Annotated in this window: 51 protein-coding genes and 1 tRNA gene (1 of these 52 only partly in view); 24 read left to right on the top strand and 28 right to left on the bottom strand. The window is 47.7% G+C overall.

Features of this window, described 5'->3' with window-relative positions; genetic code table 11:
* Positions 1 to 127 precede the first annotated feature (127 nt).
* The 4 genes from NNC77_RS07380 (at position 128) to NNC77_RS07365 (ending at position 3489) form a co-directional block, all read left to right on the top strand.
* Positions 128 to 1726, top strand: a complete 1599-nt coding sequence (locus NNC77_RS07380) for a VapE domain-containing protein (RefSeq protein WP_254971577.1) — start codon at positions 128 to 130, stop codon at positions 1724 to 1726.
* A gap of 568 nt (positions 1727 to 2294) precedes the next feature.
* Entirely contained in the window at positions 2295 to 2504 is a 210-nt protein-coding gene (locus tag NNC77_RS07375; protein WP_117727236.1) for a DUF4248 domain-containing protein, read from the top strand.
* Between the two features lie 130 nt (positions 2505 to 2634).
* Positions 2635 to 3180, top strand: a complete 546-nt coding sequence (locus NNC77_RS07370) for a DNA-binding protein (protein WP_254971575.1) — start codon at positions 2635 to 2637, stop codon at positions 3178 to 3180.
* 216 nt (positions 3181 to 3396) lie between these two features.
* Positions 3397 to 3489 (top strand): smalltalk protein, encoded by a 93-nt coding sequence (locus NNC77_RS07365; protein ID WP_181977248.1) that lies wholly within the window; start codon positions 3397 to 3399, stop codon positions 3487 to 3489.
* A 255-nt stretch (positions 3490 to 3744) separates the two neighbouring features.
* Here the strand turns inward: NNC77_RS07365 and NNC77_RS07360 are convergent, their stop codons facing one another.
* On the bottom strand, positions 3745 to 4116 hold the full coding sequence (locus NNC77_RS07360; protein WP_117727326.1) for a GxxExxY protein: 372 nt from the start codon (positions 4114 to 4116) through the stop codon (positions 3745 to 3747).
* A 182-nt stretch (positions 4117 to 4298) separates the two neighbouring features.
* Here NNC77_RS07360 and NNC77_RS07355 point away from each other — a divergent pair, with 182 nt between their 5' ends.
* Complete coding sequence (locus tag NNC77_RS07355) at positions 4299 to 4733, top strand: N-acetylmuramoyl-L-alanine amidase (protein ID WP_006847758.1); 435 nt, start codon at positions 4299 to 4301, stop codon at positions 4731 to 4733.
* 180 nt (positions 4734 to 4913) lie between these two features.
* On the opposite strand, the gene xseB is transcribed toward NNC77_RS07355, so the two are convergent.
* The 3 genes from xseB to NNC77_RS07340 all read right to left on the bottom strand — a co-directional run bounded on the left by xseB (position 4914) and on the right by NNC77_RS07340 (position 8068).
* Complete coding sequence (gene xseB, locus NNC77_RS07350; RefSeq protein ID WP_118081266.1) at positions 4914 to 5108, bottom strand: exodeoxyribonuclease VII small subunit; 195 nt, start codon at positions 5106 to 5108, stop codon at positions 4914 to 4916.
* 203 nt (positions 5109 to 5311) lie between these two features.
* Complete coding sequence (gene xseA / locus NNC77_RS07345) at positions 5312 to 6613, bottom strand: exodeoxyribonuclease VII large subunit (RefSeq protein ID WP_254971572.1); 1302 nt, start codon at positions 6611 to 6613, stop codon at positions 5312 to 5314.
* A gap of 93 nt (positions 6614 to 6706) precedes the next feature.
* Positions 6707 to 8068: a S8 family peptidase gene (locus tag NNC77_RS07340; RefSeq protein WP_254971579.1), complete on the bottom strand. Its 1362-nt coding sequence runs from the start codon at positions 8066 to 8068 to the stop codon at positions 6707 to 6709.
* Between the two features lie 363 nt (positions 8069 to 8431).
* Between NNC77_RS07340 and NNC77_RS07335 the strand changes: the two genes are divergently transcribed.
* The 5 genes from NNC77_RS07335 (at position 8432) to NNC77_RS07315 (ending at position 13190) form a co-directional block, all read left to right on the top strand.
* A complete protein-coding gene (locus tag NNC77_RS07335) occupies positions 8432 to 9808 on the top strand; it encodes an MATE family efflux transporter (RefSeq protein WP_254971570.1) in 1377 nt (458 codons plus the stop codon).
* Positions 9809 to 9943: 135 nt separating this feature from the next.
* Positions 9944 to 10567 (top strand): AAA family ATPase, encoded by a 624-nt coding sequence (locus NNC77_RS07330; protein ID WP_254971569.1) that lies wholly within the window; start codon positions 9944 to 9946, stop codon positions 10565 to 10567.
* Between the two features lie 47 nt (positions 10568 to 10614).
* Positions 10615 to 11796 (top strand): formate-dependent phosphoribosylglycinamide formyltransferase, encoded by a 1182-nt coding sequence (gene purT, locus NNC77_RS07325; RefSeq protein WP_254971567.1) that lies wholly within the window; start codon positions 10615 to 10617, stop codon positions 11794 to 11796.
* A gap of 3 nt (positions 11797 to 11799) precedes the next feature.
* The gene (locus NNC77_RS07320; protein WP_254971565.1) at positions 11800 to 12240 is read left to right on the top strand and encodes a sugar 3,4-ketoisomerase; all 441 of its coding nucleotides are present in this window, start codon (positions 11800 to 11802) and stop codon (positions 12238 to 12240) included.
* 11 nt (positions 12241 to 12251) lie between these two features.
* Positions 12252 to 13190: a GNAT family N-acetyltransferase gene (locus tag NNC77_RS07315; RefSeq protein WP_254971564.1), complete on the top strand. Its 939-nt coding sequence runs from the start codon at positions 12252 to 12254 to the stop codon at positions 13188 to 13190.
* Positions 13191 to 13239: 49 nt separating this feature from the next.
* Here NNC77_RS07315 and NNC77_RS07310 read toward each other — a convergent pair whose 3' ends face one another.
* Genes NNC77_RS07310 through NNC77_RS07300 form a run of 3 tightly spaced genes read right to left on the bottom strand, consistent with a single transcriptional unit; the run spans position 13240 to position 15922 of the window.
* The gene (locus NNC77_RS07310; protein WP_254971562.1) at positions 13240 to 13818 is read right to left on the bottom strand and encodes a LutC/YkgG family protein; all 579 of its coding nucleotides are present in this window, start codon (positions 13816 to 13818) and stop codon (positions 13240 to 13242) included.
* Entirely contained in the window at positions 13815 to 15188 is a 1374-nt protein-coding gene (locus NNC77_RS07305; RefSeq protein WP_254971560.1) for a lactate utilization protein B, read from the bottom strand. Before NNC77_RS07305 ends, NNC77_RS07310 begins: the two co-directional genes overlap by 4 nt.
* Positions 15185 to 15922: a (Fe-S)-binding protein gene (locus NNC77_RS07300; RefSeq protein WP_254971559.1), complete on the bottom strand. Its 738-nt coding sequence runs from the start codon at positions 15920 to 15922 to the stop codon at positions 15185 to 15187. The genes NNC77_RS07305 and NNC77_RS07300 overlap by 4 nt, the downstream gene beginning before the upstream one ends.
* Before the next feature lie 294 nt (positions 15923 to 16216).
* Between NNC77_RS07300 and carB the strand changes: the two genes are divergently transcribed.
* The 3 genes from carB to NNC77_RS07285 all read left to right on the top strand — a co-directional run bounded on the left by carB (position 16217) and on the right by NNC77_RS07285 (position 24058).
* Positions 16217 to 19447 (top strand): carbamoyl-phosphate synthase (glutamine-hydrolyzing) large subunit, encoded by a 3231-nt coding sequence (carB, locus tag NNC77_RS07295; protein ID WP_254971578.1) that lies wholly within the window; start codon positions 16217 to 16219, stop codon positions 19445 to 19447.
* A gap of 143 nt (positions 19448 to 19590) precedes the next feature.
* Entirely contained in the window at positions 19591 to 21792 is a 2202-nt protein-coding gene (locus NNC77_RS07290) for a DNA topoisomerase 3 (protein ID WP_254971557.1), read from the top strand.
* 283 nt (positions 21793 to 22075) lie between these two features.
* Positions 22076 to 24058, top strand: a complete 1983-nt coding sequence (locus tag NNC77_RS07285) for an OmpA family protein (RefSeq protein ID WP_254971555.1) — start codon at positions 22076 to 22078, stop codon at positions 24056 to 24058.
* Positions 24059 to 24311: 253 nt separating this feature from the next.
* On the opposite strand, the gene NNC77_RS07280 is transcribed toward NNC77_RS07285, so the two are convergent.
* The gene (locus NNC77_RS07280; RefSeq protein ID WP_254971554.1) at positions 24312 to 24449 is read right to left on the bottom strand and encodes a hypothetical protein; all 138 of its coding nucleotides are present in this window, start codon (positions 24447 to 24449) and stop codon (positions 24312 to 24314) included.
* Positions 24450 to 24628: 179 nt separating this feature from the next.
* Between NNC77_RS07280 and NNC77_RS07275 the strand changes: the two genes are divergently transcribed.
* Positions 24629 to 26674, top strand: a complete 2046-nt coding sequence (locus NNC77_RS07275) for a VapE domain-containing protein (protein WP_254986868.1) — start codon at positions 24629 to 24631, stop codon at positions 26672 to 26674.
* Positions 26675 to 27003: 329 nt separating this feature from the next.
* Positions 27004 to 27213: a DUF4248 domain-containing protein gene (locus NNC77_RS07270; RefSeq protein ID WP_006846942.1), complete on the top strand. Its 210-nt coding sequence runs from the start codon at positions 27004 to 27006 to the stop codon at positions 27211 to 27213.
* Between the two features lie 189 nt (positions 27214 to 27402).
* Here the strand turns inward: NNC77_RS07270 and NNC77_RS07265 are convergent, their stop codons facing one another.
* The 5 genes from NNC77_RS07265 to NNC77_RS07245 form a co-directional block, all read right to left on the bottom strand.
* Positions 27403 to 27552 (bottom strand): hypothetical protein, encoded by a 150-nt coding sequence (locus tag NNC77_RS07265; RefSeq protein WP_181976539.1) that lies wholly within the window; start codon positions 27550 to 27552, stop codon positions 27403 to 27405.
* Positions 27549 to 31241, bottom strand: coding sequence for a hypothetical protein (locus NNC77_RS07260; RefSeq protein WP_254970649.1), 3693 nt, complete (start codon positions 31239 to 31241; stop codon positions 27549 to 27551). Before NNC77_RS07260 ends, NNC77_RS07265 begins: the two co-directional genes overlap by 4 nt.
* 31 nt (positions 31242 to 31272) lie before the next feature.
* Positions 31273 to 31536, bottom strand: a complete 264-nt coding sequence (locus tag NNC77_RS07255) for a hypothetical protein (RefSeq protein ID WP_254970647.1) — start codon at positions 31534 to 31536, stop codon at positions 31273 to 31275.
* Between the two features lie 216 nt (positions 31537 to 31752).
* Positions 31753 to 32322, bottom strand: coding sequence for a GNAT family N-acetyltransferase (locus NNC77_RS07250; protein ID WP_117695814.1), 570 nt, complete (start codon positions 32320 to 32322; stop codon positions 31753 to 31755).
* On the bottom strand, positions 32319 to 32474 hold the full coding sequence (locus tag NNC77_RS07245; RefSeq protein WP_153113850.1) for a hypothetical protein: 156 nt from the start codon (positions 32472 to 32474) through the stop codon (positions 32319 to 32321). The genes NNC77_RS07250 and NNC77_RS07245 overlap by 4 nt, the downstream gene beginning before the upstream one ends.
* Before the next feature lie 612 nt (positions 32475 to 33086).
* On the opposite strand from NNC77_RS07245, the gene NNC77_RS07240 reads away from it, so the two are divergent.
* The gene (locus NNC77_RS07240) at positions 33087 to 33638 is read left to right on the top strand and encodes a DNA-binding protein (protein WP_254970644.1); all 552 of its coding nucleotides are present in this window, start codon (positions 33087 to 33089) and stop codon (positions 33636 to 33638) included.
* Positions 33639 to 33857: 219 nt separating this feature from the next.
* A complete protein-coding gene (locus NNC77_RS07235; protein WP_254970642.1) occupies positions 33858 to 33950 on the top strand; it encodes a smalltalk protein in 93 nt (30 codons plus the stop codon).
* Between the two features lie 131 nt (positions 33951 to 34081).
* Here the strand turns inward: NNC77_RS07235 and NNC77_RS07230 are convergent, their stop codons facing one another.
* From NNC77_RS07230 to NNC77_RS07220, 3 genes are all read right to left on the bottom strand, one after another.
* Positions 34082 to 34534: a DUF5056 domain-containing protein gene (locus NNC77_RS07230; protein WP_254970638.1), complete on the bottom strand. Its 453-nt coding sequence runs from the start codon at positions 34532 to 34534 to the stop codon at positions 34082 to 34084.
* Entirely contained in the window at positions 34524 to 35063 is a 540-nt protein-coding gene (locus tag NNC77_RS07225; RefSeq protein WP_254970637.1) for an RNA polymerase sigma factor, read from the bottom strand. Before NNC77_RS07225 ends, NNC77_RS07230 begins: the two co-directional genes overlap by 11 nt.
* 86 nt (positions 35064 to 35149) lie before the next feature.
* Positions 35150 to 35884, bottom strand: coding sequence for a DUF6249 domain-containing protein (locus NNC77_RS07220; RefSeq protein ID WP_254970636.1), 735 nt, complete (start codon positions 35882 to 35884; stop codon positions 35150 to 35152).
* A gap of 132 nt (positions 35885 to 36016) precedes the next feature.
* Here NNC77_RS07220 and NNC77_RS07215 point away from each other — a divergent pair, with 132 nt between their 5' ends.
* Complete coding sequence (locus NNC77_RS07215) at positions 36017 to 37441, top strand: RsmB/NOP family class I SAM-dependent RNA methyltransferase (protein WP_254970635.1); 1425 nt, start codon at positions 36017 to 36019, stop codon at positions 37439 to 37441.
* Between the two features lie 44 nt (positions 37442 to 37485).
* Positions 37486 to 37989: a dihydrofolate reductase gene (locus tag NNC77_RS07210; protein WP_254970633.1), complete on the top strand. Its 504-nt coding sequence runs from the start codon at positions 37486 to 37488 to the stop codon at positions 37987 to 37989.
* Positions 37990 to 38026: 37 nt separating this feature from the next.
* On the opposite strand, the gene NNC77_RS07205 is transcribed toward NNC77_RS07210, so the two are convergent.
* The 9 genes from NNC77_RS07205 to NNC77_RS07165 all read right to left on the bottom strand — a co-directional run bounded on the left by NNC77_RS07205 (position 38027) and on the right by NNC77_RS07165 (position 43885).
* On the bottom strand, positions 38027 to 38545 hold the full coding sequence (locus tag NNC77_RS07205; RefSeq protein ID WP_118153592.1) for an Lrp/AsnC family transcriptional regulator: 519 nt from the start codon (positions 38543 to 38545) through the stop codon (positions 38027 to 38029).
* An 81-nt stretch (positions 38546 to 38626) separates the two neighbouring features.
* Positions 38627 to 39091 (bottom strand): ExbD/TolR family protein, encoded by a 465-nt coding sequence (locus NNC77_RS07200; protein ID WP_117694272.1) that lies wholly within the window; start codon positions 39089 to 39091, stop codon positions 38627 to 38629.
* Positions 39088 to 39705: an ExbD/TolR family protein gene (locus NNC77_RS07195; RefSeq protein WP_153081942.1), complete on the bottom strand. Its 618-nt coding sequence runs from the start codon at positions 39703 to 39705 to the stop codon at positions 39088 to 39090. Before NNC77_RS07195 ends, NNC77_RS07200 begins: the two co-directional genes overlap by 4 nt.
* A gap of 43 nt (positions 39706 to 39748) precedes the next feature.
* Positions 39749 to 40261: a hypothetical protein gene (locus tag NNC77_RS07190; protein ID WP_006847786.1), complete on the bottom strand. Its 513-nt coding sequence runs from the start codon at positions 40259 to 40261 to the stop codon at positions 39749 to 39751.
* Positions 40262 to 40273: 12 nt separating this feature from the next.
* Positions 40274 to 40936, bottom strand: coding sequence for a MotA/TolQ/ExbB proton channel family protein (locus NNC77_RS07185; RefSeq protein WP_006847787.1), 663 nt, complete (start codon positions 40934 to 40936; stop codon positions 40274 to 40276).
* 74 nt (positions 40937 to 41010) lie between these two features.
* Positions 41011 to 41098: transfer RNA gene (locus NNC77_RS07180), tRNA-Ser, on the bottom strand.
* A gap of 140 nt (positions 41099 to 41238) precedes the next feature.
* Positions 41239 to 42105, bottom strand: coding sequence for a TatD family hydrolase (locus NNC77_RS07175; RefSeq protein WP_254970630.1), 867 nt, complete (start codon positions 42103 to 42105; stop codon positions 41239 to 41241).
* Positions 42106 to 42144: 39 nt separating this feature from the next.
* Entirely contained in the window at positions 42145 to 43119 is a 975-nt protein-coding gene (locus NNC77_RS07170) for a polyprenyl synthetase family protein (RefSeq protein ID WP_254970629.1), read from the bottom strand.
* A gap of 40 nt (positions 43120 to 43159) precedes the next feature.
* A complete protein-coding gene (locus tag NNC77_RS07165) occupies positions 43160 to 43885 on the bottom strand; it encodes an energy transducer TonB (RefSeq protein ID WP_254970628.1) in 726 nt (241 codons plus the stop codon).
* 102 nt (positions 43886 to 43987) lie between these two features.
* Here NNC77_RS07165 and porQ point away from each other — a divergent pair, with 102 nt between their 5' ends.
* The 3 genes from porQ to NNC77_RS07150 are packed head-to-tail and all read left to right on the top strand — an operon-like array spanning position 43988 to position 45799.
* A complete protein-coding gene (gene porQ, locus NNC77_RS07160; RefSeq protein ID WP_254970626.1) occupies positions 43988 to 44935 on the top strand; it encodes a type IX secretion system protein PorQ in 948 nt (315 codons plus the stop codon).
* Positions 44936 to 44972: 37 nt separating this feature from the next.
* Positions 44973 to 45665 carry a (d)CMP kinase gene (cmk, locus tag NNC77_RS07155; RefSeq protein WP_118063612.1) on the top strand — a complete coding sequence of 231 codons (693 nt, stop codon included), beginning with the start codon at positions 44973 to 44975 and terminating at the stop codon, positions 45663 to 45665.
* Positions 45626 to 45799, top strand: coding sequence for a hypothetical protein (locus NNC77_RS07150; RefSeq protein WP_254986867.1), 174 nt, complete (start codon positions 45626 to 45628; stop codon positions 45797 to 45799). The genes cmk and NNC77_RS07150 overlap by 40 nt, the downstream gene beginning before the upstream one ends.
* 274 nt (positions 45800 to 46073) lie before the next feature.
* Here the strand turns inward: NNC77_RS07150 and NNC77_RS07145 are convergent, their stop codons facing one another.
* From NNC77_RS07145 to NNC77_RS07135, 3 genes are read right to left on the bottom strand one after another with little or no spacing between them, the layout of a single operon-like run.
* Positions 46074 to 46961: a 4-hydroxy-3-methylbut-2-enyl diphosphate reductase gene (locus NNC77_RS07145; protein WP_254970652.1), complete on the bottom strand. Its 888-nt coding sequence runs from the start codon at positions 46959 to 46961 to the stop codon at positions 46074 to 46076.
* Between the two features lie 13 nt (positions 46962 to 46974).
* Positions 46975 to 48039, bottom strand: coding sequence for a DUF1573 domain-containing protein (locus NNC77_RS07140; protein ID WP_254970624.1), 1065 nt, complete (start codon positions 48037 to 48039; stop codon positions 46975 to 46977).
* Between the two features lie 41 nt (positions 48040 to 48080).
* Positions 48081 to 53651 (bottom strand): alpha-2-macroglobulin family protein, encoded by a 5571-nt coding sequence (locus NNC77_RS07135; RefSeq protein WP_254970622.1) that lies wholly within the window; start codon positions 53649 to 53651, stop codon positions 48081 to 48083.
* Between the two features lie 159 nt (positions 53652 to 53810).
* On the opposite strand from NNC77_RS07135, the gene NNC77_RS07130 reads away from it, so the two are divergent.
* Positions 53811 to 56306 carry a GH36-type glycosyl hydrolase domain-containing protein gene (locus NNC77_RS07130; protein WP_254970621.1) on the top strand — a complete coding sequence of 832 codons (2496 nt, stop codon included), beginning with the start codon at positions 53811 to 53813 and terminating at the stop codon, positions 56304 to 56306.
* A gap of 913 nt (positions 56307 to 57219) precedes the next feature.
* A protein-coding gene (locus NNC77_RS07125; protein ID WP_153084220.1) for a hypothetical protein crosses the window boundary here: on the top strand, positions 57220 to 57620 show its 5' portion. The gene runs 19 nt beyond the window's last position; 401 of the gene's 420 nt are visible here — the first part of the coding sequence; its start codon is at positions 57220 to 57222; the stop codon falls past the right edge of the window.

Raw genomic sequence — 57620 nt, 5'->3', positions numbered from 1 at the left:
CGGTATGCAAGATAAAAACAGTAAAACGAATTATGGCAGGACGAGCCTCCATCACCTTGTTGGAGAAAAAGGTTGCGCTTAAGCTTTAGCACTATGTGCACCAAAATTTGCGAAGAGCCAGAAGGCATTGCAGGCGAAGTATTCTGCCAGGAGAAACGCCAAGGGAGGTAAGCGAAGCAGCAAGGTGAAAGAGGAGGCGAAGTCAAGCGACAAGGGTGCGCCTACCATCGAGGAGGCAGCTTCCCATATCAAGGAACTGCTCGACCTGTGGGGCTATCGGTTCGAGCCTGAGCATCACATCTGCATCTACTATGGCATCCCGCAGGAAGAAGTTCTGACCTACGCCGACCGTGAGTTTGGCACCAGCTACGAAGATACGGCTTCTGTCATCAAGTCTCGCTACAAGCATCTGAACAAGTTTGGTATCTGGCATTTCTATCGCCATGGCGAGGGGCGCAGCGCCAAGCCATCGGTAAGGAGCATCAAGCAGTGGCTACTCACCCACTATCTGTTCCGCCGAAACGTGCTGACGGGATTTTACGAGGTGGAGAGCCGCTTCGTTTTAGACGGCAAGTATCCTGACTGGGTACGCATCGACGACAATATCGAGAACTCTATCTGGAGCGAGATGGACGAGTCGGGACTGCATCTCTCAGAGAAGACCTTGCACAACATCATCAACAGCGACTTCAGCGAGCCGTTCGACCCCTTGGACGATTACCTGCGCAGTCTGCCGAAATGGAAGAAGGGAGAGGATCCCGACTACATCGACCAGCTCGCCGACCGCATCGAGGTGGAGAACCTGCCCGACAACGAGCATACGCAGAGCCTCTTCCGCTATTTCTTCAAGAAGTGGCTGGTAGCGATGGTAGTGGCATGGGTAACGCTGAAGGTGGTGAACCAGATGATACTCATCTTCGTGGGCAAGGGCGGCATCTTCAAGACCACGTTCTTCCACATGCTGTTGCCCCCACAGTTGCGCCAGTACTTCCTCAACGACTCGACGGGCGCCTATACCGACAAGGACTTCATGGAGGCTTTCAGCAGCAAGGCTCTGCTCTGTCTCGACGAGTTTGAGATGGTATTCGGCAAGAACCTGAGCGCCTTCAAGAGCAACATGACCAAGGTGACATTCTCCATACGCCGACCTTACGACAAGTACCGTTCGGAGATGCCCCACCGCGGATCGCTCTGCGGCACCACCAACAGCCAGCAGTTCATCACCGACGAGGAGAACAGCCGCTACTGTCCTTGGCTGGTTAAGAGCATCGAGAGTCCTATAGAGCACCCGATAGACTACGACCACGTGTTTGCCGAGGCAGTGGCACTGGGCCAGGAGGTGATGAGCCATCCTAAGGGCGAGCCCCTGGAGTGGACATACTGGTTGACGAGAGACGACATCGAGCTGATGCGCAGTCACAACCGCCTCTTCATGGTAGCCAACTATGCCGAGGAGCAGATACTCCGTTACTACCGGGTGCCGGAGCCAGATACGCCGCTACAGTTTATCAAGTTCCGCTACAGTGCTGAGATACTGGAGAGGATAGGTGTGAACCCTGCCCTTCGCCAGAACCTGAACAACCAGAACATCGGTAACGTGATGAAGCGTCTTGGATTCAAGAAGATTCACAAGAAGAACGGCAACGGCTGGGCTGTGATAGAGAAGGAAGGTAGCGAAATCAACAACGATGCCTTCATCGATCCTAACGATACCGTGGAGGATTAAGTATCTTGGTTACGACCGCTAAGTATCATGGTTACGATAGCTAAGTATCATATTTATGAATCATAACCCTAATAGATATTTCTCTGCACGCGAATTACGTACTGTTTTTACTGAACATGAATTTCTTATTGTTTTTTTGGAACACGAATTACTTATTGGGTTTACTGAACACGAATTTCTTATTGTTTTTTCTGAACACGAATTGCACGAATTAAACGAATAAGTTGCTTCAGAACGAAAGATTCGTGAGATTCGAGAGATTCGTGTTCAAAAATCAAAACAAGAATCAATAGATATTTCTCTACACGCAAATTTCTTATTGGGGTTACTGAACACGAATTGCACGAATTAAACGAATAAGTGGCTTCAGAATGAAAGATTCGTTAGATTCGAGAGATTCGTGTTCAAAATCAACATTCAACCAGCAAGCGAATTACTTATTGGGGTTACTGAACACGAATTGCACGAATTAAACGAATAAGTGGCTTCAGAATGAAAGATTCGTGAGATTCGAGAGATTCGTGTTCAAAATTCAACATTCAACACTCAACATTCAACATTATAGAAAATGGATTTACGAAGTTACACCAAGCAGGAGTTAGCCCTGCTCTATTTTCCGGATTCCGACCCGGACGTGGCAAGAGCCCATCTGATGAGATGGATAGTAAGATGCACCCAGCTCTACGAGCAGTTGCAGAAGAGTGGATACAACAAGAGCTGCAAGGAGTTCAATCCCCTGCAAGTATCCTATATTTTCTTCCATTTGGGAGAACCTTGATATTTATCAGTGATAATCGGTGAGTATCGGTGAGCAACAGTGAGCATCGGTGAGTTGGGAAAATGAAATGTTGTATCTTTGCAATGTGATTCAGAAAGAAGAACATTAACCATTTAAACACTTAAAAACTATGTTGCTTTACGTACTAAAACTAAATCAGAACGCCAAGATGCCAGAGGCATACGGCAAGTATTACGCCTATCCAGTCATCACTCAGACGGTAGACATCGACGGCCTGGCCGAACACATGGCTAGCCACAACACTCCTTTCTCTAAGGGAGCCATCAAGGGCATGATTACCGATATGGTATCGTGCATCAAGGAACTCACCTTGCAGGGTTTCGCTGTGAAGATTGACGACCTCGCCATCTTCTCCATCGGCATCCGCAACAAGGAGGGAGCCGCCTCTGAGAAGGAGTTCACCATCGCCAAGAACATCGAAGGTTTCCGTCTCCGTGCTCGTGGCACCGGTGAGTTTAGCGCCAAGACCATCAACCTCGAAGCTACGCTGAAGAAGGCCTCTGCCCTGTTAGGTGATGGCACCACCCCGGATACCAACCCAGATACCACCCCGGATACCGGGAAGGATACCGGAAAGGATACCCCTGGTGGTGACAACACCAACCAGGGCGGTAGCGGAACCACTGGAGAAGGAGGAGGCGACGGCTTAGAGTAGCCCTACCCTCCTCGCATCTGAACCAAGAGAAAGCGCATCGGCAGGATGCAGTCCGGAGTAATCCGAGGGCACATCAGGAATGAGTTCATCACTCACCATTCAACATTGTCAAATCATCGCCCTGAACGGATACTTGCTCATCCTGCCCGCTTCCTTCTTGTCTTCCCACACTAATCACTAAACATTAATCACTAATTACACTAATCACTAACAACAATGAAAAAGGAAACAATCCAGAAAGTCATCAACTTCGTCATCACCATCCTCACAGCCGTCCTCAGTTCCTTCTGTGTGCAGAGCTGCAAGTGATAGCGTCTGAACACGAATTACACGAATCGAACGAATCAATCTATTCAAAGGCCATATTCGTGCTATTCGAGAAATTCGTGTTCAATTAAATCTCTGTTCAATCACGGAAAATTCGTGCTATTCGAGAAATTCGTGTTCAATTAAATATCTGTTCAAGCACGGAAAATTCGTGCTATTCGAGATATTCGTGTTCAGTTAAATATCTGTTCAAGCACGGAAAATTCGTGTCATTCGAGATATTCGTGTTCAGTTAAATCAAAACACTTTGCGTTCGTATTCCAATCCGCCAGAGTGGCCAAAATTATAGAGAATACCGAGTTTAAAACCTGTAGCTTTGAGATAATTATATACTTGACTTCGATGAGAATCATTGAGTTCTGAAACAGCTTTCAGTTCAATAATAATGTCACCATAACAGACAAAATCAGCTCGATAAGTCTGCTTTAGTTCATGTCCATCATAGAAGACTTTAAGTTCTTTCTCACGTTCAAAGGGGATGCCTCGCTTAGCAAATTCAATAGCCAAGGCTTCCTGATAAACGGCTTCAAGGAATCCTGAGCCCAATACATTATATACATGCATTGCAGCCCCAGTGATGTTATATGATTCTTTACTACGGTATATCATAATCTCTATATATTTTTTTTTGAACACGAATTACACGAATCGAACGAATACATCCTGTTCAAGCACGGAAAATTCGTGTCATTCGAGATATTCGTGTTCAGTTAAATATCTGTTCAAAGCACTTATTCGTGTCATTCGAGAAATTCGTGTTCAGTTAAACCCTTTAAAATCCAAAGAATCCAATGAAGAATCAAAGAAAAATCGATTTGATCGTGGTACATTGCAGTGCCACACGTATTAACCAGGACTTCCCAGTAGAAGCCTTAGAAGCCTGCCACAAGGCCCGTGGTTTCCACTCCATCGGTTACCACTATTACATTACGAAGGATGGCGTGGTCTATCCCTGCCGTCCAGAAAGCGAGGAGGGCGCTCACGCCCGCCACTACAACGCCCATAGCATCGGAATCTGCTACGAGGGTGGTCTCGACGAGAAAGGCAAGCCTGCCGACACTCGCACTCCAGCCCAGAAAGCATCTCTGGAAGACCTCCTCTACAGTCTCGTCCTCGACTATCCCGATGCCGAGATCCTAGGTCATCGCGACCTCCCCTGGGTTCGCAAGAGCTGTCCTTGCTTCGATGTCAAGGAATGGCTGAAGGAAATCGACTTCCATCTCTAGAAAGCCCGAACAGTTCCCAGATATTCGTGCTATTCGTGTTATTCGTGTTCAAAATCATCCCAGCTTGTAGCAATACAGGTTGGGATTTTTTCGTTCTCAAAAATGAGAATACCCGTTATTCGCAACGAAAAAAATCCGTGAGATCCGTGTGCGAAAATTCAAGTTTCTGCTTATCGTAAATCAATCCTCGCTGAGGAGTTTCTTGATTTCCTCATCGGTCTTGGTGAGTTTGTCTTTACAGAGTTTCACCAAGGTTTTGGCACGTTTCAACTGCTCGGAGAGCTGATCAATATCGAGTTCATCATTCTCCATTCTGTCTACGATTTCTTCAAGCTCTCTTACGGCTTGTTCGTATTTCATTTCTTCTTTTTCCATATTTTTATTTTGTTTTGGGGTAACAGAGTTAATAGTGGATATTTTAAAGCTTTTGCCCTTACAGGGCGACAAGATTGCGTCCTTTATTACCCAGGGCGATGCCCTGGGCTAGGAGCTTCTGCCCTTTCAGGGCGTGTGAAACTCAACGTTCAGAGCTTCTGGAGCTAGATTGCTATAAACTATTAACTATAAATTATAAACTATTATTCAACTTTCGCCTTCACGCTGCCCTCAGCCAACCTCGTTTCGATGATGTCGCCAGACTTCAGTTGCGAGGCAGAACGGATGCTTTTGCCATCTTTCAGCGTGATGCTGTAGCCACGTTTCAGCAACAATTCGGGGTCTTGTGCCTGAATGCGCTGGGAAAGAAGCTGCAGACGATGACTCTCGTTGAGCATCTTCCTTTCCAATATCGGCTGAATATTCTGAGAAAGAATCTCGAAATGGCGCTGGGCTTCCGATAGTTTCGACTGGACATTTGTACTTAAACGGCTCATCAGACGGTCGAGATAGGCTCCCTGCTTCGTCTTCACCAGCGAAAACTGGACAGGAATCGTGTTGCTCAATCTGTCGAGCCTCATCTTCTCCACCTGCAGACGGTGCTTCACATTCTGCACGATAGCCTCTTGCGCATTCACCACACGGGCATAAACCTCAGTAAGATGATTAACGAGGAAGGCGGCAGCGGCTGTCGGCGTCTTTACACGCTGGAAAGAAATCATATCCAGCACACTCTCGTCCCTTTCATGTCCTATTCCCGTGATGATAGGCAGCGGGAAGTTTGCCACATTTTCGGCAAGCGCCAGGGTGTCGAAACCCGAGAGATCGCTCGTAGCGCCACCGCCTCGGATGATGACTACGCAGTCAAACTGTTCCCATTCGGCATTGATACTGTCGAGGGCAGCTATCACACTCAGCTCTACCCCCTCGCCCTGCATCGTAGCCGGAAAGAGGCGGGTTTGAAACTGCAGACCATAATCGTTATCGGCAAGCTGGTTGCAGAAATCACCATAACCTGCTGCCGTAGCACTGGAAATGACGGCGATGCGCTGGCAGAACATCGGGAGCACCAACTCCTTCTGCAGTTCGAATACGCCCTCTGCTTTCAGCGTATTGATGATTTCCAGCCTCTTGCGCGCCATATCGCCCATCGTATAGTTAGGATCAATATCATCTACTATCCAGGAGAAGCCATAGTTCTCATGAAACTGCGCGTGTACCTTGAGCAGCACTTTCATTCCGGCATGAATGCGCTGTCCGGTGATGCGCTCGAAATTCGGTTTGATGAGCATCCATCGGTTTCGCCAGCAGGAGGCATGCGCCTTGGCAATGGGCGTATTAGACCGCTCATCCTTCTCGATGAGTTCCAGATAGCAGTGCCCGCCGTAGCCCTCGCGAGCCTCGGAGAGTTCCGCTTCCACCCAATAGCTGTCGGGCAAGGACATCGAAATGACGTCGCGGACTATGGAGTTTAATTCAAAAAGGGACAATCGAAGTCGTTCCATGCTGTTTACTGTTTAAAGTTTACAGTTTATAGTTGAAAGTTTATAGCTAGCAGAGCAAGTTTGCCCTATTAACTATAAACTATCAACTATTAACTACTTAATCGCTTTCCCCGTCTGATAGGCCTTCCAGAAATCAGGCACACCATATCCGAATACATTATCGGGGTGTTGCTGATTATCGCCAGCCAATCTCACGAGTTTCATAATCTGCTTAGCCGTCTTCTGAGGCAAAGCCTGCCAGAGACACGCTACCATTCCGGCGATGAGCGGAGATGAGAAAGACGTTCCGTTATCATTGATGATATTTCCACGGCCCGTAATCACACAGGTAGGACTTCCGTAAGCCATCACATCAGGCTTGATTCTGCCGTCAGCAGTAGGTCCCACGGCACTGAAAGCCGCATTCTCGCCCATTTCGTTTACGCTGCCCACGGTAAGGATATTGCGTGCATCGGCAGGGAAATTGATTTTCTTCCAGCTTCCCATTCCGTCGTTTCCTGCAGAATTGACACAGATGATTCCCTTGTCAGCACACATCGAAGCGGTGCGGGAGATGAGGGTAGAATTGCCGTCCTGCTCATAATAATGATGGTTGGTAGACGCATCATCGAAGCCATGATAACCCAGCGAGGAATTGATGACATCCACGCCGCAACTATCAGCATATTCAGCCGCAAAAGCCCAGTAATCCTCTTCTGCCAGACTCTCTGTGCGCTCATCTTCACAGCGCACCAGCAGATATTGAGCCTCAGGCGCCACCCCCACGAATCTTTCGGGTTCGTTGGCAGCCATCGTAGAAAGCACCATCGTTCCATGCTCCATCTCGGCGAAAACATTCTTGGATTGAGGAACCACGAAGTCCTTCACACCCGCCAGCTTTATATCATGCAGCGCCGGAATCTTATCCACATTCATGAATCCGCCGTCGAAGACAGCAATCATCATTCCCTTGCCCAGATGTCCGGCAGCATGAAGCCGCTTGCCGTTGAGCGACTGGATCTGCGCATCGGCAGCACCATATTCGCCTACTCCACCAGTCCAATCGTTCAATCCCCTGCGAACGCTACTTCTGACGCGCTGACTGACAGAATCGGGAGCAGAGAAGACCTTCATTTTCCGGGTGATGAAATCGAGTTCATCCAGTTTCCGTAGTTCCTTCTCCTTATGAATGCGGACCAGCAGGGTATTGTTCCATTTGCTCTTGCCCACAATCTCGATGCCTGCCTCGCTTACAGCCTGCTCATAAGCAGGAGCTACAGGCAAATCGGTAACATCGATGGGCAGATTCTGCCTCTTTCTGCGCTCTATGGAACGGGGAGAGAGAAAATCTGCAGGGCGACTTACCGAAAAGGGAGTGTGACTGAGGTCTTTGTCTCTGAGATAAAGACGATACATCATACACTTGCCTCCCGGATACGACACCATATCGGTTTCGGCGATGCGGGGCAACCGCATCAGTTGCTCAAAATTGCTAACCCTGTCTTCGCGAGCAAACAAAGAAAGAGCGGTCATTAAAAATGCATAAAGCATCAAAAATTTTTTCATCATTATATCGGTAGTCCGGTTTGTTATTGTTGTTGTTGCAATATTTCTGTATTGCATTTATTAATCAGTTGAATTGTTTATTCTGAAGTGCAAAAGTACAGAAATTGTACGAAAACACCAAAGGAAAAGGGAAGTTTTTATCATGAAATGCAAGTTTTTCTCATATATATAATAAGGTATCAGATATTTTTTGTACTTTTGCAGACAAGTAGCCGCTGCAATTGCATTCTGAAAGAAGCTGAGCGAGCGGCTATGAAGAAAAAACAGATATAAATGGAAAATAAACAAGCGACATTAGAATTAGGAACCAAGCCGGTGGGCAAGCTGCTCGTTCAGTATGCCTTGCCAGCTATGATTGCGATGACCGCCGCCTCACTCTACAACATCGTAGACCGAGTATTCATCGGTCAGGGTGTGGGAGCCATGGCTATCTCAGGTCTCGCCATCACCTTCCCCTTCATGAACCTCACCGCCGCTTTCGGAGCCGGTGTTGGCATAGGAGCGTCTACCGCTATCAGCGTGAAGTTGGGACAAAAAGACTATGCCACAGCGCAAAACATTCTGGGTAACACGATTTCTCTGAATCTCATCATCGGTATCGGACTGAGCATCATCTGTCTGCTCTTCCTCGACCCTATCCTGAGATTCTTCGGAGCCAGCGACCAGACGCTCATCTATGCCCATGAGTATATGGTCATCATCCTGCTGGGCAATGTGGTAAGCCACATGTATTTCGGCATGAATGCCCTGCTCCGAGCCGCGAGCAAACCCAAGCAGGCGATGTACGCCACCATCTTCACGGTGGTGATGAACGTGATACTCGATGCCCTCTTCATCCTCGTTTTCAAATGGGGAATACAGGGTGCCGCCATCGCCACCATCCTATCGCAGCTGATGGCGCTGATGTGGCAGATCAAGCTCTTCAGCAACAAGAGTGAACTGCTCCACTTCAAGAAAGGCATCTACAGACTGAAGAAGAAACTCGTGGATAATATCCTTGCCATCGGCATTTCGCCTTTCCTGATGAACGTGTGCGCCTGCATCATCGTCATCTTCATCAACAACCAGCTGGTGCGTTTCGGAGGCGACCTCTCCGTGGGTGCCTACGGAATAGCCAATGGTATTGCGATGGTGTTCATCATGTTCGTATTAGGCGTAAACCAGGGAATGCAGCCGATAGCCGGATACAACTATGGAGCCCAGAAACTGGACCGACTGATGCGCGTACTGAATCTGAGCATCATTGCCGCCACCGCCATTATGGTAACGGGCTGGCTGATAGCGATGTTCCTGCCTTACTACTGCGCAAGAATGTTTACTACCGATAAGCAACTGATAGACTTGGGCATCAAGGCTATCAGAGTGGTGATGTTCTGCTTCCCGATCATCGGTTTCCAGATGGTTATCACCAACTTCTTCCAGTGCATCGGAAAGGTGAAGATCAGTATCTTCCTCTCCTTGTCGAGACAGTTGCTCATCCTTCTGCCGCTCCTGGGTTTCCTGCCGATGATATGGGGCATTGACGGTGTATGGTGCAGCATGCCTATCTCCGATTTCTCGGCCGCAGTCATCGCCGCAATCGTGATATCGTGGTACATGAACAAGCTGAAGAAACAACACCAAGAAAAGTTAAAAGTTAATAGTTTATAGTTAATAGGGCATTCATTCAGTTAATAGTTTGAAATTTATAGTTTATAGCAATCTTGCTAACTGCTAAGCCCTATAAACTTTCAACTATAAACTGTAAACTATAAACTGTAAACTATAAATTATAAACTATAAATTATGGAAAAGATTATCATAAACGTAGGTCGCCAGATAGGTAGCGGCGGCCATATCATCGCCGAGAAGCTGGCGGAGGATTTCGGTTGCAAATGTTACGACCGTGAGCTGCTGAACCTTGCCGCCAAGGAGAGTGGATTCTCTGAGAAATTCTTCGAGCAGAACGATGAGCAGAAGGGATTCTTCAAGTCTCTCTTCCATACCCATCTGCCCTTCCTGAGCGACAGCAATTTCTATCACAACGACTTCTCGCAGGAAGGTCTGTACAAGTTCCAGAGCGACGCCATCAGAAAGGCTGCCGATGAGGGCAACTGCGTGTTTGTGGGCAGAACCGCCGACTATGTGCTGCGTGATTACAAGAACGTGATCAACATCTTCATCACCGCCAACATCGACGACCGCATCAAGGCAGTGTGCAAGCGAAAGGACATCGACAGAGCCAGCGCCCGCAAGTTCATCGAAAGCCACGAGGAGCAGCGCGCCTCTTACTACGATTACTATACAGGCAAGAAGTGGGGACACAGCGAGAGCTACGACCTCTGCATCAACAGCAGCCATCTGGGAATCGAAGAAACAGAGAAGTTTATCGCAGAATTTATCAGAAAGAAGTTCGGACTTAGTGATTAATTATTAGTGATTAATTTTAGGGACATAAAATATTAAACATCATATAAATGAAGAAGATTATGCTTTTGGGCTCAGGCGAACTGGGCAAAGAATTTACCATCGCCGCAAAGCGAGCAGGACAGTACGTCATCGCTTGCGACAAGTATGACAATGCACCAGCCATGCAGGTAGCCGACGAGCGAGAAGTGTTCTCGATGCTCGATGGCGACGCATTGACCGCAGTGGTAGAGAAACATCACCCAGACATCATCGTGCCTGAGATTGAAGCTATCCGCACCGAGCGACTCTTCGACTTCGAGAAGGAGGGCATTCAGGTTGTGCCTTCTGCACGTGCCGTGAACTACACCATGAACCGCCGTGCCATCCGCGACCTTGCCGCCAAGGAACTGGGTCTGCGCACCGCCAAGTATTTCTATGCCAAGACCTTCGAGGAGTTTAAGAACGCTGCCGATGAAATCGGTTTCCCTTGCGTAGTGAAACCTCTGATGAGCTCCAGCGGTCATGGTCAGAGCTATGTTCACAACGATGATGAACTGAAGGAGGCTTACAAGGAAGCAATGGAAGAAGGTCGTGGCGACGTGAAGGAAGTAATCATCGAGGAATTTATCGACTTCGATTCTGAGTTCACCCTGCTCACCGTCACCCAGAAAGACGGTCCTACCCTCTTCTGTCCACCTATCGGCCACGTACAGAAGGGCGGCGACTACCGCGAGAGCTGGCAGCCATTCCAGATTCCAGAGGAGGCTTTGAAGAAGGCTGAGCACATTGCAGGTGAAGTAACCAAGGCTTTGACAGGTGCCGGTCTCTGGGGTGTAGAGTTCTTCCTGAGCAAGCAGGGCGAAGTCATCTTCTCAGAGTTGAGTCCTCGTCCACACGATACAGGTATGGTAACCCTCGGTCACACCACCAACCTGAGCGAGTTTGAACTCCATTTCCGTGCCGTGATGGGCTTACCTATCGCCGGAATCCATCTGGAGCACATCGGCTGTTCTGCCGTCATCCTCTCGCCAGAGGAAAGCACCGAGCCATTAAACTACAATATGCTCGATGCCCTGAAGGAAGACCATACCCGCATCCGTATCTTCGGCAAGCCAGAGGCTCACGTAGGCCGCCGCATGGGCGTCGTACTCTGCTACGGCGAGAAGGGCGATGACCTGAATGCCCTTCGCGACAAGGCAAAGCGTCTGGCAAAAACTGTATTGGGAACCGACCCATACATGAAGAAATAAGATATGAAAGAATTAGGAAGAATTATCACATTACCCAAGATATTCGACCCTAGAGGCAACCTGACAGTGGCAGAGGGAGAGACGCATATTCCCTTTGCCATTGCCCGTACCTACTGGACCTATGATGTTCCGGGCGGAGAAAGTCGCGGTGGCCATGCTCACAAGGAATGCCAGGAATTCATCATAGCAGCCAGCGGTTCCTTTTCGGTAACACTGGATAATGGAGAACAGAAGAAGACCTATCATCTCAACCACCCTTGGGAGGGATTGTTCGTGGATGTCAATATCTGGCGAACACTGGATGATTTCTCTTCCGGCTCATTGTGTCTGGTTCTGGCTTCCCAAAAGTTTAAGGAAGAAGACTACATACGCGAATATGACGAATACCTCAGATTCATCAGTTCAAAAAATAGTCGAAATCTCTCAAAAACCGAGAATCAATAACGCTAAATATCATGTTTGAGATAAAAAAATACAACGATGCAGACAAGGAGGCGTGGAATGCTTATGTAGAACATGCACGCAACGCCACCTTCCTCTTCAATCGCAACTACATGGATTACCATTCCGACCGGTTCAAGGACTATTCCCTGATGTTCTACAAGAACGGAAAACTCCATTCCCTATTGCCGGCCCATGAGAGAGAGGATATATTCTGCTCTCACTTTGGCCTTACTTATGGAGGACTGATAATGAATAAGGATGTGACAGCAGCTGACGTTGTCCAGCTTTTCAAAGAATTGAACGAATACCTCAGGCAACAGGGTTTCAAAAAGGTACTATACAAACCTGTGCCTTGGGTTTACCACCAGATGCCATCCGAAGAAGATCTTTATGCCATCTATTGGGTATGCAAGGCACGCATCGTGAAACGCGATATCGGGTCAGTTCTTTTCCTACAAGAGAAGCCAAGATGGAGAAGACTTCGCCGCCGCTCCCTAAAGAAAGCACAGGAGGCAGGAATTATTGTAAAGAAAGAGAATAATTTCGAAGATTTCTGGAAAGTTCTTGACGCTAATCTTGAAGAACGATATCAGGTGCATCCTGTTCATACTCTCCAAGAAATAGAACTTTTACATAGCCGTTTTCCAGACAACATCATTCAATACAATGCCTACCTGAAAGATGAAATTGTAGCAGGATTCACCTTCTACATCACGCCACAGACGGTACATGGACAATACTGTTCATCAAACGACAAAGGTAAGGAACTTGGAGGCATTGACGCCATTTACGACCAGGTTCTAAATCATGATTATGCCGATTATAAATTCTTTGACTTTGGTCGTTCTACAGAAGGCGACGGTGATTATCTGAACGAAGGTCTCATCAGCCAGAAAGAAGGTTTCGGAGGAAGAGGCGTGGTTTACGACACCTATGAATGGACAGTATAAAGAGAAATCCCGAAGTTCACACGATAGTGAGCTTCGGGATTTCTGCCTTTTACAAGAGTATAACTGTCACACCACGGGCAGCTTGCGCACCCATAACCAGTGCCTGCTCGATATCGGCAGTCTTGGAAGGACCGCTGATGAAAGTACCGAAATTGTACTTCGGATCCATCTCAATACGGGCATAAGCCTCATGCATATTGTTCACAATCTTCTCTTTTTCGAGGAATATCACAAGGTATTCCGAGATGAAAAGCACCGCTTTCTCCTTCATGGTCTGAGGAATCCAGATGCAACCATTCTCTGCTACACCTACTTCACCACGAACAATACCCACATCAGTACCATTCAGGTCATTAGCCTCAGCCACCGTATCAGGATTCTTCTGGGCAATCGTGATTTCTGGCAGATGAGAAGCAAAGACTTTGGCTTCCGGATAAGCCTTCTTCACCAGCTCATCCAGACTCTCACCCTCCTTCGCCTCTATCACATGGCCACCTACCGATTCCGTCATCTCAATAAACTGTTTCAGCGTATCCTCATACTGGATACCCTTCACATCAACGGCAGGCATATCGAATTGAACGTGCGTATTCTTACGCAACTTGTTCAGGAAATCTTCTTTCTTCATTTTACTTTTCCCTCCTTCCATAATTGATGAAAACTCTTCTTGGCAAACTCAGGCATGGCGTGACCGATGCCCCAGGCATTCCAATTGCTGAAGTGCGTGCAGCATTCAGGAATCAGGTTGGCGAGTGGCGCAAACTTCAGGGCTGTGGTGTAGAGCGCAGGACGGTCGAAGAGATACTTCATACCATTCGACATCGCCTTCTTTACAGGATCAGCCTTACCCAACTTCTCCAGACTCTGGCGCCAGACATAAATCTGAGAACCCGGTCCTACCTTGGAAGGACAGACATTATCGCATGACAAGCACAAAGTACATGCCGAAACATTATCGCTGTACTTCTGAGGATTCTTCAGCATACCCAGGTTCACACCAATAGGACCCGGTATAAAATAGGTGTAACTGTAACCGCCTGAACGACGATAAACCGGACAGGTATTCATGCAGGCACCGCAGCGCATACACTTCAACGTCTGCCAGTGATCCTTATCGGCGAGAATATCGCTTCTGCCGTTATCCACCAATACCACATGCATCTCGGCACCCGGACGAGCCTGGCGGAAATGAGAGGTAAAGGTAGTGGTAGGCTGACCGGTTCCGCAGCGGCAGAGCAGGCGCTGGAATACAGCCAAAGACTTATAATCAGGAACCAGTTTCTCAATACCCATCGCTACGATATGGAGCTTAGGCATGGAAGTGGTCATATCCGCATTACCCTCGTTGGTGCAAACCACGCAATCGCCGGTAGCAGCCACACCGAAGTTACATCCGGTCATACCTGCTCCGGCTTCCATAAACTGGTCGCGGAGATGATGACGGGCACAGCGGGTCAGATAAGTAGGATCATAGTTGCCGATTTCCTTGGAGATTCCCTTCTCCTCGAACATCTTACCTACCTCCTCACGCTTCAGGTGGATGGCAGGCATCACGATATGGCTAGGCTTCTGATGCAAGAGCTGGATGATGCGCTCACCCAGGTCGGTCTCCACCACGTCAATACCGTGCTGCTCCAGATAAGGATTCATCTCGCACTCCTCGGTGAGCATCGACTTCGACTTCACCATCTTCTTCACGTTATGGTCTTTCAGGATACCGAGCACAATCTCATTAAATTCCTGTGCATCCTTTGCCCAGTGAACCTTTACCCCGCGGCTCTCCAGATTCTTGGAAAACATATCGAGATAATCGGCGAGATGAGTAATCGTGTGCATCTTGATTTCAGACGCATGCTCGCGGAGATCTTCCCACTCAGGAAGTTCCTGCGCCATCTTATCTCTTTTCTGACGAACAGACCAGAAGGTAGCGTCGTGCCAGGTGGTCTTCTCTACGTTCTGCGTAAACTTCGCAGCTCTCTTGGAATGTTCTGTACTCATAGTCCTGCAGCTAATATTTGAACAACATGAATAAACTTGATCGGCATATTCTCTTTCTTGGCGATTCCAGCCATGTGCATCAGACAGGAAGAATCCGGTCCGGTAACAAACTCAGCGCCTGTAGCCATGTGGCGCTTGATCTTCTCCTCGCCCATACGGGTAGAAACGGCAGGCTCCTCGATAGAGAACATACCGCCGAATCCGCAACACTCATCCTTGCGCTCCGGTTCGTGGATGGTAATGCCTTCCACCATATTCAATAGGTCGATAATCTTGTTGAATGGCTTGATGTGGCGCTCAGAAGGAGATGACAAGCCCAGTTCGCGCACACCATGACAACTGTTGTGCACACTCACCACATGCGGGAATTTGCCCGGCACATGATCAACCTTCAGCACATCGTGAAGGAATTCCACGACATCCATAATCTTTTTAGAGGAAACACACTCGTGCTTACCCTCAAGGATTTTAGGATAATACACCTTTACGTAAGCGGCACATGAGGCAGAAGGAGCTACGATGTAATCGTAATCCTTGAACAACTCATCAAATGTCTCTATGACCTTCTCCGACTTGTCCTGAAAACCCGCGTTAGCCATTGGCTGGCCGCAGCAAGTCTGTTTTTCGGGATAACCCACGTCTAGTCCGTAATGCTTAAGCAACTTGTATGTAGCCACACCCGCTTCAGGGTAAAGGGCATCCACATAACAAGGGACGAATAATCCGACTTTCATTGTTATTATATTTATCTTGTTTGCTATTTGTTTATTCTTTTTCTACATGACTAAAAGTCGCTGCAAAAGTAACAAAATAATTGCAAAAATACGACTTTCTAGAGAAGAAATAATAATAATTGATGTTATTTAACTGTAAAGAAATGCAGAAAATTTGGAGGAATCAAATAAATAGCGTAACTTTGCATCCCGAAATAGTGTGTCTACCATTTGTGAACTAAGCCAAATGTAGTTTAGTTGCTAAAAACATAAATAATAAGACATATAAAGAACAAACTTATAGTTATATAAATGATGAAGAAACAGCTTAAGAAAGTCCTCGTTCTGGGTTCCGGTGCTTTGAAAATCGGCCAGGCAGGTGAGTTTGACTATTCCGGTTCGCAGGCTCTCAAGGCTTTGCGCGAGGAGGGTATTAGTTCCGTCCTCATTAATCCAAACGTTGCTACAATTCAGACAAGTGAAGGTATTGCTGACAAGGTATATTTCTTGCCGGTGACACCTTTTTTTGTAACTGAAATTATCAAGAAGGAGCGCCCAGACGGCATTATGCTGGCTTGGGGTGGTCAGACGGGTTTGAACGTTGGTACAGAGCTTTACCTCAGCGGCGTGCTCAAGGAGTATGGTGTGGATGTGTTGGGTACCTCTGTAGAAGCTATCATGAACACAGAAGACCGCGACCTCTTCGTAAAGGAGCTTAACAAGGTTGACCTCAAGGTTCCTGTAAGCCACGCTTGCGAGAACATGGAGGAGGCTGTGGCTGCGGCACGCAACATCGGCTACCCTATCATGATCCGTTCTGCCTACGCGCTGGGTGGTCTCGGTTCTGGTGTCTGCAAGACCGAAGAGGAGTTTAAGGAGATTGCTGAATCTGCCTTCACTTTCGCACCTCAGGTACTCGTTGAGGAGAGCCTGAAGGGATGGAAGGAGATTGAGTTTGAGTGCATCCGTGATGCCAACGACCGCTGCTTCACCGTTGCCTCTATGGAAAACTTCGACCCACTGGGTATTCACACAGGTGAATCTATCGTTGTGGCTCCAACCTGTTCTCTTACCGATGAGCAGGTGAAGATGTTGCAGGACATCGCCGTGAAGTGCGTCCGTCACCTCAACATCGTGGGTGAGTGCAACATCCAGTATGCTTTCAATGCAGAGACCAACGACTACCGTATCATCGAGATCAATGCTCGCTTGAGCCGTTCTTCAGCCCTCGCATCTAAGGCTACCGGTTATCCGCTCGCTTTCGTTGCTGCCAAGATTGCCCTCGGTTATACGCTCGATCAGATTGGCGAGATGGGTACTCCTAACTCAGCTTATGTGGCTCCATCACTCGACTATATGATCTGCAAGATTCCTCGTTGGGACCTTACCAAGTTTGCCGGTGTAAGCCGCAAGATTGGTTCTTCCATGAAGTCTGTAGGCGAAATCATGTCTATCGGCCGTTCATTCGAGGAAATGCTCCAGAAGGGTCTCCGTATGATTGGTCAGGGAATGCACGGTTTCGTAGGCAACGACCACACTAAGTTTGATAACCTGGATGAGGAACTTTCTAACCCTACCGACCTCCGTATCTTCGCCATCGCCCAGGCTCTGGAGGAAGGTTACACCATCGAACGCATCGAGGAGTTGACCAAGATTGATCCTTGGTTCATCGAGCGCATGAAGAATATCGTAGATTACAAGCACAAGCTTTCTGAATATAATACTCTGGAGGAGATCCCTGCCGAGGTATTGCGCGAGGCTAAGGTATTGGGCTTCTCTGACTTCCAGATTGGCCGCTTCGTATTGAAGACTCAGAACACCAACATGGAAAAGGAGGTGCTGGCAGTTCGTGCCCAGCGTAAGAAGTTGAACATTCTTCCTGCCGTAAAGCGCATCCCTACTGTGGCTAGCGAGCATCCAGACCTCACCAACTATCTCTACATGACTTACGCCGTAGAGGGTTACGACATCAACTACTACAAGAACGAGAAGTCTGTCATCGTTCTCGGTTCTGGTGCTTACCGCATCGGTTCTTCTGTAGAGTTCGACTGGTGTTCAGTAAACGCCATCAACACAGCCCGCAAGTTGGGTTACAAGTCAATCATGATCAACTACAACCCAGAGACCGTATCTACCGACTACGATATGTGCGACCGTCTCTACTTCGATGAGCTTTCATTCGAGCGTGTACTCGATGTCATCGACCTGGAGTCACCACGTGGTGTGATTGTTTCTGTAGGTGGTCAGATTCCAAACAACCTGGCTATGAAGCTCCATCGCCAGTCTGTGCCAATTCTGGGTACATCTCCTGTCAACATCGACCGTGCCGAGAACCGCGGTAAGTTCTCTGCCATGCTCGATAAGCTGGGTATCGACCAGCCTAAGTGGAGCGCCCTCACATCAATGGAGGATGTTCAGAAGTTCATCGACGAGGTAGGCTATCCTGTTCTCGTTCGTCCATCTTACGTTCTTTCCGGTGCAGCCATGAACGTTTGCCACGATGATGATGAGTTGCGTCGCTTCCTGGAGGCAGCTTCTGAGGTTTCTAAGGAATACCCGGTAGTTATCTCCCAGTTCATGACCGAGACCAACGAGATTGAGTTCGACGGTGTCGCTCAGAATGGTGAGATTGTAGAGTATGGTATTTCAGAGCACGTAGAGTATGCTGGTGTTCACTCAGGTGACGCTACCATGACCTTCCCAGCTCAGCAGATTTCCTTCGCTACAGCCCGTCAGATCAAGAAGATTTCACGTGCCATTGCCAAGGAGCTCAACATCTCTGGTCCTTTCAATATCCAGTACTTGGCTAAGGGTCGCGATGTGAAGGTTATCGAGTGTAACCTCCGTGCTTCCCGTTCATTCCCATTCGTGAGCAAGGTATTGAAGCGCAACTTCATCGAGACTGCTACCCGCATCATGCTCGATGCTCCATACCAGAAGCCAGACAAGTCTGCCTTCGATATCGACCGCATGGGTGTAAAAGCATCCCAGTTCTCATTCGCCCGCTTGCAGAACGCCGACCCAGTTTTGGGTGTGGATATGAGTTCTACCGGTGAGGTAGGTTGTATGGGTGATACTTTCGAGGAGGCATTGCTCAACTCTTTGATTGCCACCGGCTACAAGATTCCTTCAAAGGACAAGGGCATTATGCTTTCAAGTGGTGGTGCCAAGGAGAAGGCTTCTCTGCTCGATGCTGCACAGGCGCTGGTGAAGAATGGTTACACCATCTACGCTACTGCCGGTACAGCGAAGTTCCTGAACGACAACAACGTCAAGGCTACAGCCGTAGGATGGCCTGATGAGGACCACAAGGATATTCCTAACGTGATGCAGATGATTGCCGACCACAAGTTCGACCTCATCGTCAATATTCCTAAGAATCACACCAAGCGTGAGCTCACCAATGGTTACAGAATCCGTCGTGGCGCCATCGACCACAACATTCCTCTGATCACCAATGCCCGTCTGGCTTCAGCCTTCATCGAGGCATTCTGCACATTGAGCCAGGATCAGCTTCAGATTAAGAGCTGGCAGGAGTACGAGTAATCGCACGCAGATTTATACGAACACGCCCTGAAAGGCCCAAGCCTTACAGGGCTTTTTTATTCCCCGCCATGAGAAAAAGGAGGCGAAATGATGGCTATCTCATTATTTTATTGTACCTTTGCAAACAGAAATAAGAATAAAGAATGATAGTTTGTATAGCAGAGAAACCGAGTGTGGCTAAGGATATCGCCCGAATTATCGGGGCTACCACGGCACGCGACGGTTATATGGAAGGTAATGGTTACCAAGTAACATGGACTTTCGGCCACCTTTGTGAGCTGAAGGAACCGGATGATTATACTCCGATGTGGAAACATTGGAGCCTTGCGGCGTTGCCGATGATTCCACAGCGTTTCGGTATCAAGCTCATCAACGATGAAGGCATCAAGAAGCAGTTTGCCACCATCGAAAAACTGATGCAGGCTGCCGACAGCATCATCAACTGCGGTGACGCCGGACAGGAAGGAGAGCTTATCCAGAGATGGGTGATGCAGAAGGCACAGGCGAAATGCCCCGTCAAGAGACTGTGGATTTCATCCATGACCGATGAAGCCATTAAGCAGGGCTTCCAGGAACTGAAAGATCAGGGAGAATATCAGTCGCTCTATCTTGCCGGACTTTCCCGTGCCATCGGCGACTGGATTCTCGGCATGAACGCCACCCGACTTTATACATTGAAATATGGTCAGAACCGACAGGTGCTCAGCATCGGCCGAGTGCAGACCCCTACCCTTGCCCTCATCGTAAACCGCCAGAAGGAAATCGACAACTTCGTTTCCGAACCTTACTGGGTACTCGCCACCATCTACCGCGATACCCAGTTTACCGCCACCAGCGGTAAGTTTACCAGCAAGGAGGAAGGCGAGAAGGCTTTCAGCACCATCGCCGGCAAACCCTTCACGGTTACAGATGTAAGCAAGAAAAAGGGAAACGAGGCGCCACCTCATCTCTACGACCTCACCTCGCTGCAGGTGGATTGCAACAAGAAGTTTGCTTACTCTGCCGATATTACGCTGAAACTCATCCAGAGTCTCTACGAGAAGAAGTACACCACTTATCCTCGTGTAGACACCCAGTTCCTGACCGACGATATCTATCCGAAATGTCCACAGATTCTGAACGGAGTAAGTCAGGCAAAGATCATGAGTCAGCAGAAATACCTTCCGCTCATTCAGCAGCTCGCAACAATCAGCAAGAAATTGCCGAAGAGCAAGAAGGTTTTCGATAATAGCAAGGTAACCGACCACCACGCCATCATCCCAACCGGTGTTCCGCCAACAGGACTCACCGATATGGAGGCAAACGTGTATGATCTCATCGCCAAGCGCTTCATCAGCGTGTTCTATCCGGACTGTAAATTCTCCACCACCACAGTTTTGGGCGAGGTTATCAACGAAGACGGACCGAAACCGGAAAAGATAGAGTTCAAGGTAAGCGGTAAGGAGATTCTCGAACCAGGCTGGCGAGTAGTCTATGCCAAGGATGTAAAGAATGCAGATGACGATGATGCTTCAGATAACGCCAACGGAAATGCAGACTCAGGAAACGGTGCCAAGAAGGAAGTGGTAGAAGAAAGAACCCTCCCATCCTTCACAAAAGGCGAATCGGGAGACCATCAGCCTACCCTGACGGAGAAGTGGACCACGCCACCTAAGTATTATACCGAGGCAACCCTGCTGCGTGCGATGGAGACAGCCGGTAAATTCGTAGAAGACGAAGAACTTCGTGCTGCATTGAAGGAGAACGGAATCGGCCGACCATCCTCCCGTGCCGGCATCATCGAGACCCTCTTCAAGCGCCACTACATCCGTCGCCAGCGCAAGAATCTGATGGCAACCCCGACAGGCATCGAACTCATTGACACCATCCATGAGGAACTGCTGAAGAGTTGCGAACTGACCGGTATCTGGGAGAAGAAGCTCCGCGACATCGAGCACAAGACCTACGATCCTGCCGACTTCATCAACGGACTGAAAGAACAGATCAACAAGATAGTCATCGATGTATTGTCAGACAACAGCAACCGGAGAGTGACCATCATGACAGAGGAAGACCTCAAGAAGAAACCGGCTGCCAAGAAACCGGCTGCCAAGAAAGCACCAGCCAAGAAGATGCCAGCCAAGAAAAAGGATGAAGCTACTGCACAAAATGTAGATGCACAAAATGCAAATACGCAGAATGCAGCAGCACAGCCGGTTTCTGCTCCTCAGGCTCCAGCCGACCCAATGGTAGGCAAGCCATGCCCGCTCTGCGGCAAGGGCGTCATCATCAAGGGCAAGACCGCCTATGGATGCAGCAACTGGAAATCAGGCTGCCAATATCGTCAGCCATTCTCGCAGATGTAATAAGATATAACTCAAGTTTCACATATAAGCTCCACACGCCCTGAAAGGGCAGAAGCTCCTAGCCCAGGGCAACGCCCTGGGTCATTATGGACGCAAACCTGTCGCCCTGTAAGGGCAAAAGCTTCAAAGAACGAGGCAATTTATAAGGCTTTTGCCCTTACAGGGCGCCTTGCAGATTGCTACTATACCCAGGGCGTTGCCCTGGGCTAGGAGCTTCTGCCCTTTCAGGGCGTGTGGGAGAGTTGCTTGCGAAAGTTCAGTAAAATAATTAAGTTGTTCCTGTATGAAACAAATAAGATTTTATCAAATCATAACAGCAATCAGCTGCCTCTTTCTGATAAGTTGCGGCATAGAACAGAACCTGAAGAAAGCAGATAAGCATCTTTCTTTAGGCGAATACTACGATGCGGCAACCCAATATAAAAAGGTGTACACCAAGACACCTACCAAAGAGCGGGCTGCCCGGGGCAAGGTGGCTCTAAAGATGGCACGCTGCTATGATAAAATCAACAGTACGCCGAAGGCATTGGCTGCCTACAGCAATGCCATCCGATACAAGCAGGCTGACCTCAACGACCGCCTGGCTTACGCCCGGCTTCTCCTGAAGAACGGAAGTTACAGACAGGCTGCCAAGGAATTCGAATTCCTGCTCGATTCCATGCCCGACAACGTGTTGGTAAAGAACGGACTCGAATCGGCACGAAAAGCCCCAGTCTGGAAGAAGGAAGGAAGCCGGTACAAGGTAAAGCGGATGGATGTTTTCAATTCCCGAAGAGACGACTATTCGCCGATGTTCCTCAGCGATGACTGCAGTCAGCTCTATTTCACCTCAACCCGCAACGAAGCCCAAGGCAGCGACCTGAACGGAGTGACGGGAACGAAATCTGCCGACATCTTCTTCTCTGAAAAGAACGACAAAGGCAAATGGAGCAAGCCGGAAGCCATCGGAACCGGTCTCAACACCGACTACGAAGAGGGCGCATGCTGCTTTACCCCAGACGGCAAGCAGATGTACCTCACCCAGTGTACCACCGATCCCACTTCGCCCCGCTTAGCCCAGATAGTAACCTCCAACCGCTCAGATGCAGCCTGGAGCAAGCCTACAAATCTGGAAATCAGCAAAGATACACTCAGTTGTTTTGCCCATCCAGCCATCTCCCCTGATGGCGAATGGCTCTATTTCGTATCAGACATGCCGGGCGGAAAGGGCGGTCTCGACATCTGGCGAGTGCGCATCACTCCTGCCGGACTGGGCGGCGTAGAGAACCTGGGCGAACCTATCAACACCCCAGGCGATGAGATGTTCCCTACCTTCCGTCCTAACGGCGACTTTTACTTCAGCAGCAACGGTCATGTGGGAATGGGCGGACTCGACATCTATATCGCCAAAGTGAATTCCATCACCCGGAAATATGAACTCACCCACCCCGGCTATCCGCTGAATACAGAAGCCGATGACTTCGGAATGACTTTCGAGGGTCTCCACAACCAGGGCTTCTTCTGCTCCAACAGAAAAGACGGAAGAGGCTACGATCATATCTACTCCTTCGAGAATCCGGAGATTGTTACCACAATGAAGGGATGGGTTTACGAGAAAGACGGTTATGAACTGCCTGCCGCAGAGGTGAGAATCGTAGGCAACGACGGAACGAACAGGAAACTATCCGTCAAGGGCGACGGTTCGTTTGTCCTCCCTATCAATCCGCATGTCGACTATCTGGTGATGGCATCCTGCAAAGGCTACCTCAACCACAAGGAAGAACTTCGGGTTGATTCGGCTAAAGAGAGTAAGGAATACGTGCTCCAGTTCCCGCTGGCTTCCATCACAGCCCCTGTACTCATCGACAACATCTTCTACGATTTCGACAAGGCAACCCTTACCGAAGCCAGTACAACAGCCCTCGACCAGCTGGTAACGCTGCTGAAAGAGAACCCGCACGTTACCATCGAACTCAGCGCCCATTGCGACTACAAGGGTAACAGCGAATATAACAAGCATCTGTCTCAGCGCCGCGCCCAATCGGTAGTAGACTATCTGATAAAACACGGCATAGAGAAAGAGCGCCTCACCCCTGTGGGCTACGGCAAGGAGAAGCCGAAGAATGTGCGCAAGAAACTTACCGAGAAGTATCCTTGGCTCAAGGAAGGCGACGTGCTCAACGAAGAATTTATCCTGAAGCAGAGCAAGGAGCATCAGGAAATCTGCAACCAGCTGAACCGCCGAACCGAGTTCAAAGTGCTACGCACTACCTATAAATTGTTTTGACAGGAAGGGCATAAACTTGCGAAACGTCAAAAAAACATTACGATATCAGTGGAATCCGGCGGTTGCCGGATTCCACTTTTTAATTTAAAAAACCAATTCAAAAGTATTATTTATTAAAAAAGTAACCATCATCGAAGGCTGCTTCGATAAGACGTTGCTTCACTCGTTCGTATTCTTTCGGATCTTCGATAAAGTACCGAAGAGCAGAAACAATCCTCACATAAACACTGAGCCGATAATCGCCCTTACCCTTTTAGATTGCATAAACGTTTTCCTTGCGCATGTCTGCACAAGCCACTAAATGAGAACCAGTAATGTTATGGTTCTTCATTTCTTCACTCAAAACAGCACCGAAACGGCTGTTGTCTACTTTAAATTTGTCGTAGAACATGGTAATTTTATTTAAATTATTTGAAAATATATAAACGAGTTCCCGACGTCGGGAACTCTTTTTTATTTTCTTTTTATTATCTTTGCATCGTGTAAAACAGATACAACAATCTGCTTACCTATAAGGAAACGAATAACCGATAAATATATTGTATAACAATATAATATTTTTAGGAGATTATGAACATAACTACATTCAGCAACATGGCCAGCAAGATTCCTTCACCTGGCCAGTTGGAAGGCCTGGTAACCTTCATGAAGGAAGATGAGAAACTCAGGTTTTTCACCGAGTCTTACCGGAAAACGGGGAATAAGTCGTACAAGCACGATGCACCCCTCTTCGCCGTAGCCTGCATCTTCGAAGGCGGAAAAGGCAAGGACAACATCCGGAGTCTCACACATCTGTCACTGGTCGACTTCGACCACATCACAGAAAAACCGGATGACGGCACCCTGCACTCGCTCAAAGAGAGAATCTGCCACGATGCCCACACCCTGCTCTGCTACGTTACCATGAGCGGCAACGGACTGCGCGTCATCTACCGCTACGAAGGCGATGATTATCCCGCCGCCTTCGCCATGGGAAACGACTACTACGCGCATCTCATCGGCAAGGAAAGCGATCCGCTCTGCAAGAACATCACAAGGCTCAGCGGACTCGCCTACGACCCCGAAGTCTATTTCAATCCTGAAGCCGCAGCCTTCAGCGCCGAGGAAATCAGCCATTTCCATTCCGCTACGCTCAAGACCGCCCAGAAGAAAAAGAAACAGGAACGCATCGCCGACTACTACGAGCAGATCGTCAAACCCAAGCTGGAAAGCGAAAAGATCAGGTACGAACCCGGCAACCACAACCAGTATGTGATGCGGGTGGGCTACATGATGGCAAAGAAACGGTACGACAGGAAAGAAGCCACCCAGTGGGCTATCAGGCAGTTTCCCGAATACGACGACGTAGAACAGGTGTTCAAATCGTGCTACGAGAACACCACTCACCCACAAAAGGCGAGGGCAGAAACCGGAAAGATTCCCTATGCCACAGTAGATGAAATCAAAGACTACCTCGACGGACATATCAAACTCCGCTTCAACCTCATCACCCTGCGCTACGAGTATCTGAAGGGGAAATGGCGAATCCTCCAGGACCGCGATCTGAATACGCAATGGAGCAACATGTCGCTAACCGCAAGGGTGAGCAAGAGCGACATGATTAATGTCATCGAGAGCGACTATACCCCGCCCTACAATCCCTTCACCGATTATCTGGAAAATCTCCCACCCTGGCAGGAAGGCGACAAGGACTATATAGCCGAACTCGCTGCCACGGTAAAGATGAAGGGAGACCCCGTGATGCCCTTCTGTGAAGCCCTCAGGAAATGGCTCGTGGCGATGATAGCAGGATGGATAGACGAAGGTGCCGTAAACAATGTCATCCTGGTGTTCATCGGCAAACAGGGCGCCTACAAGACCACCTGGTTCAACTATCTCCTGCCGCCGGAACTGAAGCAATACTTCTATACGAAGGCGAATGCCAGGCGCATGACGAAGGATGATATCATCGCCCTTTCGCAGTATGCACTCATCTGTTATGAAGAGCTCGACACGATGAGTCCGTCGGAACTGAACCAGCTGAAGGCTGTGGTAACGATGCAGTATACCAACGAAAGAGCGGCATACGGCCATTATGCCGAGCAGCGCAAGCATATCAACACCTTCTGCGGCACGGGCAACAATCCCGAGTTTTTGAGCGACCCTACCGGTAACCGTCGCTGGCTGCCCTACGAGATAGAGAGCATCCTCTCGCCCCGTGAGCATCCGTTCAATTACGAAGGCATCTACGCCCAGGCTTACGCCCTCTACAAGAGTGATTTCCGCTACTGGTTCACCGATGAGGAGATAGAAAAGCAGAACCGGCACAACCGCGCTTTTGAGGCGCCCAGACTAGAACAGGAACTTGTGGATCTCTACTTCCGAAAGCCAACGGAGGCGGAGACAGGGGAGTTCGTGTCCATAGCCAGAGCGATGCAGATCATCAGTTGCAACATCTCCCAGAAGCTGAGCAGCACCAAGTTGGGCAGAGCTTTCAATGATCTCGGATTCGAAAAGATGCGCACCACCTACAACCGTGGTTACAGGGCGATTATACGTACTGCCGAGGAAATCAAGGCATACCAGGTATCCCTCTGCATCAACTCGCCGCAATCCGATGATGATGCCCCGTTCTAGCCGTTCCCAAGCCATCGGTTCCCACTGGTCAGATTATGACACTATGACACTTATGACACTAGTTTTTCAACTTTTCGCCTCGCACGCGGGCAGGCAGGAACTTTCGGCCTGATTTTTCCTGCCTGCCCGCGCGAGAGCAAATCTTCAGAATTCACTGTCATAAGTGTCATGTGTCATAGCAAAGCCGGTTACTTCCGAATCGGAAACCAAAGACTTACGATGAAAAAGTCAGAGACTTACGATGCAAAAGTCAGAGACTTATGATGTAAAAGCCAGTAGCTTATGAGCCGCAACTCAATCATAAACCCCTTAAAAAATCAAACAAAACTATGGATTTAAGAAGTTATACCAAGCAAGAGCTAGCTCTTCTATATTTTCCCGATGCTACTCCAGCAGTAGCCAGTGCTCACCTGATGCGATGGATCCAGCGCATCCCCGACCTTCTCCAGAAGCTCGCCGCCACCGGTTACGGCAAGAACTGCAAGGAGTTCACCCCGATGCAAGTCTCCTACATCCTCTACTTCCTCGGTGAACCCTAATCCTGTTCCACCTAATCTGAAAATGAACCAACAAAAGGTACTTCTACCTGAAGACATCCATGCAATAGGAAAAGGGTCTATACACCCTTTTGTCGAGGTGTATAGACCCTTGGAACAACTGCGAAGTATGGGTTGATAAATATTGCCAAATGTTTTGTCGATCAATTTGGCATAAACTAAAACACAATACTATGCAGGATCACAATCTTCATCTGTGAATGGAATCTGCTCATAGCTTTTTGGCGGTTTTTCTGGTCCTAAGTCAGACCCAGCTAATAGAACACAGGAATTTTCCAACTCAACAATAGCGATTGATGGTTTCTGATAATTCTTTTTCATATTCCTAACTTATTGAATTTCACATATTTTTTACCATTTTTGATATAGATGCCATGAGTAGGCTCTTTGCAGAGCTTACGACCTTGCAAGTCATATATACCATTTAGAGATGTTTTATCAGCCTCATTGTTGGTTATAACTTGGATGCCCTCTATGGCAGTTGTTGATCCCTCGCCAACCTCATCTATGTTGATAGAACGGGATTTTGATGCTTGTGACATGTTAGAACCATTACGATTACTTACCGTAAGATACCAACGCTGTGCACCAACTTCGGTAGAAGGGTTTAACGGAGCTATGCATCCTTTCTTGTTGAGAGCATATACTGCAACCGATACTCCATCCTGACCTAATCCACTTTGTGGAGTGTAGATGCCTGTGAAGTCATACTTGCGAGTCATGCTCATGCAGTAGTATGTCTTCGATTCTGCCTTATGCAACTTGGCATTATTGATAGTGATAGTCTTGCTTCCGCTATCGTTTGTTCTCAACAAGTATGGGGTGTTAGCCTCAAACTCTCCAGATGTAGCCTTCTTCACTTCGAGTACCGTCTCATAGCCACTGCCATCTTCCTTTTCATACTCATGGAAGTTGTTGATGCTTGCCACGGTGATGCCGTTGTTTGTCCAGTCCGTAGCCTGAGTCTCGAAAGGCACGTACACAGCCTGCCATTGGTCTGCGCCGAGATAGTTGCGGGTGTAGTTCAGCGTTGGGGCAGTGAAGTCCACAGGGCTGTCGTAAGCCGCATTGTCATTGAAATCAACAGGTTTGACTGCCGTGTATGAACCGTCAGTATTAGCAGTCAGATCCAAGTCGTTGCCATCAATGCCACAGAAGTCCTTGATGTACATAAGGTTCGTCTGGCATCGCTGGCAGGGGGAGCTATAAAGACCATTTGCCAACAGAGTCTCCGTACCCTTGACGTGCTCGTCGTACTTCTCATGCACATCAGCCTCCGTATTGCTGAAAATATTCATATACACTTGCTTGTCAACGCAAGTATAATAATCGTTGTATACGGTATTCCCGTTGCTTGGGGTAAGCACCGGATACTCATCGCCATCCTCGCCCAACTTCTGATACCATGCCAAGGTGCTTCCTTCGGTAGGAACAGATGTGGAGCCGTTAAGAAGCCATGCCACCTCACCGCTCTTTATCTGCTGTTTGGTGAATGCCTTGACCACGTCAGCTTCTACCTTTCCGTCTTCGCATGTCAGACTTCCTTCACCAACTGTTTTGATGTTCTCAGATGAGTTGTTCAGCAATGCCTCCTTGTTGTAAGCTATAATGCCCTTTGCGGTTAGTGTACCGTTCACACAACCTATAATGATTCCTGGATCGCCATATGTATTCGCCACATCTCCATAACTGAACACATTCTGGATACTGCTGTTAGCAAACGTTTGTCCTGCTATACCACCGGCATTCCAACCTGTACTTGTAATCTTGCCATAGTTGGCGCAATCTTCGATACTTGTTTCATAAGCATAACCTATGATTCCACCAATATACACACCATCGTTTTCAACGGTTCCATAATTGGTGCAGCGCTTGATGTTTTTATTATCGCTAGAACCTGCAATTCCGCCAACATTTTGCGTTCCCTGCACGCTGGAGTGATTCTCGCAGTTTTCGAGATTTATAATGGCATCTCCAACGATACCGCCAGTACGATCTTGTCCTATTACAGTACAATTCTTTGTGGTTTTAATACCCTTTATATGTGCTGGAGAATTCGAGTATGCAAATGCATATCCTGCCAAGATACCGGTGCGTGTGCTCACATTCTCCACCTTGGCATAGTCAAAGGTAAGGTCTTGGATAGTCGCATCCACAGTATAGCCGAAAAGCCCCACATAGTCTTGTGCGGTTTTGATATAGAGATGGGAGATGGTGTGTCCCTGACCGTTCATATTTCCCTTCCAGCGATTATCATTGTTGCCTATCGGAATCCAGCTCAAGAGTTCCTTGCCGTCTTCAGCCGCATGGCAATAGTTGGTAAGGTCGATATCCGCAGTCAACATGGCAGATGCTGTTGGGTGAGTAATTCCATCTGCTTCGCCTTCGTCCACGATAGTTCCGTTCACATAGTCGCGGAACCACGCCAAGTGGTAAGGTTTGGCTATCAGGTACACCCCATTTTCCTGTGAAGGCTTTACAGCCACATAATGCTGGCAACGGTCGCAATAGCCATCCTCATTGTTGTTGTGTCCAAGAGCAGGCTTCTCTGCGTCCGTTACATCAGTCAATTCCTTGGTCAATTGGCTGTCAGAAAATGTCCTTTGACAATCCTGGCATTGCCAATATTCCTTGGTTGCCGCCTCGGTGCAAGAAGCGTCTGTTGCAACATGGTGATTTATCGTTCCGTGTTGATACTTGATTGCGAAATTGGTAGGATTGTTGGTGAAACTACCCGTCACCACCTCATAGGTTTTGCAATTTACAAGCAAAACTTCAGTAGCATAAACCTGATGCTCCGAACCAATGACAGGATAGATGTCTCCATCATTAACCAGATTTTGTCCCCATTTTGCTTCGCTCGAAGCATTTTGCTGGAGCAGATAGGCAACAATACCGCTTTTCAGCTGAGCTTCTGTAAATCCTGTTGCGTTATCTTCTGAAGGCTTTCCATTTCCGAAGGCTTTAACCGCCTTAATCTCTTGGCCGTTTACAGTCAGCTTTGCGCCACTATAGTATGCCACCATGCCTTCAGTGTCCCCATATTTAGAATAGCCAAAAACCATGCCTACCTCTGTGCCATTCGTGGCACTTATGCTGCCATAGCTGAACACGTTCTGTATCTTGCCTTTGTCTACAAAACCAGCCATGCCAGCAACACGATTTGTACCTTCCACATCTCCATAATTGGCGCAGTCTTGGATTGTTCCGCTACTGAAAAAGCCAACCAAGCCACCAGCAATCTGACTTGATGCCGTTACTTTTCCATAGTTGGCACAAGCGGTTATGGAAATTTCGTCCCCTCCGTAAGAACCAAAAAGACCGCCGACATCTTCTATTCCTTGTACCGTGGCGTAGTTCACGCAGTTGTAGGCGTTACCATAAAGTATACCTGCAATACCGCCAGTATAATTTCCTCCTCCTTTTATCTGGCACGTTTCTGATATTTTGATATTTTGAAGGGTGCTTCCATTTACTGCATAACCAACCAAAATTCCTGTGTACCAACTCGTATTTGTCACATTTGCATTCTCAAAGGTTAGGTTCTTGATTGTGCTTTGGTAGGTATAACCGAAAAACCCCATAAATGTTTGGCTTGCATTGATATAAAGGTTGGTGATGGTCTTTCCATTTCCGTCGAAAGTACCTTTGTAATCCCCTTCAATATTTCCAATAGGCACCCAGCTCAATTCTTCTAAGTTTTGAGACGCATCAGCCGCATGGCAGAAGTCCTTTAGGTCTATGTCGGCAGTGAGCTTGGCGCACGCATTGAGGTGGGTAGTAGCCGACTCGCTGCCACTCACCGTATACGTACCATTCACCCATTCACGAAACCACGCCAGCTCCTTGGCGTTGGAAATTTGGAATGGATTACTGCTCGAGCCATCGCCCTGGGCTGGCCTTGAGGTCGTTACATTAGTGGCTGCCCATGCCCCCTCATAAGGCATGAGGATAGCCATCACGAGCAGAAGCATCGTGAATAGCCTGTTTCTTTGTTTTTTGTTGTTCATAACTGTAAATTATTATTGTTATTCTACTTTCTTACATATATCCTCTTATTGCCATTATATATACTGTCATTCCCAGGATGATGACGAAAGTCAGTACGAGAAACAGATAGATATAGTATCTTTCTCTCTTGATGAAATCACAGAAGCTGTAGCGAGCCTTGTAGTTTTCATCAAGATATATCCTGTAGTCTTGAACCATGGCATAGCTCATGACCAGGGCGAAAATCAGAAGAAACAATGCCATTATAAAAATAGCCTGTTCCTCTTTCGTGAAAGTCTGAATTATATTTTCCATGGTGCAAATATAGTATTTTTTTCGAAAAAGTGTTGCTTTCCTATAAAAAAGTGTTGCTTTCCTATAAAAAAGTGTCTATTTTCTATGTTTTAGGTGTCTACTTCCTGCAAGTAGCCCCCTTTTTAACAATTTGTTCCCTTCAGTGATGCGTTTTCCTGGTATTTATCGAAAAATCGCTGGCCGAAGGGTAAAGCAAAGGTAAAGGGCATAGGGGGATCATTCTTTCGGCCAAATTGTTTTGTACATTGGCCAAACATCCATTTGTGGAACAGGAGTCAATTTTGCAAATTGATTCTTTTCATAGAAACCTACTGCGCTATAATTAGAGGTATGCCAAGCTCTTACTGTCAAGAAGACGCAACCAGCATATCTTTGGTTTCTAGCCATCGAAGCTATTTCTTCAACTAAGGCTGAACCTAAATGTAAGCTTTGAAATTTTTTATCAATAGCTAAGTAGGCAATTTCTAAAGCGGGATAAGTATATTTTTGTTCGAATTGTTCTCGGAAAGTTTCTTTTACCGCAGGTAAATCGGTTCCTGCTGCACCTATACGCATATCATCAAAATCATCTGAATCTATGTCAACGGAGTCGAATGCTAAGGCGAAAATAGCAACAATCGTGTTATTCGCTTTTAAGCGGACACAAAATGTCTTACAATAATGACTCTCTTCACAATCTTGTAAGTGATTATGAAGAAAGTCATCCATTTTGTCTTTTCCTGTATAGAAATTTATCAACTCATCAAAGTCTGATAAAAGTTCTATTTTGTATTCTTCTAAATTCATTCTAAATTCCACTCAAATTTATATGGATAATTTGATGTCTTTGTGGCATCATCTTTCTTTGCTTTTGCACCGATGGATGCAAGAGCGGCTTTACGAACAGCTTGTGCGTATTTGCCTTTAGCTAAAACTTTTGGTGCATTTATTCCTAACATAATTATATCATTTAAATGTTTGTGATGCAAACGAACGCAATGAAAGCTTGCTTTCAAATTGCCGAGGGCAGCTTTTCTTTTGCAAAATTAAGCAATATTTCTGTAACTTCCAAATATTTAGCAGGTTATTTTGTTCTTTTTAGTATTAAAACGCATATTTAAAGCTTTTGAGCCTTCAGCCCGTACTTGAACCACATGCGAAAGTTCAGCGAATTAGAATATAAAGATAATTATATTACATCACAATTCTGCATAAATGCAGTGAATTTTATGTTTATTTAGCAGCTTGATAAAAAACTGTTATTATATTGCACATCACCCATTAAAAGTGCGGTAAGGAGACCGCCATCCATAGCTTTTGCCGATTTACTTGTTTTTGTAAGATTCAAGCAAATGATGATTGATTATAATGGACTTATAAACTCCAGAAAAAAGAATCTATGAAAAAGTATGATAAAACATGAGCAAGTATGAGCAACTGTGAGTTGACCCCTCACCGATTTCGTATCTTTGCATTGTGGTTCAGAGATAACATCTCAGACCACCAAGAGGCAATGCGCAGCGCCCCCTACAACACAAACACAATTTATTAACCTTAAAAATGAAGACACTATGATTCTGTACACATTGAAGAAGTATGTCAACGAGAAGTTGAGCGCCGCTTACGGCAAGTTTTTCGCCTACCCTGTAATCACCCAGACCTATGGTCTTGATGAACTCGCAGAGCACATGGAAAGTCACAACACCCCGTTCTCAAAGGGAGCCATCAAGGGTATGCTCACCGACATGGTGAGCTGCGTAAGAGAACTGGTTCTGCAGGGGATCGCCGTGAAGATTCCCGACCTCGCCATTTTCAGCATCGGCATCAAGAACAAGGAAGGTGCTGCCTCCGAGAAGGAGTTCAGCATCACCAAGAACATTGCCGGACTGAAGCTCCGTGCCCGTGGCACCGGTGAGTTCAAGGCTACCAGTCTGAACCTCGATGCATCCCTGAAGAAGGCAACTGCCGTAACAGGAGATGTTACTCCACCAGACGGCGGTAAGGATAACACAGGCGATACTACCCAGGGTGGCGGCACAAACCAGGGTGGCGACTCAACACAGACTGGCGGATCAGGCAACACCGGGAGCAGCGGCTCCGATGGTAGCGACGGCCTGGAGTAACCCCCTCGCCAGTAGCTGAAGAAAGAAGGTTTTAGACAGGATGCAGTCCGGGATTCGGCTATAGCACCCCCGGCTATTCATCAATATAGCAAGCATCATTGAAACACGCGCTATCAAGCCCATCTGCTCATCCTGTCAGCCTTTCTTCTCAAAAGTATCGCCCGGATATAGGAAATCCGAACCCCCAATCCATTTATTAACCTTAAAAATCAAATGAAAATGAAAAAAGAAACACTCAAGAAAATTCTGAATTTCGTCATTACCGTTCTCACCGCTATAGCCTCTGCCTTCTGCGTGCAGAGCTGCCAGTAGTATCAACCCTTTAAAGATTCAGTACCATGAAAAACACTAGAAAGATATCGGTTAAATGAAATCAATTTCCACATTTAGTCCCTCCCCACCCCAACCTTAATCCCTTAAGGTTGGGGTTCTTTTATATATCCCTACTGACGTGCATCAGCCAGTTCATTATATCCCCAAACCATAATGAGGACAACGATGCCAGCCAGCACCATCAGGAGATTCTGAGAGTGGGCGATGGAATCTGCCACATGCGTAAGGGCACGGGAGCCGGAGAGGAGGAAATCTATCTTCATAGAGAAAAGCCATCCCTGAATCTGTTCCCATCCCTGACAGACTACTGCTATGATGATGCCTGCTGCCACACAGGCTGCCGTCCATAAATGTTCCAGACGCTGGCGCTTAACCAGCGACATCGCAGTATCAGTTTCGGGTAAAGCCGGCAAGGCCTGCATCACCCTGTCGGAGAATCCGTCATCAGGAATCTCTGACATCTGGCAATCGGAAAAGAACATCTTCAAGAGTTCTTCATCCTGAGGGTTCAACGGTTCCCCTTTCATGCTTTCCAACTTCTTATCATTTATCTTATCGGTCATAACCATTCTTTTTTAAGTAACTTGCAAGTTTCTGTTTTCCTCGAGAGAGATGCGACTTGATGGTGCCTTGCACCATTCCCGTCACCTCTGCAATCTTATCTATAGAGAGTCCATCCATCAGCTGCAGCGTGATGCATGTACGTTCATTTTCATTCAATATCTGTAATGCCTTGAGCAAATCCATCTTTAATCCGGCATGGGCGCCCTGTGCATTTTTACAAGAAACGGCAGGCGTATCGATGTCCTGCGTCTCCTTATGGCTGCGGGTATAATCATACCATACATTATAGGCGATGCGGTAGAGCCAGGTGGAGAAGCTGGCTGTACCCCTGAAACCGGACAGATGGGTATAAGCCTTGACAAAGGTATCCTGAGCCAAGTCGTCACTCAGCTGCGCATCCCCCAGCGTCTGCCGCAGGAAGAACCCACGAATGGGTGACTGATACTTCCTGACCAGCAGGTCGAACGACTTGCGGTCATGAAGCATCACCACCTTCGTGACGAGAGAGATATCGGATAACTTTTCCACCTTATATATATTAACTAATAATTGTTGTTCTTTTCCTTGTGACTTCCCCTCCTATTGAGAAGCCATGATATATTGAATGTCGGCTGCTAGACCGGAGTACCATTATACCCCGTGCCCTGATCGCCATGACGGTTCTTCCACCAGTCCTTGATGGCAGGAAGCGAGCCGATAACGGTCTGACCGATGCCATAGAAGAAGACCAGGGCTCCGATGCCAGCCAGGAAATCAGCATCCCACCAGGCAAACATGGCGCACAAGCCGGCTCCCAGGAAGGCATTTCTCAATCCACGCTTTACCAGATACTCATCGCTCTGCTTATCTATCGGCCGGTCGCTTTCCGGAACATTGATGCCCTTCTCCATCGCCATCTCCGCCAGTTTCAGCCGGTCGTTGTGGCGGCGAATCAGATATCTGATAACCAGAAATACGATGATCAGCGGAGCAAAGACAAACAGCAGACCGAAGATGATACAGAAAATGATCATAACAGCCAGCGCTCCGCCACCAAATACCGAACCGATGAAATCGAACGGATCATCATAGTTGTCTAAACTGTATCTAGAATGAACAGATCTATTATCATTCTCATCATAATCATCATAGTTGGCCGAATCTGTACTGGTTGTATCAGAATAAGCCTCCAACGCCTCGTCGTCTTTATCCTTCGAAGCAGATGGCTGTGCGGCAGATGCAGGAACAGCCTTTTGATCTACCTGTTGGGTAGTTGGATGATAACGATGTTTTGGAGCAGAAGACGCCAAAGACACTTGGGTGGCTCCGATGCTCATAACGAGCGCTAATGCCAATATTGCTTTCTTCATATCATTATTTTTTATTGTTTTACCTTGTTATTTGAAAAATTTCTGCTTCTTAGACGCATCTCTTCGCGATTTAGTTGCAAAGAAACGAAAAATTTCTTATTTTTGCAAACAAATTAAAGAAAAAGAGACAGAATGAAGACATTACCTGAAGATTTCAGAACATATACGCAGGCACTGATGGGCGAAAAGCTGTATCAGCGTCTGGAGCATGCTATCCTTGAAGAGGAGGCACCAACCAGTATCCGCATCAATCCTTTTAAATGCAAGGATGCTGATGGCGAACCGATTCCCTGGTGTCCGGAAACCGGCCGTTATCTCTCTACCCGTCCCGGATTCACCTTCGATCCGCTGCTGCATGCCGGCTTATATTATGTACAGGAAGCCTCATCTATGTTTGTTGATATGGCTATCCGACAGTACGTAAAAGAACCGGTGATGATGCTGGATCTCTGTGCTGCCCCTGGCGGAAAGTCGACTGCCGTAAGGGCTGCCTTGCCGGAAGGGAGTCTGCTCTTCAGCAACGAACCGATGCGCACCCGCTCACAGATTCTTGCCGAAAACGTACAGAAGTTCGGTCATCCGGATATGATTGTTACCAACAACTATCCCCGCGATTACAAGAAATCGAAATTGCAGTTTGATGTGATTCTTACCGATGTTCCCTGCTCCGGCGAAGGAATGTTCCGCAAAGATGAAGGGGCTATCGGCGAATGGAGTACCCAAAATGTGAACAACTGCTGGCAGCTGCAGCGCGAAATCGTATCGGATATCTGGAACTGTCTGAAGCCAGGCGGTATCCTGATTTACTCTACCTGCACCTTCAATGCGCACGAAGATGAGGAGAACGTGGACTGGATATGCGAAGAACTTGGCGCTGAAGTGATGGCACTGGAGGGTGTAGAAGATGCATGGAACATCACCCGCAACCTCACGGGCAGCGACTTCCCTGTTTACCGGTTCATTCCTGGCGTTTCGCGAGGCGAAGGTCTGTTTATGGCGATTCTGAAGAAAGAGGGCGAATGGGAAGCAGGTTCTTCAGCCAAGGAGAACAGGAAGGATAAGAAGAAGAAAGACAAGAAGGTGGCTAAAGGAAAGGGACCGGAGATTCCGGACGGCTGGCTGAAGACTGATACGGAATGGATGCCTGCAGAGAGCAACGAGACGGTTTACGCCATTCCGGGCAGATGGAAAGACATCTACGACCAGGCTGAGAAGAACCTGAAGGTGCTGCATGCAGGTGTGAAACTGGGAACAGACAAGGGAAAGGGTCTCATTCCCGACCAGGCTCTCGCTCTCTCTACGATGCTCAACAAAGATCACTTCCCACAGGTGGAGTTATCCTACGATGATGCCATCCGCTACCTTCGCAAGGAGGCTGTGAATCTGCCTGCCGATACGCCTAAGGGTTATGTACTGGTAACCTACAGACAGGTTCCGATAGGCTGGGAAAAGAACATTGGCAACCGTGCCAACAACCTCTATCCGCAGGAGTGGAAAATCAAAAGCAGCCACGGGACGGGAGAGCTGTTTATAGTTAATAGTTTACAGCAAGAATGAATCATTCAACATTCAACACTCAACATTCAACATTAAAATAAAAAATGCTCAGCATCATCGCCTGTATATCAAAAAAGCATAGAGCTATCGGGTACAAGAACCGGTTGCTCTACGCCATCCCATCGGACATGACCCGATTTCGTATGCTCACTACCGGACATACGATCATCATGGGCAGAAAGACATATGAGTCGCTGCCGAACGGAGCCTTGCCCAACCGCCGCAATATTGTTATCTCGAAGACAAGAGAGCAGATAACAGGGTGCGAAGTATACAGCTCTCTGGAAGAAGCGCTGGCAGCAAGGAAAGAAGAGGTTGGAAGCAAAGAAGCTTCAGATGAATGTTTCATCATCGGAGGAGCCAGCATATATGAACAGGCTTTGCCTTTTGCAGACAAGCTTTATCTCACAATCGTTGAAAAGGAACCTGAACATGCCGATACCTTCTTTCCGGAAATCAATCCGGCAGAATGGGAAGTGACAGAAAAAGAAATGAGGAATGAAAACGGCTTACCGTTCACATTCCTCACCCTTTATAGAAAGCAGTAATCCCGCAGGGAGCTACTGCTTTTTTTCTTTTTATATCTTATTTCTCTGCTGCAGCCTCCTCATCAGTTTCCTCTTCATCATCGTTGAAACTCTTGAGATCCTGCATAGAAAGCTGACGGTTGATAGATGCATTGAAAGAGATGATGGTCTCGCTGCGAGACAATCCCAGTGGCTGCAACTTATCATGGATGATTTCCAGGAGATGGTGGTTGTTCAGCGCGTAAATCTTGATAAACATATCAAAACCACCTGTAGTATAGTGACACTCTACAACCTCAGGAATCTTCTTCAACTCCTCTACAACCTGGTCAAACTTCTCAGGCTCCTTCAGATAGAGTCCCATATAAGCACAAGTTTCGTAACCTATCTTTTCTGGGTCAATGATGAATTGTGAACCCTTGATGATACCAAGATTTGTAAGTTTAGCTACACGCTGATGAATGGCAGCACCGCTCACATTGCAAGCGCGTGCCACTTCCAAAAATGGAATACGGGCATCCTGAGAAATCAGCTTCAGAATCTGCCTATCTAATGAATCTAAAATTTGTTTTGCCATAATACTAATAATTTGCGTGCAAAGATAATACAAAAAATTAATAAAAGCAATTTTTTAAGAGAAAAACATGATAAATTAATATTATTTTCCATTTTCTGTGGCAGAATAACTGATTTTTAGTGCTTTTGCCTGGCGCAAAGCCTGCTTTACGTCGGTTATCACACCCATCTTGGTTTCCTGGTCTGCTTTGATTGATACGGTCATCAGTTTCTGGTCTTCCGGCGACATACGCTTCTTTTCTGCCGAAATGTAATCCATCACTTCGGGAGCCGAAGCAAACTTATCATTCAACTGAATCTGGGTACCGGTACCATACTTTGCCTGCATCTCTTTGGTTGGCTTACCTATATAAATATGGCTAACCGCCGATTTCTTGGTCAGGCGGGTGAGTTCCTTGCCTTGTGGCAAACGGCAGTCTACCTTCAAGGTAACCTGGCGCATGTGGGTAACAATCATAAAGAAGAACAGTACGGAGAAAATGAGGTCTGGCAGAGAAGATGTATTCAACCCTGGCACTTCATGCGATTTCTTATGAAAATTCATCATTGTTTACCTCCTTTCTGCTGTTCAGTAGCTGTTTCTGTCGAATTTTCTTCCCCTTGCTTTTCTTCAGCATTGGCATCAACACGCTGGTCGGCATGAGTCATTGCGTTGGCATACGACTCTGTGATGCGCTGCGGACAGATGTTGCGCACTTGTTCTTTCTGGTCATTGTTCAAGAGGGCATAATCCCTGTGATATTTCTTCTGGGCTGTTTCGTTGCGTAGCTGGCTATATGCTTCCATCAGCTGATTCTGCATCTGGAAATAGAGATTATAGTCGGCATCGCGGTCACTCTCAATAGAGATGAGATGTTTCTTGCCCAGGCGGTGAACAAAGCGGATAGTTTCTTCCTTGAGCTGACTCACCTGCATCGGCTTACCGTTGACCAAAAGCGTATCGCCAGCCGTCAGGCGCAGCTCCATGAGGTTAGCCTTGTCTACCACCGACTGCTGCTGTTCCTTCTTCTGCGGTTCAGGTGAAGGGAGTTGGCGCAACAGTCCCTTATCCACATCCATTGATGTGGTGACAAGGAAGAATATCAACAGCATGAACGAGATGTCGGCTGTAGATGTGGTATTCAGTCCCGGGGTTTCGTGTTGCTTCCTTCTAATCAGCATATTTAATCCTTATTTATAGAATAGAGAGCCCAAAGCACTCTCTTTAGTTTTTCTTCCGAATATAACGTGTGGCACCGAAACAGACGGCACCGATTCCTGCCACCAGCATCAGAAGCGATGTGATGACAAACATATCTGAAAGCTTGAGCCAGAGCCAGTCGGCATAATTCTCGCCATTGATGAGCATCGGAGCAGAACCGCCCAAAAAGAAGGTAAGCAGCAAAACTGCCAAAGTTCCGATCCATGTGATGCGGAAGATGCGACGCACGGGAATGCCATTCACTACAGCCTCCGACTTGCTGCTGCGATAATCTCTGATCATGGAAAAGACAGCCAGACCTGTACCTCCTATCAGGAAGAGCCACATCAGCAGGATGAGCACATCGGTAAAGAGAGGCGCATTAAAGTCGGGGTTCTCTTCGAAAGGCAAATCGTAGCCTACCAAAAAGAACAGACCGAAAACCAGCACCGCCAGTCCTATCATGATATAGAACACCTGCTGCGATATCTTTTCGGCCGACTTCGTCTTCTGCTTTGAAAATTGAAATTTAACCATTTCTCTCTTCGTTTATTTATTCTTGGCAATAATATCCATTAAAGTAACCGCCGACTCCTCCATCTGGCTTGTCAGGTGCTCCACCTTAGAAAGGATGTAGTTATAGAAAACCTGAAGGATGAGGGCTACGATGATACCGAAGATGGTAGTGATGAGCGCCACTTTCATACCCGAAGCAACGATAGTAGGACTGATATCGCCCGCCTGCTGAATCTGGTCGAACGACATGACCATACCGATCACGGTTCCGAGGAATCCGAGCGATGGCGCCATAGCGATAAAGAGTTTGATCCAGGAGCAGCCCTTCTCCAGATTAGCCGCCTGAACGGTACCATATCCGCTTACCGAGCGCTCGATGTCATCAAGACTCTCGCTGATATGCATCAAGCCCTGATAGCAGATAGAAGCCACCGGTCCGCGGGTATTCCGGCAGAGCGTCTTAGCCCCTTCCACATCTCCCGCCGACACCTTCTGGTCGATATCCTGCATCAACTTCTTGGCGTTGATTTCAGAGAGACTCAGATAGATGATACGCTCGATACAGAAAGCCATACCCACGATGAGGGCGATGGCAACGAGAGACATAAATCCCGCATTACCCTCTATAAACTTTGTCTTAAGAGCTTGATGAAATCCCATGTTCTCTTCTTGAGCCATCATAGGCAGAGAACACATCCATGTGAAAACCAATATTGCAAAACGTGCAATAGCTGTATTTTTCTTCATATACCTTATTATATATATAAAAGCGGAAAGAGGGGGATTCGAACCCCCGAACCGGTTTTGCCGGTTACACGCTTTCCAGGCGTGCCTCTTCAGCCACTCGAGCACCTTTCCATATTCCGAAGAACTCTTCTTAATCGCCGCAACATGCTGCTGCAACAATTTCGAAGTGCAAAATTATTGCTTTTCCTCCGAAATACCATAACTTTCATTGTTTTTTTATGTTTATTTAAGGAGTTTTGAACGCTTACGTCCTATACTTGCGATACGGATAGCGGAAAAACCCGCTCTGCATTGAGGTTGGTCTGTCGGGCAAACTCCTCTTCGCTTATGCCATAAGCCTTGGCGAGCGTCTTCATCACTTCTACCACGAAAGCACTCTCGTTACGCTTGCCACGATAAGGAACAGGCGCCATATACGGACTGTCGGTCTCCAGCACGATGCGATCCAGAGGAACTACGGCAGGGAGGTCTTCTCTGAGATGGCTGCTCTTGAAAGTAGATACGCCACCGACGCCCAATACAAACTTATCGAACGAGAGGAGTTCTTCTGCCTCCTTCTGATTGCCCGTAAAGCAATGGAAGACGCCACCCGGCAGTTCCTTCTCATACTTTCTGAGCAGATGCACCATCTCGTTCTGCGCCTTGCGGCAATGAATCATCAGCGGGAGCTGGGTTTCTACCGACCATTTTACCTGTTCCTCGAAAGCCTCGAGCTGCTCGTTTTCGAACTCACGGCTCCAGTAATAATCAAGTCCTACCTCTCCGATAGCGATCAAGTCAGAAAACTGAGGAGAACCACCCGCAGGATTGGCATTACCCGATTCGTCTGCAGGATTGGCATTACCGGTCATGCGATGCTCCTCCAGTATCTTCCGGAGTTCAGCCAGTTGTTCCTTCCAGTCAGCCTTTACCTCTTCAGGATGCAGACCAATCATCGGATAAGCATAGCCTGGATATTCCTTAGCCAATGCCAGGACCGCGTGTGTGGTCTTCACATCGATGGCAGGCAAGAACACCTTGCCTACCCCCGCTTCCTTGGCACGGGCGAAAGCCTCCGCCCTATCCTCATCAAACTCCTCCGCATCGAAATGCGTATGTGTATCTATTACTTTGAACATTGCCCTATCAACTGTCAACTATAAACTATTAACTATCAACTAGTACTGGCGCTTCATCATTTTCTGAGCATACTTTGCCAATTCCTCCTTACGCTCAGCAGACACATTCACGGCATCCAGATACTTCTTGCTCTGCTCGAAATAATAAGCAATCTTATCCTGCGCCATTTTGTCGATACCAATCTCGTTGTAAAGACGGGTAACGGCAGCCACCTTCTCCTTGCGGTCGAACTCCTCGGCATCAACCCACTTCTGCAGTTCTGCACGCTGAGCGTCGTTGGCATGGTTGAAGGCATTGATGAGCATGTAAGTCTTCTTGTTAGATGTGATATCGCCACCAATCTCCTTACCGAACACCTTGGTATCGCCGTAAACATCGAGGTAATCATCCTGCAACTGGAACGCCAATCCTATCTGCTCGCCAAACTTATACAGGTTCTCTGCATCCTCATCAGAAGCATCGGCAAGGATCGCACCCATCTTCAGGGCACAAGCCAGGAGAACGCTGGTCTTGAGGCGGATCATCTCGATATATTCCTCCTCCTTCACATCGTTGCGGTTTTCAAACTCCATATCAAACTGCTGACCTTCACCAATTTCCAGGGCAGTGGTCGTAAAGAGTTTCAACACCTTGGCAAGATGCTTTTCATCACATTGAGCCATACGTTCATAAGCCAGAACGAGCATGCTGTCGCCCGAAAGGATTGCCGTATTGGCATCCCATTTCTTATGAACCGTTTCATGACCGCGACGCAAATCAGCATTGTCCATCAGGTCATCATGCAGCAAAGTATAGTTATGATAAGTTTCCAGGGCAACGGCATTCATCAGAATCTTCTCAGGATTGTCCTTGAAAAGATTGTAGCCCAGAAGCATGAGCGTAGGACGAATACGCTTGCCACCCATAGAAAGTACGTATCTGATAGGCTCATAAAGAGACTTTGGCTTTCTTTCGTAAGGCAAATTAGCCAGAAACTCATTTACCATGCTTAAAATTTCTTCTGCTGTCTTCATAATAATGTATATTTATAATGTATAATTTACAATGAATAATTTATAACTGGAACACTACCGGGATGGCAATCATCGTGCGACAGACCTTGCCTTTATCGATGCCCGGTTTCCACTTCGGCATCATCTTCATCACCCTCAAAGCCTCGTTGTCGAGCAATGGATCTACCGAAGTGCTTACCTTGATATTGGCAACACTTCCATCCTTGTTTACGATAAAGGATACCACTACGGTTCCCTGAATCCTACTCTTCTGGGCAGCTACAGGGTACTTCAGGTTCTTGGTAAGCCACTGCATGAAGGCAGACCAGCCACCAGGAAACTGCGGTATCTTCTGCACGACGGTCAGTTTGATAGGAGCCTCAGTTCCCGGATTCTCAATGGGAGTTTCAGGAACCGCTTCCTTCACCTCTGCTCCATCCACTACACCCGAGCCGTCGCCGATAACCAGTTCGCTGGTTGTAGAACTGATTTTCTGCGGTGCCTTCTGAGTCTGTTGCTCGGCAGCCTTCACTTCCTGGGTAATTGACTTAGAAGCAGGAGCCGAAGCAGCCTCTGCACTCACCATATCTTTCAGGTCGGGACGAGCCGACATTTCCAGATCCTGTGAAAGATCTTCCATCGATTCCGACAAGTCATCATCTCCCTGCGGACCTCTCTGATATTGGAGTCCTACGAAGATGAAAGTAAAAGCCAGCAGCAACCCCAGCAGGAAAAATGTAACCCGCTTATCTTCCAGTTGTGCGCTATTTGATTTCTTAATTTCCACAATAAAAACCGTTTAAAATCGTTATTTCCTACGAAAACATTGCAAAATTACTTCTTATTATTGAAAAAAGCAGTATCTTTGCCAAAGAATTAGAAAATTTAAATGAAAAAATATGTAATTTCCGCAATATTGACGCTTTTTGCGACAATTATTGATGCTCAAGAGAGCCAAACGGGGTATAATTTCCTTCGCTTGCCGGTGAGTGCTCATGCAGCTGCTCTGGGTGGCGACAACATCACCTTGATAGAAGATGATGAGGCACTCATATTCCATAATCCGGCTCTCCTGTCATCAGTAAACGACAAGACGGTCAATCTCAATTATATGAACTATATGTCGGGGGTGAACACTGCCTCGGCTAGTTTCAACCGTATTGTCAACGACAAGGCTTCGTGGGCTGTTTCGGCTCAGCTTGTTGACTACGGCAAAATGAAAGAGACGGATGAGAACAACATCCAGATGGGTGAGTTCTCGGCAAAGGACATTGCCGTTGCGGGTTACTTCTCTTATATGCTCGGTGAAAAGTTTGCGGGTGGTATTGCCGCCAAATTCATCACTTCGTATATTGGCGATTACAATTCTATCGCTGTGGGAGTGGATCTGGGCATCAACTATTACGACCCTGAAACGGAATGGTCGGTTTCTTGCGTGGCAAAGAATCTGGGTGGACAGCTGAAAGCTTACGACAATGAATATGAGAAGATGCCGACCGACCTGCAGTTGGGTGTGACGAAACGCTTCGCCAACGCACCGTTCAGGGTATCAGCCACACTGGTCAACCTGAACCATTGGGACAGCAGTCTTCGTGATCATGCCGTAGTAGGTGCCGACATTCTGCTTTCAGAAAGCCTGTGGATAGGTGCCGGCTACAACTTCAGGAGAGCCAACGAGATGAAAATCAGCACCTCAGAAGATGAAGAAAGCAGTCATGGAGCCGGTTTCTCTGTGGGTGGCGGTATCAACCTGGAGCGCTTCCATCTGAACGTTGCCTACGGCAAATATCACGTCAGTAGCAACAGCCTCATGCTGAACGTAAGTTACAGATTATAAATTCTACATTATTATACATTAAAGTTAGTTCGAAATTATGAAGAAAATAACAATAGCAATAGACGGATACTCTTCTTGCGGTAAGAGTACGATGGCAAAGGATCTTGCCAAGGAAATAGGTTATGTTTATGTAGATACGGGCGCCATGTACCGCTCGGTAACCCTCTACGCGCTGCGTCATCAGCTCTTCGAAGCAGATGGAGCCGTAAAGACTGAAGAACTGCAGAAGGAGATGAAGAACATCAGCATCTCATTCAAGTTTAATGAAACAACCGGTCGCCCTGACTGCTATCTGAACGGCGAACTGGTAGAAAAGGAAATCCGTTCGTTAGAGGTTTCCAACCACGTTAGTCCGATTGCCGCCGTTCCTTTCGTCAGAGAGGCGCTGGTAGAACAGCAGCAGAAGATGGGAGAAGACAAGGGCATCGTGATGGATGGTCGCGATATAGGTACCACCGTGTTCCCTAATGCCGAACTAAAGATTTTCGTAACAGCCAGTTCACAGGTGAGAGCACAGCGCCGTTTCGATGAACTGAAGGAGAAAGGAATGCCAGCCGACTTCGATGCGATTCTGAAGAATGTAGAGGAGCGCGACTATATCGATACCCACCGCGAGACTTCCCCACTCAGGAAGGCTGATGATGCCATCACGCTCGACAACAGCAACATGACCATTCCTGAACAGAAGGCATGGCTGATGGAACAATATCAAAAAGCAATAGCAGAATAAGCTACAGAAAAGAGACTGCTGGGTTATTTATGCAAAAATACGTTAAAGATCATGTTTTTACCGATAAATTTATTTTATTCGATGAAAAAGATTTGGAAAAAAAAAATTTTTTAGTATCTTTGCAACCATATTAACAAGGTAGTAATGATATAGATTATAAATTTTGAGTTAATTACTGTTTTTTGAAGGTGATAGGTCTTCGGGAGAAGATTTATCACCTGTTTTATTTTCAGACAGTTTATAAAAGATACCCCCTTGCTACCGCAAAACGCGGTAGCAAGGGGGTTAACTAATTAATACCCAGCACTTTAAGCTTTCCAATCAACGATAAAACTATCCTCTACCCATATACGGTGAAACACCGTATCAAGTACATCAAGTTACTGATAATCAACTCTTTAACTCTCACTATAAGAGAACAGAACTATCCTTGATAATCTTCTCCCTGCACTCTTCCATCAGCCACTTCGGCGTACTGGTAGCGCCACAGATACCAACCGTTTCCACATCCTTGAACCAGTTCATATCTATCTCGTCGGCACTTTCTATCTGGTAGCTGTTGGCATTCACACTCTTGCATTCCTTGAAAAGCACCTTACCGTTCGAGCTCTTTCTGCCACTCACAAAGAGGATGACATCATGCTTGCTGGCAAAGGCAGCGATGTTAGGCATGCGGTTAGCCACCTGACGGCAGATGGTATCGAAACTCTTGAAAGTAGCGCCCTCTACGATATGCTCCTGGCAGTATTCGATGATGCGGTGGAACTCATCGAGACTCTTGGTGGTCTGGGAGTAAAGATAGATATCTTTAGAGAAATCCAGCTGACCGGTTTCCTTCAGCTGCTTCACATCCTCAAACTTCTCTACCACAATGGCATGACTCTCCGTCTGCCCCACCAGTCCGAGCACCTCAGCATGGCCGTTCTTGCCGAAAATCACGATCTGTGCCTCCGGATTGTTGACATACTGCTTCTTGATGCGGCGCTGCAACTGGAGCACCACAGGACAGGTAGCATCGATGATTTCGATGTTGTTTCGCTCGGCAAGGGCATAAGTTTCAGGCGGTTCACCATGAGCACGGAGCAAGACCTTTACGCCCTGCAGTTCCTCCATCTGCTCATGGTCTATCGTGATGAGTCCCGCTTCATGCAGGCGCTCCACCTCCATACCGTTATGCACAATATCGCCCAGGCAGTAAAGTTTACCGCCCTTAGCCAACTCCTCTTCAGCTTTCTTGATGGCAGTGGTTACGCCAAAGCAGAACCCACTGCCGTTATCTATTTCTATCTGCACGATATTCGTTTTTAATTCATTGTACATTAATCTTCACCACCACCTTAGCATAGTCAGGATCATTCGTAATCATGAGGATACGAGGGTGTCTGACACGCGATTTCTTCAAGTCGGCAGCCACAGCCGTCACCTTCATCTTAACGGTCTCTCCTGGCTGAATCTTACTCTTCTTCAGGTTCACCTGCAAGCCCATCGTAAACATCTGCATGCTGCGGATATCCAGTTCCGACTTACCCTTATTGGTAATCAGAATCTCACCCTTCAGCTTCTTCTTTCCATTGAAACTACCCAGATTGAGATCGGTGGCAGACATCTCTATCTTCGGAGCCAGTGCCTTCTTGGCTGGAGTCATGTTCTCGAAACCAGGAAGAAGAACGGCTGATACCACGATTTCCTTTTCAGGCGCAACCTTATCGCCAGGACGCTCACCGAGATAAACCGATGTCTGGTTCAAGCCCAGGTCGCGCAGTTTCTTGGAATCCAGCACGAAACTGATTTCGGCAGAATGACGCGGAGCTACCTTGGAAGGCGATACGAAAGCATGAAGATAGGGTGGCAGATGCATCACTACCGGCTCCAGTAATTCGTCGGTAGGATTGAAGATATGGATGCGCTGAACCGGACGGTCGCCACGGTTCACGTCATCAAACTCCACCTCCTGGGCATCACTCTTGATGACACCCAACATCTCATCGTAAGAACCAGCGAAATCTACTACGCTGCCCACTACCTTTCCCCTCATAGAGAGGATGAACGGGTCTTCACCCGCATTGGTATAGAGGCAAACCTGCTTGGTGAAAGTACCCATCTGCTTGGCATCGTATACCGCCTTGATGACGAAACTTTCGCCGGCAGCAATGCTCGTCTTCGGATAATCTACCTCCGTACAGCCGCAGCTTTTCAATACATTGTTGATAACCAACGGCTTGTGCCCGTCATTCTTCAGCATGAATTCGGCAGTTACAGGCTTGTTGAACACCACCTGTCCGCAGTCTACCACCTCGTGCTGGGTTGTAATCTTCTGTGCTGATGCAGGCAGCGCCAACAGCGCTGAGAGCATCCATATATTCATCCGTTTCATACTATTCTATTTTAAATTATCAATCTATAAACTTTTAACTATCAATTATTAACTTTCAATTCATAAGTCTCTGTGCGGCCACCAAACTCCGGACTGTAGGTACACTCAGCGGTGCAAGTTCCGCTCTGATAGTCGCCCTTTCTATCCACGTAATACTCCATTTCTACGATGTGCTTACCTTTAGATAAACGATCGAAATAGAAATTTGTTGCATGATCTCTTGGAGAAACATAGCAGCCTATGCCCCACTGATAACCGCTCAACTGGTTGACCGGCTCCAGACATGCCGCACGCTTATCCGTAATCTGCACGAAGTCATAGTCGCGGTCGGCGGTGATGAGGAGCGTTACCTTCACCTTCTCGCCTACCTTCGCCTGCGCCTTGCCCTTACCCTCAGATTCGGCAGGAACGATGACACGGCGCACCTTGATGCCCGACTCCATGGAACCGATTTCGCTGATAGGCTGCTTAAACTCTGCATAGACGGCTCCCCAGCTGGTATAATCGCTCTTCTTCTGGATGCTCAGCTTAGATGCCTTGCCCGTCTTTTCGGTCTTCACATAGCCCAAAGTAGTGGAATCCTGCGGCATCGGCAGCAGCTTTCCGTCCAGTTTCAGCACGGCATTCTCAGCCTTCCTGTTCCAGTTGCTCTCATTGCCCTTCATAAAGGCGTAGACAGCATCCACGGTATTCACCGGCGTATCCCAAACCTGTGTGCGTTTCGACATCAGGAGCCAGCGCTGCAGTTCCTCAATGGTCTGCTTGTCGTTCGGTTTCAGCATCTGCATCGCCTCTATCACAGATACCTGGGTTGGTATCTTATAGTTTCTCCAGCTGTAGAGTGCCTTGCGGGTATCGTAGTAGCGACCCATCTCCTCGCGGTAAACGGCATATTCGTTCACGCTCTGCAGATATTCGCCAGCCTTCTCGCGGTAAGCAGCATTCTGCTTGCTGTTTCTGGCGAGAACCACGGCAGCACGCGCCTTGCCATAGATGGAGAAATCACCCGTCATCTTCGACATCTTGTCCAAAAGATAAGCTTTATCCTGCTCCAGATTCTGCTTCATCTTTCTGCCATCCATCGAAAGGATGTAGAGATAATGCAGCGCCTGTTCGCTAGGACTCACCTTCTGCTTTTTCTCCTCCTGCTTCTTCATTTCTCTTACTTCCCGAGCTGTCTGCAGAGAGAGATAGTTCAGAGCCGAAGTCAGCATCCGGGCGGTTGATTTCTGCACACCTGCGATGGCATTCAATCGAACCATCATTTCGGCTACCGACGTAGTCATATACCGGCTGCCCTTCATGCCCTTCCACCATGAGAAGGAACCGTCAGCGTTCTGCAACTTCTTCAGTTTCTCCACCTGATTCTGCAGACGGATGCTCTCCTGAGAGAGAGTCTTCTGAGAATGATTATCCAAAGAGAGAGTCTTCTGGATATGGGTGGTAATGGTATTGGCGTAGATGGCAGACATCAACGAGATGGCGTTCTCCTCATCCGGATTACTGATAGCTGGCAGCGCCTTCACCATCAGCCAACTTGGGTTATTGGTGTACTCGATGGTTACCTTTGCCTCTTCAGCGCCCTTCGCCTGTTTGCCCTCCTTGTTCAGGAAGAGTTTGCTCAGGTCGAAGTTCTGCTCACCCTTCTGATGCAGGGTGATAGGCAGGGTGTTCACCACGAGTTCACGGTTGCTCAAAACCGGCAGATAGTGCTGTTCACCATCGCTGTAGCCATTACCGGCAGCCACCACCTTATTAATATATACGCCTTCTTTCAGTCCCTGGACATCAAAGGAGATGGTAGCAGAGCCCTCGGCAACGATGCTGTAGTTCTGCGTCTTCTGCCAAACCACCTTGTTGGTCTCCGGGTCGAGAATCTGCATACGGGCGTTGCCGCTCACTTTCTTGTCGGAAGTATTGAAGAGTTTCACCACGATGGTGCTCTTATCGCCCTCACGCAGGAAGCGAGGCATGTTTGGCTGCACCATCACGGTTTTCTGAGCCACAGCCTCATCCACCAGCAAACCATTGCGCATCTCCTTGTCATGAGCCAAGCCCATGAACTTCCAGGTAGTCACGCTCTCCGGCAGGGTAAATCTGATGGCTACGTTGCCATTGTTGTCGCTCTCCAAGGCAGGATAGAAGAAGGCGGTCTCGTTCAGGTTCTCGCGCACCTGCACCTTGTCGAGGAACTGTCCTGCATCTGAGCCAGAACCACCGGCAAACTGCGGCATCTCCTCTACTACATCAAAAACCTTGTTGGCAGATGGAGCAGCCGCTCCGACACGGGTCATTTTAGAGCCGCGAATCCTGATGCCTCTCCCTTCTTCCTGAACCAGCTCGTCTTTCTTTATACGAACAGACTCTACGGTTCCGCCCAAAGAACGTTCCAACTTGCTCAGCTCCACCGCTTGCATATAAGCATAATAGCTAAAGAATTTGCCATCAAACTTATCCACATCCAGTCCCTTCTCGTCATAATACTTGGTAGGATAAACGCCATTCAAGTAAAATGAACGGAAACTGAGGTTGTGCTTCCAGTAGCAGTTTGGCAAACTCTGATAGAAGCCCAGGGAGAAATTCCAGAAATGCGGGGCTATCTGGTCGAGCGACTTGTCATAGAGTACGCTCATCAGCTGCGCCTTGGCTGGCTTGCCATCAGGGGTGGTAATCTTCAGCGTCCACTCCTCCTTCTGTCCAGGGGTCAGACGGTTGCGGAAGGTCTTCCAGGCGATGTTCAGTTTCTTCTCAGGCAAAGGACGGGCGATGCTCATCATTCGGGTATAGCACTTGCCTTGCTTCACGAAACTATAGTTCAGTACGATGCCCGACGCATATTCCTCCTTGTAGGTGAAAGGCAGAGTCACGATGCTGTCGCCCAACTCCCAGGCGCCCTTCTCCAGCAGTTTGTTGCCGGCGATGATGGAATATACGATGTGCGCTCCGTTCTCCGAAGAGCCCACCTGGATATAGACCGGCTTGCCATCACGAGGGAAGGTCTTCGCCGTCTGATAATACCATTCGGTGGTTGGCTCCACCGGATGGGTATCCTTCATGCTGAAAAGGGTGAACTTCTGCTGCAGGGTATCCTGTCCGCAGATTGCCTCCAGCTGATGAACGCCAGATTTCCAAACAAGGGAAGAAGAGGCAGAGGAAGCATATTCCTTGATAGAAACCGGTACATTCGCCTCGGCATCCTTCCATTCGCCCTTATCAATTCGATATTTCAACCTACAAGAAATCGGCATTCCACTGGCATTGCGGTAAGCGAAGGTCACCGTCTTCAGACTGTCTGTTTCGATACGCTTAGGAAGATTCACCGTGAGGATGGTTGGCTTGGTGCCCAGAGGCAGACTCATCACGCCCTCGTGGCTTTCGCCGCTGATGTCGGTAACGATGGCTGAGACCTCGAAGTTGAAGAAACGGGCTTGGCGCATGAAATCGCTCATATCAGCCTCGTCTTTTCCTGACAAGGAAGCCTCCAGCGGAATCTCTACGTCGAAGGTTCCGTCCTCACGAGTCACGCAACTGTCTGTCTTTACCAACTGTCCGGCTGATCCTGCGCCCCACCACCAGAGTTGGTTTCTGCGGGTCACCTGATACTCCACCTTGGCACCCTGCACAGGCACACCGGCATAGGTCTTGGCTGAAGCTTTCACCACCACGGTATCGCCCCAGGTATATTTCTCGTTCACCTTCGGGAAGGTAATCTCGAAGGTTGGACGCTTGTATTCCTCAACTCTGAAATATTCGCTTGCTGTACCATTCACGGAGATGGAATACTGTCCTGTCTTTCCCTCCTTCGGGAGTTCGAAATCTACCGAAGCCGTACCATAATCATCGGTCGTAGCCTTCTGCTCAGCCACCAGCTTCCAGTTGGCGTCACTCAGGACAAACTTCAGTTCCTTGCTCTTGCCCAGCACACTGGCATCCAAGCCCTTCTTCACGATGTAGGAAATGGCTGTGACATGCACCTTCTGTCCCGGACGGTAGATAGCACGGTCGGTATAAACCTGATATTTGTCTTCATTATCCTTCTTCTCATAATAGCGGTCACGGCTGAGAAAGATGTATCTGGCAGGCGTAAACTTGTCGCTATTGGTGGAAATCAAGACATTTCCATCCACGTTCTTGAAATAAGCCTCTCCGTTCTCATCGGTCGTCAATCGGGCATGAACCAGTCGCTTGCGCTTGCCCATCTTCACATCATAATCCTTTTCATAGAGTTCTATCTTCGCCCCAGCAATAGGCTGTCCGTCTGTAGCATTCACCACCACATAGCGATGTTTATCATCCGGCAACTGCTGGATCATCACCGCCAGATTGCTGACATAGAAGAGTTCTCGCTGCGGAGCGATGCCGGTATTATCCGAAGTCACCTCCATCAGATAGGCACCCAGCGGCAGATTGCCACCGATTTCGATGGAATCCTTCACCTCTTCGTAATTCGGACGACCATAGTAGTTCCTGCTGAAATCCTTCTGATGCAGCTTCGTAGTCTTTTTCAGAAGCATCTTATAGGTAGCCTCATCCTGCACATTGTAATCGTTATCTGCCGTGATGTTGAGGCGGGAAATGCTGACCTTCAGGTTCTGGAGATTGCGCACGTTCAGATGCACCCACTTCCTTTCTGAAGGACGAAGCACCAATGGCATATCCTTCACCCGGAACATCGGTTCGGTGAGTCGCTTCTGCGCATTTCTCAATTCGTTCATTCTCGACCATCCCCCCCAGCGGCTCAGCGCATAGTTGATATAGTTGAGCTTATCCAGCGGTTTGGCATCGGTAGCACCTTCCATGAAGCGGAAATGCTCCACGGCAAGTTCGCCTGCCTCCGGAATATCCTGATAAACCTGGATGAGCGAGTCGATGGTCTGCAGATACTTCGATTTCTTCACCTCTCTCACGTCGTCCTGGCGGTATTTCTCGATGAGTTTGTAGGCACAGAGACAAGCCGCACCCCGATTTCCCACCTTATTATAATAGGTGTACAGCTGCAGATACGCCTCCTTGCTGTCAGCCTCAAAACCGATGAGATGCAGCAGATCGTTGTTGAAGGAACTGCCATCCACACCCTTCAGCGTCAATGGTACATACTCAGTGGAAGTATGCTTGGCAAGGAGTTCAGGCTGCTCCAGGGCTTTCTTGAAGAACTCGCAGCTCTTCTTTAAGTTCACATCCCGCTGGCTCAGAGAAGAAGAAGCACTTTGATCCAAAGAAACATCATCACTTGGGTCCAAGGCAGCCTCATCCACCTCCCCGTAAGGACTATCACGATACACCTTGCCCAACACAGCATATCTCACGGCCTTCAACACGGGATCCTTCACCTTCTGCAGCTCGGCTTCCATCCGCTTCACGTTCGGTGTCAGCGAGTCAGTCGAAATTTCATTCCAGAGTGTCATCTGTCTTGTCTCAGCCGCCAGCAGCTGCCCGTAATCTTTGGCAGCCGAAGCCTTGGCGATGATTTTCTTCATCACCGCGATTTCGCTCTTAGGCTGGTCCTTCTGAGCAATGATTTCAGCTTGCTTCCACAAGTTGTCGTATGTCTGAGCCACTACCTGCATCGTAGCAAAGAGGGCTATCAGAAGTGATAAAATGTTTCTTTTCATAAGCCAACTGTATAAAATGTTAATAGAATGATGATAATCATCAAACTTTTCATTGCAAAAATACAAAAAAAAACTGTTTTCTAACCCCGAAACTGAAACTTTTTACTATCTTTGCACGAAAATAATATATTTTACCTAGAAATAAACATTAAAAAAACAATGGCAGAAAAAAAGTATGGTCATTTTGATGACGCCAATCGCGAATACGTGATTACTGACCCAAAGACCCCATGGCCTTGGATCAATTATTTGGGTAACGAGGATTTCTTCTCGCTCATATCCAACACAGCAGGTGGTTATTCGTTCTACAAGGATGCCAAGTTCCGCCGCATCACACGTTACCGTTACAACGGAGTGCCGATGGATAACGGCGGTCGCTATTTCTATATCAAAGATGGCGATACCGTATGGAACCCGGGATGGAAACCTTGCAAGACACCGCTCGACAGCTACGAGTGCCGCCACGGCATGAACTATACCCGCATCACGGGCAGCAAGAACGGCGTAGAGGCAAGTGTGCTCTTCTTCGTACCCCTCCATACATGGGCTGAGGTGCAGAAGATGACGCTGAAGAACCAGACTAAGGAGGTGAAGACCCTCAAGGTGTTCTCCTTTGCAGAGTGGTGCCTCTGGAATGCTGCTACCGACATGGAGAACTTCCAGCGCAACTTCTCTACGGGCGAAGTAGAGGTAGAAGGCTCTACCCTCTATCACAAGACCGAATATCGTGAGCGCCGCAACCACTATGCTTTCTACACAGTGAATACCGAGATTCAGGGCTACGATACCGACCGCGAGAGCTTCATCGGACTCTACAACGAGTTTGCTGAGCCGGAAGCCGTGATAGAAGGCAAGCCACGCAACAGTTTTGCCCACGGATGGAGCCCTATCGCATCTCATTACATCGAGGTTACCTTGCAGCCAGGCGAGAGCCGCGACCTCATCTTCCTGCTGGGCTATGTGGAGAACGAACAGGACAAGAAGTTCAGCGCCAAGAAGGTAATCAACAAGGAGAAAGCTCATCAGCTTATCGCCAAGTTTGATACCACCGAAAAGGTGGATGCTGCCTTCGCAGAACTCAACCAGTACTGGGATAACCTGCTGAACATCTTCACCGTGAAGAGCGGCAACGATAAGTTAGACCGCATGGTGAACATCTGGAACCAGTATCAGTGCATGATCACCTTCTGTATGTCGCGTTCGGCAAGTTTCTTCGAGAGCGGCATCGGTCGAGGCATGGGCTTCCGCGATTCCAACCAGGACCTCGTAGGCTTTGTTCATCAGATACCTACCCGTGCCCGCCAGCGCATCATCGATATCGCCAGCACCCAGTTCCCTGACGGCGGCTGCTATCACCAGTACCAGCCACTCACCAAGCGCGGCAACAACGATATCGGCGGCGGTTTCAACGACGACCCATGCTGGCTCATCTTCGGTACCGTAGCCTATATTAAGGAGACGGGCGACTTCTCTATCCTCGCTGAGCAGGTGCCTTTCGACAACCAGCCAGGCACAGAAGTAAGCCTCTTCGAGCACCTCAAGATTTCGATGAACCATGTTATCAACAACCTGGGTCCACACAAGTTGCCGCTCATCGGAAGAGCCGACTGGAACGACTGTCTGAACCTGAACTGCTTCTCCTGGGACCCTAACGAGAGTTTCCAGACCACCGAAAACAAGGGCGAAGGAAGCAAGGCAGAGAGTCTGATGATAGCCGGTCTGTTCGTCGTTACCGGCAAGGATTATGTGGCTCTGTGCAAGCAGCTTGCCAAGGAAGCCTTGGAAAGCAAGGAGGGCGAAATAGCCGGTCTTGCAGAGGAAGATTATTTGACAGAAGCCGAGCGCATGCAGCAGGCTGTAGATGAGATGAACGAGGCTGTGAAGCAGCATGGATGGGACGGTGAATGGTTCCTCCGCGCTTACGATTTCTTCGGCAACAAGATTGGTAGTGATGAGAACGAGGAAGGCAAAATCTTCATCGAGAGCCAGGGCTGGTGTACGATGGCTGGTATCGGCCTAAAAGAAGGACTCTGCGATAAAGCACTGGATAGCAGCAAGAAACGACTGGAATGCGAGCACGGACTGGTACTGAACAACCCAGCCTACACTACCTATCATGTAGAAATGGGTGAGATTTCTTCTTATCCTGAAGGCTACAAAGAGAATGCCGGTATCTTCTGCCACAACAATCCTTGGGTCATCATCGGAGAGACTGTAGCCGGTCGAGGCAACGATGCCTGGAGCCATTATACCAAGATTCTGCCTAGCTATGTAGAGGAAAAATATCAGACACTTCACAAGGTAGAACCTTACGTAAACTGCCAGATGGTAGCCGGTAAGGATGCAGCCAAACCGGGCGAAGGAAAGAACTCCTGGCTCACCGGTACAGCGGCATGGATGTGGTATACAGTATCAGAATTCATCCTCGGCATCAAGCCAGATTATGAAGGTTTGCTCATCGATCCTTGTCTCCCAAGCACCGCTAAGGAGTATGAGGTAACCCGCAAGTTCCGTGGTGGCGAATACCATATCACAGTAAAGAATCCTAGCGGAAACCAGAAGGGTGTGAAGCAGATTACAGTGGATGGCACTCCTATCTCAGGCACCATCATTCCTTGCTCTGAAGGCAAGCATGAAGTAGTGGTTGAGATGTAAAATCAGCCAGATTTTATCAAGTTACGATTTGAAAGTTCAATGTAACGAAACTCTTTTTCATACCCATACGTCGTGTTTCACAACGTATGGGTATCACAATAAACACTTGACCCCTTATTTCAGGGGGTCAAGTGTTTTATTTATCTGATAATCTGATACTTAACTTTTAACATAAGCACATATTCAACAGTATCAAGAGTAAGATTCTAAGTCTCTATCATTGACTCAGTTCCTCAATAACTCAGTTCCTCAGTTTTTTTCTAGGGGTATATAGCCCTTATAGTTCAAAGTTGTTTTAAATTGTTATATATTATATATTATTATATATATATAAATATATATATAATAAACTTCTAAATAAAGACAAAAGTGAAGGGTCAGAGAAAAACTGAGGAACTGAGTTATTGAGGAACTGAGTCATTGCAGTAAAAACATCACAACCCTCATAAACACCTGATTTACTGCTTAACTCTATACTTTAAGAGAACAAAGCTATGAGTTGCTACCCGTAAAACTATGAGTTGTCACCCGCAAAACTATGAGTAAGGAAGTTTAACTACTTTCAATCTGAAAGCATAGTTCAAACATTTCCTTATCACACCCCCAAATTTGGCAGTATCAGAGAAAAGTTGTATCTTTGCACGGAATTCCATCCATTCCTTCCATTCCATCCATATCTACCATACCTTCTAACACCTTCCATACCGCTCCTTCCATGTCATCCCCATAACTTCTTCCATACTATCCCCATAACTCCTCCCGCCCAGCTTCTGCACGCGTCTCTCCATCCGAAGTATTAAAAGGAAAAAGATAAAAAAGGTATGGCTTTTCGAGTTATTTTTTGTACTTTTGCAGCCGATAACGCATTTTGCGAACAAAACAGGATTCTTTAAAGAAAAGAAAGGAAATAACAATGAAGAAAATATTATACTTTGTGGCAGCCCTGGCTGCTGCATCCTTTATCACTACGATGGGTACCAGCTGCAAGTTTGCACCCGACCAGCATGACGGCGACACGGTAGCTGCCAGCGAGTTTTACCCGATAGATACCTCTGCGGCTCATGCCAAGAAGATGGCGAAGATTGCTGCCATCAAGAACGGAAAAGACAGTGTAGGTATCTATTATGTGGGCAGCAATTCTACCAAAGACCTCATCGAGCTCGTATCCTATCCTTCACGCCGCGACACGATGATGTACAGCAAGACCCGACACATAAAGGTGAAGGGCAATGCCGACATCAACCACGTGGTTCGTGTAGACTTCTATCTGCATAACGGCAAGGATTCGCTGGTGAAGTATGTTGAGGAGGTGGT

It is taken from the genome of Segatella copri (assembly GCF_024330485.1).
Classification (GTDB): Bacteria; Bacteroidota; Bacteroidia; order Bacteroidales; family Bacteroidaceae; genus Prevotella; species Prevotella copri_L.
This window is presented reverse-complemented; position numbering and strand designations above follow the sequence as displayed.

What these genes read in the sequence shown, in the direction of transcription:
- NNC77_RS07305 (WP_254971560.1), bottom strand. Translation starts at nt 15,188, where the DNA reads ATGAGTACAGAACATTCCAAGAGAGCTGCGAAGTTTACGCAGAACGTA.
- NNC77_RS07260 (WP_254970649.1), bottom strand. Translation starts at nt 31,241, where the DNA reads ATGAACAACAAAAAACAAAGAAACAGGCTATTCACGATGCTTCTGCTC.
- NNC77_RS07300 (WP_254971559.1), bottom strand. Translation starts at nt 15,922, where the DNA reads ATGAAAGTCGGATTATTCGTCCCTTGTTATGTGGATGCCCTTTACCCT.
- NNC77_RS07220 (WP_254970636.1), bottom strand. Translation starts at nt 35,884, where the DNA reads ATGAAGAAAGCAATATTGGCATTAGCGCTCGTTATGAGCATCGGAGCC.
- NNC77_RS07240 (WP_254970644.1), top strand. Translation starts at nt 33,087, where the DNA reads ATGATTCTGTACACATTGAAGAAGTATGTCAACGAGAAGTTGAGCGCC.
- xseB (WP_118081266.1), bottom strand. Translation starts at nt 5,108, where the DNA reads ATGGAAAAAGAAGAAATGAAATACGAACAAGCCGTAAGAGAGCTTGAA.
- NNC77_RS07215 (WP_254970635.1), top strand. Translation starts at nt 36,017, where the DNA reads ATGAAGACATTACCTGAAGATTTCAGAACATATACGCAGGCACTGATG.
- NNC77_RS07275 (WP_254986868.1), top strand. Translation starts at nt 24,629, where the DNA reads ATGAACATAACTACATTCAGCAACATGGCCAGCAAGATTCCTTCACCT.
- carB (WP_254971578.1), top strand. Translation starts at nt 16,217, where the DNA reads ATGAAGAAACAGCTTAAGAAAGTCCTCGTTCTGGGTTCCGGTGCTTTG.
- NNC77_RS07255 (WP_254970647.1), bottom strand. Translation starts at nt 31,536, where the DNA reads ATGGAAAATATAATTCAGACTTTCACGAAAGAGGAACAGGCTATTTTT.
- NNC77_RS07330 (WP_254971569.1), top strand. Translation starts at nt 9,944, where the DNA reads ATGGAAAAGATTATCATAAACGTAGGTCGCCAGATAGGTAGCGGCGGC.
- NNC77_RS07130 (WP_254970621.1), top strand. Translation starts at nt 53,811, where the DNA reads ATGGCAGAAAAAAAGTATGGTCATTTTGATGACGCCAATCGCGAATAC.
- NNC77_RS07320 (WP_254971565.1), top strand. Translation starts at nt 11,800, where the DNA reads ATGAAAGAATTAGGAAGAATTATCACATTACCCAAGATATTCGACCCT.
- NNC77_RS07285 (WP_254971555.1), top strand. Translation starts at nt 22,076, where the DNA reads ATGAAACAAATAAGATTTTATCAAATCATAACAGCAATCAGCTGCCTC.
- NNC77_RS07190 (WP_006847786.1), bottom strand. Translation starts at nt 40,261, where the DNA reads ATGGTTAAATTTCAATTTTCAAAGCAGAAGACGAAGTCGGCCGAAAAG.
- NNC77_RS07175 (WP_254970630.1), bottom strand. Translation starts at nt 42,105, where the DNA reads ATGTTCAAAGTAATAGATACACATACGCATTTCGATGCGGAGGAGTTT.
- NNC77_RS07170 (WP_254970629.1), bottom strand. Translation starts at nt 43,119, where the DNA reads ATGAAGACAGCAGAAGAAATTTTAAGCATGGTAAATGAGTTTCTGGCT.
- NNC77_RS07195 (WP_153081942.1), bottom strand. Translation starts at nt 39,705, where the DNA reads ATGCTGATTAGAAGGAAGCAACACGAAACCCCGGGACTGAATACCACA.
- NNC77_RS07250 (WP_117695814.1), bottom strand. Translation starts at nt 32,322, where the DNA reads ATGAATTTAGAAGAATACAAAATAGAACTTTTATCAGACTTTGATGAG.
- purT (WP_254971567.1), top strand. Translation starts at nt 10,615, where the DNA reads ATGAAGAAGATTATGCTTTTGGGCTCAGGCGAACTGGGCAAAGAATTT.
- NNC77_RS07265 (WP_181976539.1), bottom strand. Translation starts at nt 27,552, where the DNA reads ATGAAAAAGAATTATCAGAAACCATCAATCGCTATTGTTGAGTTGGAA.
- NNC77_RS07210 (WP_254970633.1), top strand. Translation starts at nt 37,486, where the DNA reads ATGCTCAGCATCATCGCCTGTATATCAAAAAAGCATAGAGCTATCGGG.
- NNC77_RS07185 (WP_006847787.1), bottom strand. Translation starts at nt 40,936, where the DNA reads ATGTGTTCTCTGCCTATGATGGCTCAAGAAGAGAACATGGGATTTCAT.
- NNC77_RS07235 (WP_254970642.1), top strand. Translation starts at nt 33,858, where the DNA reads ATGAAAAAAGAAACACTCAAGAAAATTCTGAATTTCGTCATTACCGTT.
- NNC77_RS07280 (WP_254971554.1), bottom strand. Translation starts at nt 24,449, where the DNA reads ATGTTCTACGACAAATTTAAAGTAGACAACAGCCGTTTCGGTGCTGTT.
- NNC77_RS07245 (WP_153113850.1), bottom strand. Translation starts at nt 32,474, where the DNA reads ATGTTAGGAATAAATGCACCAAAAGTTTTAGCTAAAGGCAAATACGCA.
- NNC77_RS07370 (WP_254971575.1), top strand. Translation starts at nt 2,635, where the DNA reads ATGTTGCTTTACGTACTAAAACTAAATCAGAACGCCAAGATGCCAGAG.
- porQ (WP_254970626.1), top strand. Translation starts at nt 43,988, where the DNA reads ATGAAAAAATATGTAATTTCCGCAATATTGACGCTTTTTGCGACAATT.
- xseA (WP_254971572.1), bottom strand. Translation starts at nt 6,613, where the DNA reads ATGGAACGACTTCGATTGTCCCTTTTTGAATTAAACTCCATAGTCCGC.
- NNC77_RS07140 (WP_254970624.1), bottom strand. Translation starts at nt 48,039, where the DNA reads ATGAAACGGATGAATATATGGATGCTCTCAGCGCTGTTGGCGCTGCCT.
- NNC77_RS07230 (WP_254970638.1), bottom strand. Translation starts at nt 34,534, where the DNA reads ATGACCGATAAGATAAATGATAAGAAGTTGGAAAGCATGAAAGGGGAA.
- NNC77_RS07205 (WP_118153592.1), bottom strand. Translation starts at nt 38,545, where the DNA reads ATGGCAAAACAAATTTTAGATTCATTAGATAGGCAGATTCTGAAGCTG.
- NNC77_RS07150 (WP_254986867.1), top strand. Translation starts at nt 45,626, where the DNA reads ATGGCTGATGGAACAATATCAAAAAGCAATAGCAGAATAAGCTACAGA.
- cmk (WP_118063612.1), top strand. Translation starts at nt 44,973, where the DNA reads ATGAAGAAAATAACAATAGCAATAGACGGATACTCTTCTTGCGGTAAG.
- NNC77_RS07310 (WP_254971562.1), bottom strand. Translation starts at nt 13,818, where the DNA reads ATGAAGAAAGAAGATTTCCTGAACAAGTTGCGTAAGAATACGCACGTT.
- NNC77_RS07360 (WP_117727326.1), bottom strand. Translation starts at nt 4,116, where the DNA reads ATGATATACCGTAGTAAAGAATCATATAACATCACTGGGGCTGCAATG.
- NNC77_RS07135 (WP_254970622.1), bottom strand. Translation starts at nt 53,651, where the DNA reads ATGAAAAGAAACATTTTATCACTTCTGATAGCCCTCTTTGCTACGATG.
- NNC77_RS07375 (WP_117727236.1), top strand. Translation starts at nt 2,295, where the DNA reads ATGGATTTACGAAGTTACACCAAGCAGGAGTTAGCCCTGCTCTATTTT.
- NNC77_RS07270 (WP_006846942.1), top strand. Translation starts at nt 27,004, where the DNA reads ATGGATTTAAGAAGTTATACCAAGCAAGAGCTAGCTCTTCTATATTTT.
- NNC77_RS07315 (WP_254971564.1), top strand. Translation starts at nt 12,252, where the DNA reads ATGTTTGAGATAAAAAAATACAACGATGCAGACAAGGAGGCGTGGAAT.
- NNC77_RS07200 (WP_117694272.1), bottom strand. Translation starts at nt 39,091, where the DNA reads ATGATGAATTTTCATAAGAAATCGCATGAAGTGCCAGGGTTGAATACA.
- NNC77_RS07365 (WP_181977248.1), top strand. Translation starts at nt 3,397, where the DNA reads ATGAAAAAGGAAACAATCCAGAAAGTCATCAACTTCGTCATCACCATC.
- NNC77_RS07355 (WP_006847758.1), top strand. Translation starts at nt 4,299, where the DNA reads ATGAAGAATCAAAGAAAAATCGATTTGATCGTGGTACATTGCAGTGCC.
- NNC77_RS07290 (WP_254971557.1), top strand. Translation starts at nt 19,591, where the DNA reads ATGATAGTTTGTATAGCAGAGAAACCGAGTGTGGCTAAGGATATCGCC.
- NNC77_RS07340 (WP_254971579.1), bottom strand. Translation starts at nt 8,068, where the DNA reads ATGCGGTTGCCCCGCATCGCCGAAACCGATATGGTGTCGTATCCGGGA.
- NNC77_RS07335 (WP_254971570.1), top strand. Translation starts at nt 8,432, where the DNA reads ATGGAAAATAAACAAGCGACATTAGAATTAGGAACCAAGCCGGTGGGC.